This is a genomic window from Halegenticoccus tardaugens, from assembly GCF_004116405.1.
Classification (GTDB): domain Archaea; phylum Halobacteriota; class Halobacteria; order Halobacteriales; family Haloferacaceae; genus Halegenticoccus; species Halegenticoccus tardaugens.
Genome location: NZ_SDIC01000002.1, coordinates 460,990 through 518,660 on the forward strand (window position 1 = coordinate 460,990; position 57,671 = coordinate 518,660).

The 57,671-nt window shown below is 61.8% G+C and carries 48 protein-coding genes and 2 pseudogenes (2 of these 50 only partly in view); 24 read left to right on the forward strand and 26 right to left on the reverse strand.

Features of this window, described 5'->3' with window-relative positions:
• From C3L37_RS06360 to C3L37_RS24195, 6 genes are all read left to right on the forward strand, one after another.
• Positions 1–1,317: the 3' portion of a sulfatase gene (locus C3L37_RS06360; protein WP_129113768.1), read on the forward strand. It extends 219 nt beyond the left edge of the window; 1,317 of the gene's 1,536 nt are visible here — the last part of the coding sequence; its start codon lies off the left edge, out of view; the stop codon is at positions 1,315–1,317.
• Between the two features lie 96 nt (positions 1,318–1,413).
• Positions 1,414–3,240 carry an ABC transporter substrate-binding protein gene (locus C3L37_RS06365; RefSeq protein ID WP_129113769.1) on the forward strand — a complete coding sequence of 609 codons (1,827 nt, stop codon included), beginning with the start codon at positions 1,414–1,416 and terminating at the stop codon, positions 3,238–3,240.
• Positions 3,241–3,403: 163 nt separating this feature from the next.
• Positions 3,404–4,405, forward strand: a complete 1,002-nt coding sequence (locus C3L37_RS06370) for an ABC transporter permease (RefSeq protein WP_129113770.1) — start codon at positions 3,404–3,406, stop codon at positions 4,403–4,405.
• A 10-nt stretch (positions 4,406–4,415) separates the two neighbouring features.
• On the forward strand, positions 4,416–5,510 hold the full coding sequence (locus C3L37_RS06375; protein WP_129113771.1) for an ABC transporter permease: 1,095 nt from the start codon (positions 4,416–4,418) through the stop codon (positions 5,508–5,510).
• Between the two features lie 36 nt (positions 5,511–5,546).
• On the forward strand, positions 5,547–6,608 hold the full coding sequence (locus C3L37_RS24190; RefSeq protein WP_164974688.1) for an ABC transporter ATP-binding protein: 1,062 nt from the start codon (positions 5,547–5,549) through the stop codon (positions 6,606–6,608).
• A complete protein-coding gene (locus C3L37_RS24195) occupies positions 6,605–7,744 on the forward strand; it encodes an oligopeptide/dipeptide ABC transporter ATP-binding protein (RefSeq protein ID WP_164974689.1) in 1,140 nt (379 codons plus the stop codon). The genes C3L37_RS24190 and C3L37_RS24195 overlap by 4 nt, the downstream gene beginning before the upstream one ends.
• A 97-nt stretch (positions 7,745–7,841) precedes the next feature.
• Here the strand turns inward: C3L37_RS24195 and C3L37_RS06385 are convergent, their stop codons facing one another.
• On the reverse strand, positions 7,842–8,036 hold the full coding sequence (locus tag C3L37_RS06385; RefSeq protein ID WP_129113772.1) for a hypothetical protein: 195 nt from the start codon (positions 8,034–8,036) through the stop codon (positions 7,842–7,844).
• A 198-nt stretch (positions 8,037–8,234) separates the two neighbouring features.
• Here C3L37_RS06385 and C3L37_RS06390 point away from each other — a divergent pair, with 198 nt between their 5' ends.
• A complete protein-coding gene (locus C3L37_RS06390; RefSeq protein ID WP_129113773.1) occupies positions 8,235–9,242 on the forward strand; it encodes a hypothetical protein in 1,008 nt (335 codons plus the stop codon).
• A gap of 36 nt (positions 9,243–9,278) precedes the next feature.
• Here C3L37_RS06390 and C3L37_RS06395 read toward each other — a convergent pair whose 3' ends face one another.
• Positions 9,279–10,661, reverse strand: a complete 1,383-nt coding sequence (locus C3L37_RS06395) for a four-carbon acid sugar kinase family protein (protein ID WP_129113774.1) — start codon at positions 10,659–10,661, stop codon at positions 9,279–9,281.
• A gap of 232 nt (positions 10,662–10,893) precedes the next feature.
• Between C3L37_RS06395 and C3L37_RS06400 the strand changes: the two genes are divergently transcribed.
• Positions 10,894–11,547 (forward strand): class II aldolase/adducin family protein, encoded by a 654-nt coding sequence (locus C3L37_RS06400; protein ID WP_129113775.1) that lies wholly within the window; start codon positions 10,894–10,896, stop codon positions 11,545–11,547.
• A 100-nt stretch (positions 11,548–11,647) separates the two neighbouring features.
• Complete coding sequence (locus tag C3L37_RS06405) at positions 11,648–12,313, forward strand: aspartate/glutamate racemase family protein (RefSeq protein WP_129113776.1); 666 nt, start codon at positions 11,648–11,650, stop codon at positions 12,311–12,313.
• Positions 12,314–12,392: 79 nt separating this feature from the next.
• Here C3L37_RS06405 and C3L37_RS06410 read toward each other — a convergent pair whose 3' ends face one another.
• The 5 genes from C3L37_RS06410 to C3L37_RS06430 form a co-directional block, all read right to left on the reverse strand.
• The gene (locus tag C3L37_RS06410; protein WP_129113777.1) at positions 12,393–13,328 is read right to left on the reverse strand and encodes a DUF7551 domain-containing protein; all 936 of its coding nucleotides are present in this window, start codon (positions 13,326–13,328) and stop codon (positions 12,393–12,395) included.
• Positions 13,329–13,374: 46 nt separating this feature from the next.
• Entirely contained in the window at positions 13,375–14,493 is a 1,119-nt protein-coding gene (locus C3L37_RS06415) for an ABC transporter substrate-binding protein (protein ID WP_394345786.1), read from the reverse strand.
• A gap of 175 nt (positions 14,494–14,668) precedes the next feature.
• Complete coding sequence (locus C3L37_RS06420) at positions 14,669–16,585, reverse strand: ABC transporter ATP-binding protein (protein WP_129113779.1); 1,917 nt, start codon at positions 16,583–16,585, stop codon at positions 14,669–14,671.
• Positions 16,582–17,163, reverse strand: coding sequence for a hypothetical protein (locus C3L37_RS06425; protein WP_129113780.1), 582 nt, complete (start codon positions 17,161–17,163; stop codon positions 16,582–16,584). The genes C3L37_RS06420 and C3L37_RS06425 overlap by 4 nt, the downstream gene beginning before the upstream one ends.
• A gap of 66 nt (positions 17,164–17,229) precedes the next feature.
• Positions 17,230–18,111, reverse strand: a complete 882-nt coding sequence (locus C3L37_RS06430; RefSeq protein WP_323740454.1) for a hypothetical protein — start codon at positions 18,109–18,111, stop codon at positions 17,230–17,232.
• A 507-nt stretch (positions 18,112–18,618) separates the two neighbouring features.
• Between C3L37_RS06430 and C3L37_RS06435 the strand changes: the two genes are divergently transcribed.
• The 3 genes from C3L37_RS06435 (at position 18,619) to C3L37_RS06445 (ending at position 21,583) form a co-directional block, all read left to right on the forward strand.
• Entirely contained in the window at positions 18,619–19,905 is a 1,287-nt protein-coding gene (locus C3L37_RS06435) for a tyrosine-type recombinase/integrase (protein WP_129113782.1), read from the forward strand.
• Between the two features lie 320 nt (positions 19,906–20,225).
• Positions 20,226–21,122 (forward strand): ParA family protein, encoded by an 897-nt coding sequence (locus C3L37_RS06440; RefSeq protein WP_129113783.1) that lies wholly within the window; start codon positions 20,226–20,228, stop codon positions 21,120–21,122.
• Positions 21,119–21,583 carry a hypothetical protein gene (locus tag C3L37_RS06445; protein ID WP_129113784.1) on the forward strand — a complete coding sequence of 155 codons (465 nt, stop codon included), beginning with the start codon at positions 21,119–21,121 and terminating at the stop codon, positions 21,581–21,583. Before C3L37_RS06440 ends, C3L37_RS06445 begins: the two co-directional genes overlap by 4 nt.
• 325 nt (positions 21,584–21,908) lie before the next feature.
• Here the strand turns inward: C3L37_RS06445 and C3L37_RS06450 are convergent.
• Positions 21,909–23,498: pseudogene (locus tag C3L37_RS06450) on the reverse strand (transposase).
• 561 nt (positions 23,499–24,059) lie between these two features.
• Here C3L37_RS06450 and C3L37_RS06455 point away from each other — a divergent pair.
• Positions 24,060–24,734 (forward strand): TetR/AcrR family transcriptional regulator, encoded by a 675-nt coding sequence (locus C3L37_RS06455; RefSeq protein WP_228546139.1) that lies wholly within the window; start codon positions 24,060–24,062, stop codon positions 24,732–24,734.
• Positions 24,727–27,441, forward strand: coding sequence for a PEP/pyruvate-binding domain-containing protein (locus tag C3L37_RS06460; protein ID WP_129113785.1), 2,715 nt, complete (start codon positions 24,727–24,729; stop codon positions 27,439–27,441). The genes C3L37_RS06455 and C3L37_RS06460 overlap by 8 nt, the downstream gene beginning before the upstream one ends.
• Before the next feature lie 220 nt (positions 27,442–27,661).
• Here C3L37_RS06460 and C3L37_RS06465 read toward each other — a convergent pair whose 3' ends face one another.
• Genes C3L37_RS06465 through C3L37_RS06475 form a run of 3 tightly spaced genes read right to left on the reverse strand, consistent with a single transcriptional unit; the run spans position 27,662 to position 28,727 of the window.
• A complete protein-coding gene (locus tag C3L37_RS06465) occupies positions 27,662–27,898 on the reverse strand; it encodes a hypothetical protein (RefSeq protein WP_129113786.1) in 237 nt (78 codons plus the stop codon).
• Between the two features lie 2 nt (positions 27,899–27,900).
• Positions 27,901–28,392: an SRPBCC domain-containing protein gene (locus C3L37_RS06470; RefSeq protein ID WP_129113787.1), complete on the reverse strand. Its 492-nt coding sequence runs from the start codon at positions 28,390–28,392 to the stop codon at positions 27,901–27,903.
• The gene (locus C3L37_RS06475) at positions 28,389–28,727 is read right to left on the reverse strand and encodes an ArsR/SmtB family transcription factor (protein ID WP_129113788.1); all 339 of its coding nucleotides are present in this window, start codon (positions 28,725–28,727) and stop codon (positions 28,389–28,391) included. Before C3L37_RS06475 ends, C3L37_RS06470 begins: the two co-directional genes overlap by 4 nt.
• Before the next feature lie 217 nt (positions 28,728–28,944).
• On the opposite strand from C3L37_RS06475, the gene C3L37_RS06480 reads away from it, so the two are divergent.
• Complete coding sequence (locus C3L37_RS06480) at positions 28,945–29,751, forward strand: DUF1801 domain-containing protein (RefSeq protein WP_129113789.1); 807 nt, start codon at positions 28,945–28,947, stop codon at positions 29,749–29,751.
• Between the two features lie 174 nt (positions 29,752–29,925).
• Here the strand turns inward: C3L37_RS06480 and C3L37_RS06485 are convergent, their stop codons facing one another.
• On the reverse strand, positions 29,926–30,309 hold the full coding sequence (locus tag C3L37_RS06485) for a nuclear transport factor 2 family protein (protein WP_129113790.1): 384 nt from the start codon (positions 30,307–30,309) through the stop codon (positions 29,926–29,928).
• A 435-nt stretch (positions 30,310–30,744) separates the two neighbouring features.
• Positions 30,745–31,227, reverse strand: a pseudogene (locus C3L37_RS06490) (aldo/keto reductase).
• A gap of 16 nt (positions 31,228–31,243) precedes the next feature.
• Here C3L37_RS06490 and C3L37_RS06495 point away from each other — a divergent pair.
• Positions 31,244–31,762, forward strand: coding sequence for an MFS transporter (locus C3L37_RS06495; RefSeq protein WP_164974690.1), 519 nt, complete (start codon positions 31,244–31,246; stop codon positions 31,760–31,762).
• Positions 31,763–31,795: 33 nt separating this feature from the next.
• Here the strand turns inward: C3L37_RS06495 and C3L37_RS06500 are convergent, their stop codons facing one another.
• The 5 genes from C3L37_RS06500 to C3L37_RS06520 form a co-directional block, all read right to left on the reverse strand.
• Complete coding sequence (locus C3L37_RS06500; RefSeq protein ID WP_129113792.1) at positions 31,796–32,116, reverse strand: AzlD family protein; 321 nt, start codon at positions 32,114–32,116, stop codon at positions 31,796–31,798.
• The gene (locus C3L37_RS06505) at positions 32,106–32,867 is read right to left on the reverse strand and encodes an AzlC family ABC transporter permease (protein ID WP_129113793.1); all 762 of its coding nucleotides are present in this window, start codon (positions 32,865–32,867) and stop codon (positions 32,106–32,108) included. Before C3L37_RS06505 ends, C3L37_RS06500 begins: the two co-directional genes overlap by 11 nt.
• A 756-nt stretch (positions 32,868–33,623) precedes the next feature.
• Positions 33,624–34,418: an IclR family transcriptional regulator gene (locus tag C3L37_RS06510; RefSeq protein WP_129113794.1), complete on the reverse strand. Its 795-nt coding sequence runs from the start codon at positions 34,416–34,418 to the stop codon at positions 33,624–33,626.
• Between the two features lie 366 nt (positions 34,419–34,784).
• Positions 34,785–35,834, reverse strand: a complete 1,050-nt coding sequence (locus C3L37_RS06515; RefSeq protein WP_129113795.1) for a Gfo/Idh/MocA family protein — start codon at positions 35,832–35,834, stop codon at positions 34,785–34,787.
• Positions 35,834–37,132 carry a purine-cytosine permease family protein gene (locus C3L37_RS06520; protein ID WP_164974691.1) on the reverse strand — a complete coding sequence of 433 codons (1,299 nt, stop codon included), beginning with the start codon at positions 37,130–37,132 and terminating at the stop codon, positions 35,834–35,836. Before C3L37_RS06520 ends, C3L37_RS06515 begins: the two co-directional genes overlap by 1 nt.
• A gap of 145 nt (positions 37,133–37,277) precedes the next feature.
• Here C3L37_RS06520 and C3L37_RS06525 point away from each other — a divergent pair, with 145 nt between their 5' ends.
• Positions 37,278–38,252: an LLM class flavin-dependent oxidoreductase gene (locus C3L37_RS06525; RefSeq protein ID WP_129113797.1), complete on the forward strand. Its 975-nt coding sequence runs from the start codon at positions 37,278–37,280 to the stop codon at positions 38,250–38,252.
• A gap of 41 nt (positions 38,253–38,293) precedes the next feature.
• Here C3L37_RS06525 and C3L37_RS06530 read toward each other — a convergent pair whose 3' ends face one another.
• The 6 genes from C3L37_RS06530 to C3L37_RS06555 form a co-directional block, all read right to left on the reverse strand.
• The gene (locus C3L37_RS06530; RefSeq protein ID WP_129113798.1) at positions 38,294–39,457 is read right to left on the reverse strand and encodes a threonine synthase; all 1,164 of its coding nucleotides are present in this window, start codon (positions 39,455–39,457) and stop codon (positions 38,294–38,296) included.
• Entirely contained in the window at positions 39,458–40,579 is a 1,122-nt protein-coding gene (locus C3L37_RS06535) for an ABC transporter ATP-binding protein (RefSeq protein WP_129113799.1), read from the reverse strand.
• Between the two features lie 2 nt (positions 40,580–40,581).
• Positions 40,582–41,421, reverse strand: a complete 840-nt coding sequence (locus tag C3L37_RS06540) for a carbohydrate ABC transporter permease (RefSeq protein ID WP_129113800.1) — start codon at positions 41,419–41,421, stop codon at positions 40,582–40,584.
• Positions 41,418–42,338 (reverse strand): carbohydrate ABC transporter permease, encoded by a 921-nt coding sequence (locus tag C3L37_RS06545; protein WP_129113801.1) that lies wholly within the window; start codon positions 42,336–42,338, stop codon positions 41,418–41,420. Before C3L37_RS06545 ends, C3L37_RS06540 begins: the two co-directional genes overlap by 4 nt.
• Positions 42,339–43,769, reverse strand: a complete 1,431-nt coding sequence (locus C3L37_RS06550) for an ABC transporter substrate-binding protein (protein WP_129113802.1) — start codon at positions 43,767–43,769, stop codon at positions 42,339–42,341.
• Between the two features lie 85 nt (positions 43,770–43,854).
• Positions 43,855–45,015, reverse strand: coding sequence for a hypothetical protein (locus tag C3L37_RS06555; protein WP_129113803.1), 1,161 nt, complete (start codon positions 45,013–45,015; stop codon positions 43,855–43,857).
• A gap of 137 nt (positions 45,016–45,152) precedes the next feature.
• Between C3L37_RS06555 and C3L37_RS06560 the strand changes: the two genes are divergently transcribed.
• From C3L37_RS06560 to C3L37_RS06570, 3 genes are all read left to right on the forward strand, one after another.
• Positions 45,153–46,106: an LLM class flavin-dependent oxidoreductase gene (locus tag C3L37_RS06560; protein ID WP_129113804.1), complete on the forward strand. Its 954-nt coding sequence runs from the start codon at positions 45,153–45,155 to the stop codon at positions 46,104–46,106.
• 132 nt (positions 46,107–46,238) lie between these two features.
• Complete coding sequence (locus C3L37_RS06565; RefSeq protein WP_164974692.1) at positions 46,239–47,345, forward strand: mandelate racemase/muconate lactonizing enzyme family protein; 1,107 nt, start codon at positions 46,239–46,241, stop codon at positions 47,343–47,345.
• A complete protein-coding gene (locus tag C3L37_RS06570) occupies positions 47,342–48,553 on the forward strand; it encodes a M20 family metallopeptidase (protein WP_129113806.1) in 1,212 nt (403 codons plus the stop codon). The genes C3L37_RS06565 and C3L37_RS06570 overlap by 4 nt, the downstream gene beginning before the upstream one ends.
• 229 nt (positions 48,554–48,782) lie before the next feature.
• Here the strand turns inward: C3L37_RS06570 and C3L37_RS06580 are convergent, their stop codons facing one another.
• Complete coding sequence (locus C3L37_RS06580) at positions 48,783–49,505, reverse strand: MBL fold metallo-hydrolase (RefSeq protein WP_129113807.1); 723 nt, start codon at positions 49,503–49,505, stop codon at positions 48,783–48,785.
• 124 nt (positions 49,506–49,629) lie between these two features.
• On the opposite strand from C3L37_RS06580, the gene C3L37_RS06585 reads away from it, so the two are divergent.
• The 3 genes from C3L37_RS06585 to C3L37_RS06595 all read left to right on the forward strand — a co-directional run bounded on the left by C3L37_RS06585 (position 49,630) and on the right by C3L37_RS06595 (position 52,761).
• A complete protein-coding gene (locus C3L37_RS06585; RefSeq protein WP_129113808.1) occupies positions 49,630–50,835 on the forward strand; it encodes a pyridoxal phosphate-dependent aminotransferase in 1,206 nt (401 codons plus the stop codon).
• On the forward strand, positions 50,832–51,839 hold the full coding sequence (locus C3L37_RS06590; RefSeq protein WP_129113809.1) for a Gfo/Idh/MocA family protein: 1,008 nt from the start codon (positions 50,832–50,834) through the stop codon (positions 51,837–51,839). Before C3L37_RS06585 ends, C3L37_RS06590 begins: the two co-directional genes overlap by 4 nt.
• Before the next feature lie 499 nt (positions 51,840–52,338).
• The gene (locus tag C3L37_RS06595) at positions 52,339–52,761 is read left to right on the forward strand and encodes a TIGR03668 family PPOX class F420-dependent oxidoreductase (protein ID WP_129113810.1); all 423 of its coding nucleotides are present in this window, start codon (positions 52,339–52,341) and stop codon (positions 52,759–52,761) included.
• Between the two features lie 1,016 nt (positions 52,762–53,777).
• Here C3L37_RS06595 and C3L37_RS06600 read toward each other — a convergent pair.
• Entirely contained in the window at positions 53,778–55,055 is a 1,278-nt protein-coding gene (locus C3L37_RS06600) for an orc1/cdc6 family replication initiation protein (RefSeq protein WP_129113811.1), read from the reverse strand.
• A 2,251-nt stretch (positions 55,056–57,306) separates the two neighbouring features.
• On the opposite strand from C3L37_RS06600, the gene C3L37_RS06605 reads away from it, so the two are divergent.
• On the forward strand, positions 57,307–57,671 hold the beginning of the coding sequence (locus C3L37_RS06605) for a helix-turn-helix domain-containing protein (protein ID WP_129113812.1). Its footprint extends 370 nt past the window's final position; the window shows 365 of its 735 coding nt (coding positions 1–365); it begins with the start codon at positions 57,307–57,309; its stop codon lies off the right edge, out of view.

Here is a 57,671-nt window from a genome sequence, read left to right on the forward strand (position 1 = left end):
ATCGAACCGTTCGACACGACGGTCCCGCGGGCGCTGCGCGACGAGGAAGTGATCACGCAACTGATCACCGACCACTACCACTACTTCCAGCACGGCAGCGAGGGGTACTACGAGGACTTCAACGGATTCGAGTTCGTCCGCGGCCACGAGTACGACGCGTGGAGAACCGCGCCTCGGGATCCGTCTTCGGTGCCCGTCCACGACCAGTTGGGGTTCGAAGCGCCGGACGATCCCCTCGGCTTCGGATACCTGAACCCGGTCCAGTACCCCCGAAACGTCGAAGGATTCGAAGCGGAGTGCGACTTCTTCGCACCGAAGGTCTTTTCCGGGACGGCCGACTGGCTCTGCCGGAACGAGGCGTGGGACGAGTGGTTCTGCTACGTCGACAGCTTCGACGTCCACGAGCCGTTCCATCTACCTGAGCCGTACGCCTCGATGTACACCGACGAGGATCCCAGGAACCCGGATCTCACGTTCTGGCCGCCCTACGGGCCGACGGACCGCGGCGAGAGCGAGCTCTCCGAGCGCGAACTCGACTTCGTCGCGTCGCAGTTCGCGGGGAAGCTGACGATGGCCGATCGATGGTTCGGCCGAGTTCTCGACGTCCTCGACGATCGCGGGCTGTGGGATGAGACGATGGTCGTCGTCACATCGGATCACGGCTTTTACCTCGGCGAACACGGCTGGGTGGGCAAGCCGTTCGAAGCGCCGCTGTACGACGTGCTGGCGCACACGCCGCTTTTCGTCTGGCATCCCGACGCCGATCGAACCGGCGAGCGGATCGGCGCCCTCACTGCGGCCGTCGACCTTAACGCGACACTGCTCGACGCGTTCGGCGCGGGCGAGGCCGCCGGCCCACACGCCCGGAGCCTCTTCCCGCTGATCGACGGGGAGGTCGACGCAATTCGCGACTGGGCGTTGTACGGGTACTGGGGGTCGAGCGTCAACGTCACGGACGGAGAATACGCCTACCTCCACCCGTGCGACGACGAACGCGACAGTTACTGCCACTCGACGCGGATGATGAACCCGCACTCGTGGTTCACGCCGCCGAAGCCACAACCGGACGCGGAGTCGGGGGAGTACCTCCCGCACGCCGATGCGCCGGTCTGGCGCTATTCGGCACCCTCCTACGGCCGACACGACGAACCGCTGTTGTTCGACACCCGCGTCGACCCGTGGCAGGAAGAGAACGTTGCCGACAACTCCGAGGAAGTCGAGCGGATGCGTACGCTGTTGGTGACGGCGCTCGGCGAACTTGACGCGCCGGCCCGCCAGTACGACCGACTGACGCTGCCCGCGGCGGGGAGCGGGTGACGTTGACGGGCGCCGATTCGATGATACGTTCCCGTCCGATCAGGTATAAGAGTTTACAAAACACTTTTTATGGAGTGCTCCAGACGGTGATAGAGAATGACACGCGACAGTCACTCCCAGGAGGAGAGTACCGACGGTTGGGCCTCTCGACGAAAGGTGCTCAAAGCCGCCAGCGTCGGCGCAATCGCGGGACTCGCTGGTTGTCAACGCGATACGGACGATCAAGCGGGGAGCGGAAACGGCACCGGAAATTCGAACAGTAATGCCCTCGATCCGGAGCTGACGCTCGATTCCCTCGGCGAGCCGGCGGACGACGTGCAGTGGAACGAGTTTAACTTCGCGAGCTACAAGTGGATGGTTCAGGCCCATGTGATGGATCCCTTCGGCGTGTACGACCCGGTCAAGGGCGAGTTCGTCGGCCTACTCGCGGATGACTGGACCGTCGACACCGAAAATCAGGTCCTCGAATTGAAGCTTAACCAAAACTACGAGTGGCACGACGGCGAGGAAACGATCAGGCCGGTCACGGCCGAAGACGTGCGCGTCCACTTCATGATGGAGCAGTACATGGGCTTTTCGTCGTCGGAGTACATCGACGAGATCGAAGCGGTCGACGAGTACACCGTCAAATTTCAACTCAAAGGAGGGCACGAGAACGAGGATTACATCCTGTTCAGCTTTCTGACGAACGTGCTGTCGCACGGCATGGAGGAGTACCAAGAGTGGCTTGGTCGGTTCGAAGGCGCGGAAAACGAAGACGAACAGGACGGGATAGCGTCGGAGCTCGCAGAGCACAGCATCAGCAGCGAGGACATGGAATCGTACGGTCCGTTCGCTGTCAAGGAAGCGTCGCGGGAGGAGCTCGTCACCGTCAAGAACGAGGGACACCCGGTGGCAGACGAGATCAACTTCCCGAACATGGTCTTCCAGTACTTCGGGAGTGAACAGAAGATCTACCAGTCGCTGGCCAACGGTCCGCTTGACGGTCACGTTCGGCTGAACGTTCCGTCCGACGTCGTCTCCGGCTTCCCCGATCACGTCGAGAACACGACGTACCCGTCGCTGGGCGGGCTGGCGCTTAAGTTCCGGTGGGACGATGACGCGCTGGGCGATCCGCGCGTCCGTCAGGCCATCGCGTATGTCATCGACCAGGAGACCGTCGCCGTCAACGCCGGAAACGAGACTCACGACCCCGTCTTCTATCAGACCGGCATGTCGCCGAGTCGCATGTGGGATTACCTGGACGACAAGGGTCCGTTCCCCGAGTACCGTAAAAATCACAACAGAGCGACCCAACTCCTCCAGGAGGCCGGATTTTCAAAGGAGGGCGACCAGTGGTACCGGCCGGATGGCGAGGAGTTCGGACCAACGATAAAAAGCGGAACGACGGGTGGGTCGGACCTGATCGCCCTCGAGACGATCACCAGCCAACTCCAGCAGTTCGGGATCTCGTCGCAGTTGCAAACCTCCGAAGCGACGTCATTCGAGTCGGACGTCTGGGAACCGGGCGATTTCCGGATCGCGACCGGTGCGTTCACCGCTGACTTCCCGCAGCCGTACGCGTGGTACAACCTCGTGTTCCTCGAAGACCGGGAGAACGTGGGGATGCCCAGCGAAATCTCCGTCCCCCCGGTCGGACGACCCGATGGTAACGAGAACGCACTCACGATTGATCTCGACGAGGCCGTCGTCAATCTCACTCGGTACGAAGGGAACGAACTGCAGCGGATAGTGCGGGAACTCGCGTGGGCATCCAGCTACGCGATGCCGCAGGTCCAGGTGTACGAGAACCGGACGCAAACGTGGTTCACCAACGACGAGTGGGAGTACCCGTCGCTCGACAGCGACGTCATGCAACGGCAGTTTTACACGCCGTTCCACTACATCGTGAAGACCGGGCAGTTCAAAGCGAAGACGAAGTAGTAGCGGAGGAGACTGGCTCTCTCTCTCTTCGACGAATCGGGCTGCTGAAACACGGTGACGCTCGCTGAAGTACGGCACAGTCGAAATTATATTGAGATGAATACCCAAGTATCCTCCACAGTCACCGTAGCATTTACAACCCCCGCTATAGAACCAGTTTGGTATGCAATGGCTCGCCAAGAGAATTGGCCAGGCGCTATTCACGCTCTGGGCGGTGATAACCCTGTCATTTGTGCTCATCCGGTATCTCCCCGGCGGACCAATCGATTATCTCGTCGTCAAGCTTAAAGAACAGGGCATCCCCGAGTCACAGATAGGCAACTACGTTAACAACTATATTAGCTTCGATCCAGATCAACCGCTCTGGATGCAGTACCTCGACTACGTGGCCTCAGTTCTCCAGGGCGACTTCGGGGAGGCGTATTACTTGGATGGACAAGTGCTCGACATCCTCGCGCAGGCGCTCCCGTGGACGGTGTTTCTCGCGGCGATCGGGACCTTCCTGACGACCGTGATCGGGATCGCTGTCGGGGGGTTTATGGCGTACACCGAAGGGAGCAAGTTCGACACGGGCGTTACTCTGTTTTCGACGATCGCGGGCGGCATCCCGTATTACGTGCTTGCCATCGGACTCCTATACGTGTTCGCCTATCGGCTGCAGTACTTCCCGACGGGCGGGCAAGTCAATCCTGATCTCGTCCCGGGGTTCAAGTGGCCCTACATCAAGAGTGTGCTGTACCACGCGACGCTCCCGATACTCTCGACGACGCTGGTCGGCTGGGGCGGGACGGCGCTGTCGATGCGCGGAAACAGCATCAGCATCTTGGGGGAAGATTACATTCGCGTCGCCCGCCTCCGAGGACTGCCCCGACGGCGGATCGCGCTTCGCTATGTCGCGCGCAACGCGATGCTTCCGATGTACACCGGGATCCTGCTCGCGATCGCGTTCATGCTCGGCGGCTCCGTGATTCTAGAGGAGATATTCGCGTACCCCGGTGTTGGCTACTACCTGTTTCAGGGAACTGTCGCGCGCGATTATCCGGTCATGATGGGCGGACTCGTCATGATCTCGACGGCGGTGATCGTCGGCGTGTTGATCGCCGATCTCACGTATAGCAAGATCGATCCGCGGGCGGCCGGTGAGGGCGAACGAGAGGCATACTGAGGAACCACCGATGGCATCACAACAATCCGACGGCGACCGGGTCGCAGAAGAGCTCCCGTTTCGAACGACGGCCGATGCGGAGATCACGGGCCGCGAACAGCTCCTGCACACCGTCGACAGCCTCATTATCGCGCCGTTTCGAATCCTGTGGGCGGACTGGCGAGCCAGAGTGGGCTTTCTGATCATCGTCTTATACGTCCTGATGGGTACCATCGGCGTGCTCGTCAACCCGGTCCCGACCTCGGGGATGGGAGAGCGGTACCTCCAGCCGTTCCACGACAACTGGCTGACGTTCGAGACGGTGACGATTCTGGGCGTTGGACTCCCGATCGACCCTGTTATTTACCTGCCGCTCGGAACCGACGCGATGAGCCAAGGGCTCTGGTCGCAGATCGTCCACGCGACGCCGGCGATGCTCAAGATGATCCTCGCCGGTGCGGTGTTCTCGACGGTTGTTGCGACGATCCTCGGCACACTCGCTGGATACAAGGGTGGGTTCACCGACCGGAGCATCATGACGATGGCAGATATTACGATGACGATTCCAGGGCTGCCGCTAGTGATCATCATCGCCGCCGTGCTCCGGCCTGACAACCCGTATATCATCGGTCTGATCCTCGGAATCAACAACTGGGCAGGGCTCTGTCGCGCGGTCCGCTCACAGGTGCTAAGCGTTCGTGAGCGGAACTTCGTCGAAGCGTCACGCGCGATGGGGCTGTCGACGCCGCGGATTCTCGTCGATGACATCATCCCGGACCTGATGTCGTACGTCTCCATCCACTTCGTCGGCGCAGCTCGCGGGATCATCTTCGAGTCGGTCGCCCTGTACTACCTCGGCATCTTGCCGTTCACGACGTTCAATTGGGGCGTAATGATGAACCTTGCCTATACGACCTCCGGCGCGCTATACACGTGGGAGTCCGCGCACTGGATCTTTCTCCCTATGATCACGATCACCATCCTCTCGGTTGGGCTGATCCTGTTCTCGCAGGGGCTGGATCGGATATTCAACCCACGCGTGCGAGCGCGCCACGTTAAGGCCGCCTCCGGTGGGGACGACGACGAAGAGCAAACGAGCCCGATGGCCACCGTGCCGACGAACTGAAGACTCATGACTTTCTCAAACCAATCGACAGACACGATGGGCGGACGAACAGACCGGGACGTGATCCTCGAAGTCCGGGACGTGAGCGTCAGCTTCGATATGGATCGGGGGGAATCTCGCGTGCTCGACTCCGTCTCGCTCGACATCTACCGCGACGAGATTCTGGGCGTGGTCGGTGAATCCGGCTCGGGCAAGTCGATGTTCGCGTCGGCGCTGCTCGACGCGGTCGTGCGCCCGGGACAACTCACCGGCGAAATCACGTACTATCCGACGGAAGGCGAGGAAATCGACCTCCTCGACCTGAGTCCGGCCGAGCTCAAGCGCCTCCGCTGGGAGGAGATCTCGATGGTGTTCCAGGGCGCGATGAGTTCGTTCAACCCGACGATGAAGATACGACAGCACTTCGAGGAGACGCTCGACGCCCACCAGCAGGACAGGGAGCGCGGCCTCGAACACGCCCGCGAACTCCTCTCGGACCTCTACCTGGATCCCGATCGCGTGCTCCGGAGCTACCCGCACGAACTCTCCGGCGGGATGAGCCAGCGCGCGCTCATCGCGCTGTCGCTCGTGCTCGAACCCCGGGTCCTCGTCATGGACGAGCCGACGGCGGCGCTCGACCTGTTGATGCAGCGGTCGATCCTCTCCCTGCTCGAACGCTTACAGGAAAAGTACAACCTCACGATCGTCTTCATCACGCACGACCTCCCGCTGGTGGCCGGTCTCGCCGATCGCCTCGCCGTCATGTACGCGTTCGAGTTCGCCGAGATCGGCCCGAGCGAGGAACTCATCCGGGACGCGGCGCATCCGTACGCGCGCTCGCTGCTCAAGGCTGTGCCGAACCTCGACGCGCCGCTCGATCGCATGCGGCCCATCGCGGGCTCCGCGCCAGACCCGGTCAACGTCCCGACGGGCTGTTCGTACCATCCGCGGTGCCCGCTGGCCGACGACGAGTGTATCGAGGCGGACCCCGGCTACTACGACGTCGGCGAAAACCGCGTCGCCGCCTGCCACCACTGGCGGGAGTCGAGCGAGGCGATCCCGTACTCTGTGAGCGGATCCGACGTCGACGAGGAGGATGACGTGGAGGTGGTCGAATGAGCGCCGACGAACCGCTCCTCCGGCTGGACGACGTCGAGGTCCACTTCGAAAGAAAGCGAGGACTCATCGATCGGGTACTCCGCACCCCCGGTGGAAAGACCGTCAAAGCGGTCGACGGCGTGTCGCTCGACATCGCGGAAAACGACGTGGTGGCGCTCGTCGGCGAGTCGGGGTGCGGAAAGACGACGCTCGGCAAGACGGCCGTCGCCCTGCAGCGTCCCACGGGCGGGTCGGTGACGTACCGCGGACAGGACGTCTGGAACGCGAAGGACGGGAAGGGCGACGTGGAGATACCGTACGAAGAGATCCGCCGGTCGCTGCAGATCATCCACCAGGACCCCGGCAGTTCGCTCAACCCCAATAAGACCATCATGAAGAGCCTGCAGGCGCCGCTGAAGAAGTGGCAGCCGAGTCTCAGCCCCAAGGACCGCCGGACCCGGGTCCTCGGGATGTTGGAGCACGTGGGCATGGCTCCGCCGGACGACTACGCGAATCGATACCCCCACCAGCTCAGCGGCGGGGAGAAACAGCGGACCGCGCTGGTTCGCGCCCTGCTGATGAATCCGGACGTCATCCTCGCCGACGAGGCGGTGTCGGCGCTGGACGTCTCCCTGCGGGTCGAGATGATGGACCTCCTGCTCGACCTGCAGAACGAGTTCGGGACGTCGTTCGTCTTCGTCTCCCACAACCTCTCGAACGCCCGCTACCTCGCGCAGAAGGCCGGCGGGCGGATCGCGGTGATGTACCTCGGTCGAATCGTCGAAGTCGGCACCGCCGAGGAACTGCTCGGGAACCCCCGCCACCCCTACACGAAGGTGCTCCGCTGGGCGACCGCCGACCTCGATCCGGACAAAGCGCGCGCGGGCGCGCCGCCCGTCAGGAAGATAGACATCCCCGACCCGTCGAATCCGCCGTCGGGCTGCCGATTCCACACCCGGTGTCCGAAAGCGCGCGAGGTCTGCGTCCGCGAAAATCCCGACCTGCGCCCCCATTCGGAGGATCCGTCGTCGCACGCGGCGTCCTGCTTCCGGCAGTTCCGGAACGGTGAGCACGAGTACTGGACCAGCCCCGAACTGACCGACGCACCGAACGTGGACGAGATCCGATCGGACGGGAACGCGATCGAAACGTCGTAGCCCGCTCGCGGGTCGCTCTCTCGATCTTCCCCCACGATCGGGGCTCCGAGCCGTCCGTTCGACCGTCGGGAACGCAGCCGCTGCCTCGGTCTCGGCCTTATCTCGGATCCAGCCCGCGCCAGTCGACGTACAGCAGCGCGCTCACGATCGTCAGGGTGGTGGCGATGACGACGAGACTCAGCACCGCGACGACGAACGCTCCGGTGCCGGGCTCGACGACGGTGAACGAGAGGGCGAGCAGCGCCAGGAGCACCATATTCACGCCGAAAACGATACGAAAGAACTCGCGCATATGTGGCCCCTCACGGCGGACGGTAATGAGGGTACCGCCGTCGAAACAGGTGGCGCTCGCCGGCGACGCGGGGACGCGCGACACGGAGACGCGCGAATCGACGTCGTTCGCGACCAGACGAAGCGGTCACCAGCGCTGAACCCGACGCGAAGACGAGCGTCCGGTAGCTATATGCACGGTCTCTCCGACTCCCGAGGCATGGAGCAGGGTGCGAGCTACTTCGGCGTTCGGGATCTCCGTCACGTCGAGGAGGATTTAGATCGATTCGCGGACGAGGGGCTGAATGCGATACTGCACACGTACAGCGAACGCGACCGGCTGTTCTACGAGGAGACGATGGCCAACGTCGTCGCCGCGAGCAACGACCGGGGATTCACGACGTACGTCAACCCGTGGGGCGTCGGAAAGGTGTTCGGCGGCGAGGCGCTCTCGCAGTTCCTCGGCAAGCATCCGGGGGACCGCCAGCAACTCGTCACGGGAAGCCGTGAACACGCCGCATGTTTCAACAGTCCGGCGTTCAGGGAATTCGTGCGCGAGTGGACGCGGTCGGCCGTGGGCCTCGACCCCGACGTCGTGTTCTGGGACGAACCCCACTGGATCCTCCCGGAGTGGTTCGACGACGACGAGCCCGACGACGCGTGGGTCTGTCGCTGCGAGCACTGCAGGCGGCGGTATCGCGAGGAACACGACGCGCCGATGCCGGCGACGGAGGACGACACCGTCCGCCGATTCCGCGAGGATTCGCTCCTCGAATTTCTCGACGAAATGATGGCCATCGTGCGCGAGGGGGGTGCGGAGAACGCGGTCTGTCTGGTACCGGAGTCGGACGCCGACCACGGCATCGCCGACTGGAAGCGACTCGCGGGCGGCGAGTACATCGACCTCATCTCGACGGACCCGTACTGGGGGCTGTTCGCCGGCGACGACGTCGAGGGATTCGTCCGCGACTCCGTCGACCGCGTCACCGATCTCGCGTCGACGCACGGTCTCCGGAGCCAGATCTGGGTGCAGGGCTTCGGCCTCCCCGACGATCCGTCGACCTACGACAACGTTCGAACCGCGACCCGATGCGCAGCCGAGAGCGAGGTCGATAGCGTCTTCATGTGGGGGTACGACGGCTGCCGCTCGATTTCGTCGATCGCCTCCAAAAACCCGGAGCGGGTGTGGGGGACGTATCTCGACGCGCTGCCAGAATCGTCCCCGTAATCGGGCCCGAACCGTCGCCCTGAGCGCGACCGATCGTCACGTCCACTCGTCGGCGTCGGCGCCCTCTCGGGCACGGACGAAGAACTCCTCGTCGCCGAGTTGACCGCCCTTCAGCGCGAGTTCGACGCCGTCGATCGCGGCGGTCCGCGAACGGGCCGTACAGAGCGGACTCCCGGGCGCGAGCGGATAGCGCGTACGCAGCGCGTACGCGTCGAGCGCCGGCATCGCGCGGCCGCACGTGTCGCCGCCCGCGACGCAGACGCGGCCGAGGCCCGTCCGATCGAGCAACCGACGCAGGAGCGCTCCCTGCGCCGTGCCGATGAACGCGCCCACGTCGTCCGGGGCGTCGTCGACGGCGGTCGCGCGCCGGCGCGTCTCCTCGATGGCGGGATCGTTCGGTCCGTGCGCGGCGAAGACGATCGCGCTGTCGCCCCGTTCGAGCGCCCGGAGCGCCGCCTCGAAGGCCCGCCGACGCGCCGCCTCCCGCGTCCCGGGGTCGACCAGGTCCGCCGTGTCGATGCGGACGCCGACGAACCCGGCGTCGAGCGCGGCGTCGATCTGTCGAGCCGTCAGCGGCGAGGCGCTGCCCGACATCACGAGGAGTCGGTCGACCGGGGGGAGAGGATCGAACCGCGGGCGGCGGTCGAGGACGCCCGTCGCGCGCCAGTGGTCGGCCAGCGCGTACTGGACGCCCGAGGAGCCGACGACGAACGTCGGATCGGACCGGTCTGTCGCACAGGCTTCCCAGACGGTGCCACCCGCGGTCCGGAGGTCATCTCCGTCGAGGGCGTCGAAGAAGACGACGCCCCTTTTCGCGCGGAGGCGCTCGAACCGGCGGATCGACGCGTCGAGTCCCTCTCGGACCGTCAGCACGTCGACGAGCCCGATCGACTGGTCGGTCTGCGCGGCGAGGTGACGGCGCAGGTCACTCTCGTCCATCGGCGTGACGGGGTGGTCGCGCATCGTCGGATGACGGTCGAGGCGGAAGACGTCGGCGTCGTCCTCGGCGAACATGTTCCCGAATACGACGTAGCGACCCAGCGGCGGCGCCGCCGGCACCACGGGGGTCGACTCGTCGGCGAATACGTCGGCGGCGATCTCGATGGCGCGGCCGATGCTGCCGACGTCGGGGGCGGAGTCGAACGTCGAACAGATCTTGTAGTGGACGAGCGGCGCGCCGAGGTTCGACAGCGCCTCGAAGATCCGAGGGAGCTTCTCGTCCATCGTTTCGGGGGCCATCGACCGACTGGTGCCGGCCACGCCGACGGCGTCGGCGTCCGGAAACTCCCGACGGAGCGTCGCGCGATCGGGCGCATCGAGGAACAGGACGGTTCGGACGCCCGCGCGGGCGAGGGCGTCCATCGCATCGGTCGACCCGGTCACGTCGTCGCCGTAGAAGGCGAGCAGCGGTGCGTCCATCTCACTCGCCCTCCGGCGTCCGTCGGCAACCGGGAGACGAGCGCGTGACGGTCCGTTCGGACCTCACGCTCCGCCCGTCGAGCGCGTTCGCGGATGCGTGCATACTCGTCCCCTTTCGTCGGGCGGGGTTAAAGACTCGCACGCCGGTCCGCGCCGCTCCCGCGCGAACTCTCGCGCGTTCCACGAACACTTATGTCCGCCCCCACCGCAGCACGTGACGGACGGAACCCCGATGACGGAACCAGCCACACTACGAGCGGAGCGCGAACGGGTGGGCCAACTCGGCCGAGAGATGCTCGCACAGGGGCTCACCCGCGGTACCGGCGGCAACGTGAGCGTCCGATCCGGAGACGGCGTCGCTATCAGTCCATCCGGAGTGCCGTACGAGGACGTCACTCCCGAAACGGTGCCCGTGGTCGACCTCGACGGGAACCGGCTTCGCGGAGACCTGAAGCCGTCGAGCGAGACGCCGATGCACGCGATACTCTACCGATCGCGGGACGACGTGGGGGGGATCGTCCACACTCACTCGCCGTACGCGAGTACGTTCGCCAGTCTGAACGAACCGATTCCGGCGTCGCACTACCTCATCGCGTACGTCGGGACGGAAATCCCGGTCGCCGGGTACGAGCCACCCGGCACGGAGGCGCTGGGCGGACTGGCCGCCGAAGCCATGGGCGAGGACTGCGACGCCGTGCTATTGAAAAACCATGGGGTGGTGGCCGTCGGGTCGACGGGAGCAGACGCGCTCGAAGTCGCCCAGATGGTCGAGTACTGCGCCCGCATCCACTACCAGGCGATCAGCGTCGGCGAACCCGAGATCCTACCCGACGATTCCGTGCGCGACCTTCGGAAGATGTTCACCGAATCGTACGGACAGCGATGATGCGTGACGACGGGACGCGATGGCCCACCGGTCACTCGCCTCACGGCCGGATCACGAACGATCGATGGATAGATGAGCACGCGCGTTCACAGTGAGTGTCATGCCCGAGAAAGTCTGTTTCTTTCACACGGTGGCGAGCCTCTCAGGTCGGTTCGACTCGCTAGCCGCCGAGTACGTCCCGGAAGCCGAAACGTTCCACATCGTCGACGAGAGCGTGCTCCAGGAACTCCTGTCCGTCGGCGAGTTGACTCCCGGGATAACCCGACGGATTTGCTCCCAGCTTTCGTTGGCTGAGGACGCCGGAGCCGACGTGATCCTCGACACGTGCTCCAGCACCTCGCCGGCGGTGGACGTCGCCCGTCGGATGGTGGACGCGCCGATCGTCAAGATCGACGATCCGATGGCGGAGGCCGCTGCCGCGCGCGGGGATCACGTCGCCGTCGTCGCGACGGCGGCGTCGACGCTCGACCCGAGTACAAACCTCGTCCGGCGAAAAGCCGATCGGATGGACGCGTCCGTCTCCGTCGAATCGGTCCTCATCGACGGCGCGCTCGATGCGCTCCAGGCCGGTGAGAAAGATCGACACGACCGCCTGGTGAGCGAACGAGTGCGCGAGATCGCAAGCGAGACGGACGTGGTCGTCCTGGCGCAGGCGTCCATGAGTCACCTCGCACCGACGCTCGGCGACGACGTGACCGTCCCCGTCTTGTCCAGTCCCGCGCTCGCGATGGAAGCCATCGCCTCGGAGAGCAAAGCGTCCGATTGAGGGTGGTTGATCAGGTTAACGGCGTGTGCTCGCTCGACCGCTATCCGGTCGAGCGCCTGCTGGAAATGCGTCCTGATCGTCAGTATGTGGACACCTCCGAGACGCAAACAAGACCCCTCGGATTTGCATCGGACGTTACGGTAAGGCGAAAACTCCACGTCGAGGGAATCTCGGCGTCGGTGCTGAGCCGGGCTCGCGAGATCACGAAGGCTGGGTCCGGTCTGCGGCGCAACAGGTCGATCACGAGCGGGAGCGTCGTGAACCGCTCCGTAGTCCCATCGAGGACATACCCGGAGAGGGTCACGTCCCACGATCGCCGGTCCTGGTCGAGATCGATCGCACACGGACCGAGCGTGTACTCCCGAGCGAGCTCGACCGAACACACGTGTGAGAGGGTCGCGTCGAGCGGATCTGCGTTCGAGTCCGGGTCGGGTAACAGCTCGGCGGCGTTCTCCAGGAGGCGGGCCTGCTCAGTCGGTGTGAGCCGCCGGTCGAGCTCGGTCGCCATGCTTTCCAGCAGGCGGAGGCACAGTTCGTCCGGGGAGTCGATGGTTTCTGCCTCGGCGAGATACGCGTCCACGATCGCTCGTTCGAGCGCATCGTGCTCCGACGCCGCGACCGCTTCGAACGCGGCTCCGGCGACGGCGTGACAGAAGTCGATGAGTCCGTGCCGGTCGCGTTCCGGGGTGGGCGATTCGATATCGCGACGCGGTTGCGGTTCGGCGCGCCGCTTTGCGGATAGGGTCGACGCAGTCGTCGGAGGCGCAGGGGCAGTCGACCCCTGACAGACGATCACGTCACAGTACGGGAGGTGCGGATCGTATCGGCGAAGTGCGTTCCGGTACTGCTCGGTCGCTCGGGCGGCCGCTCGTGCCGTCGCCCGGTCTTCGAAACGCAGGCCGGCGGCTGGAACCGGCTGATCACCGTACCGGGCACAAACCAGGTAGTACTCGCCGGCCTCGCTGGCCAGCGCCTCGATGTGACCGCGAATTTCGACGAGCGTCGTTCCGACCATAGGTGTGGAATTCGAGTGGGTGGTCGTGTTTTCCGGGCGTGTCGGCTCAGAGGTCGCCGTTCACGATGTCTGCGACGCGCTGGCGGTCGAACAGTTGTTCGTCGCCGAACGTTTCAGGATAGAGTCCCCGTGCCGCGCGTTCGAGCTGGAAGAGGTGGATGATGGGTCCTTGGTACGTGAGGCCGCCGTAGATGACGCGGTCGTTCTGCACCGCTTGGAGTTCGCTCGCAACGTCGTGCTCTTGCAGGTGCGAGACGATTTCCCGTTGGAAGTACTCCTGGGTGATCTCGCCCTGGAGCCGAACGGCGAGGGCGTCCGGATCGATCTCAAGCAGGGTTTCGAAATCAATTGTGCCGCCGTCCACCTGTGCGTCCGTGACGCCGTGCTTTGCGAGTGCGTCCCCTACCTGGAGGTCGTTCCAGTGCTTCGAGGCGGTGCCGTCGCCGACGAGGTACGGGTAGAACGACTCCGGCGGGACACCCGCGGGATACAGGAGCGCGACGTCCGGTGGCTCCTCGGGGAGGTGCGACTGGACGTCCGCCAGTACCTCGTCGTGATACTGGGTGAACGCCTCGTAGCGTTCGCGCTCCTGGAAGACGTCGGCGAGCTTCTCGAAGGCCTCGTACAGCGAGTAGTACCGGTAGTCGTGCCAGTCGTAGACCCGCGTGAAGCCCGTGTTCCCGAAGAACGGCCCGACGTTCTCGGTGATCTCCTCGACGTCGTCTTGGCTCCACTCGAGCCGATTCACCACGAAGTTCGGATCGATGACGTGGAGGTCCGCGTCGAGTTCGTAGAAAATCTCTTTCCCCGTCCCGTCCTCATAGAGCTCCGTGAGGTCGTCCTTGTTCACGGAGACGCCCGGCAGTACCTCGTACAGGTGCGTCCCGAACCGGGCACGGACGCCGATTGCGAGGAGGCCGTCGGCCTGCCCAAGGGCGACGCCCATGTCGGCGTAGTCGGCCGTGTACGGGAACCACGTCTCGGGAACGTCCTCGAACTCCACGGTTCCGACCGGCTCCATCGTCACCGAGTACGACGAGTCCGTCTCGGTCGTCGTCCCCGTTTCCGATTCAGTGTCGTTTGGGGTCGAGTTGGATTCTCCTCCACCGTCGCCCGTACAGCCGGCGAGCAGTCCGCCACCTACTAGTGCGCCGCCGTACTTCACGTACTCCCGTCGGGTCCGTTCGCGTCGCTCACTCCCCCGACGACTTCCCGCTCGCTCGCGCTCGCGGGAATCCCGCCGCGTCGGTGCCTCGTGTTCCGTGTCACACCGGGCCATATATTTTGGCCCGCCTAAAACAATATAACTCTGCCGGTTTTTCGGTGAGCCTAAAACATGGTCAACGCCGCGGCTCGGCGGTTCGTCCGTCGACTCGCTGGACGAACGTCTCGGGCAGCTCGTCGATCTCGCCCGCCTGTACCCCCCAGAGATTCGCGTACAATCCATCCGCGCCCAGTAACTCGTCGTGGCTCCCGCGCTCGACGATCTCTCCACCCTCGACGACGAGAATCGTATCCGCATCCTTGATCGTCGAGAGCCGGTGGGCGATCGCCAGCGTCGTACGCTCTGCCGTCAACCGGTCGAGCGACCGCTGGATCAGGTACTCCGTCTCCGTGTCCACGCTCGCGGTCGCCTCGTCCAGCAGGATGATCTCCGGATCCTGGAGGATCACGCGAGCGATCGCGATCCGCTGGCGCTGCCCCCCCGAGAGCTTGACGCCCCGTTCACCGACGCGCGTCTCGTACCCATCCGAGAGATTCTCGATGAACTCGTGCGCCTCTGCCGCTCTCGCCGCCTCGCGCACCTCCTCGTCACTCGCGTCGAATCGCCCGTACCGGATGTTCTCCGCGACCGTCCCGTCGAACAGGAACGTGTCCTGACTGACGTAGCCGACCGACTTCCGGAGACTGGCGAGGTCCACGTCCCGGACGTCGTGCCCGTCGACGCGAACCGCCCCGTCCGTCACGTCGTACAACCGAAGCAGGAGCTTCGCCACCGTCGATTTCCCCGCGCCGGTCGGCCCGACCAGCGCGACCGTCTCGCCCGCGTCGGCGGCGAACGTGACGCCGTCGAGCACCGTCTCTTCGCCATCGTAGGCGAACGTCACGTCGTCGTACTCGACCCGCCCGTCCACGTCCTCCAGCGCGATGGGGTTCGGTGCGTTCTCGATCCGTACTGGCACGTCCATCAGCCCGCAGATGCGCTTTCCCGAGGCACGCGCGTTCTCGTACCAGTCGACGATGCCCGACAGTTGGGCCATCGGTCCGGTGAGCTGTTGGGTCAACAGCATGAACGCGACGAAGTCGCCGATGGAAAGCTCGCCGTCGAAGAACAGTATCGGTCCCGAAAACACCCACAGCCCGCCGATGACGAACGTGGCGAGCAGGGCCGTCCCCGTGATCAGTTCCATCCCCGGTCGGTAGAAGTAACTCAACTTCAACACGTCCATCTGGGCGTCGAACACGTCCCGTGAGACGCCGCGAACGCGCTCGTTCTCGTAGGTCTCGGTGCTGGCGGTCTTGACGAGTTCGATGCCGCTCAGCCCGTTCTCGATGCGCGTGTTCAAATCGCCGATGGTCGAGCGAACCGTCGCGTACCGTGGTTCGATCACGCGAACGAACCACCACGTGAACGCGACCAGAAGCGGTATCGCTCCGAGCGTCACGAGCGCGAGTTGCCAGTTCGTGTACAACAGCGCCCCCGTGACCCCGAGGACAATCACCCCGATTCGGACGCTTTCGCCCAGCGCGTCGTCGAAGAACACCTCCAAGTTCCCCGTGTCGTTGTTGAGGATGGAGATGATCTCGCCGGTCTCTTTGTTGTCGAAGAACGTCATGTCGAGGCGCTGCATCTTCTCGTAGGCGTCCACGCGAACGGCGTACATCACGCCGTGGGCGAAGAAGTTGATCGCGACGCCGCGAATCCACTGGAGGATCGCCCCGCCGAGCAGCGCGGCGCCGATGATCGTCGCCGAGAGCCTGAACTGCTCGCCCCGCTCGGTCGGCAGCCACGGATCAGGGACGAGCGGGAGTGCATACGGGCTCTCTTGGGTGAAGACGGCGTCGATGGTCGCCCCGAGGACAATGGGCGTTACGAGCAGCGCGCCGTACGTCAGCACGCTCGTGGCGAGACCGACGACGAGCCACCGCCACTCACCGAGACCGTACGCTCCGAACAGCCGGAGCAACGGCTTCGATACCTGATCACGGTAGACGTCGAGTTCCGTCTCGAACTCCTTGTCGCCCTCGTCGTTCACCGGTTGACCTCCGTGTGGTCGCGTCGGCCGTCGGATTCATCGTTGTGTCGGGGTCGGAGCGGGTCGATCCGTGGACCTCGCTCGGTCAATTCGACGTTCGCGTCGATCTCCTCGGACGAAACGCACGACGACAGCGGGGCGTCGATGCCCGCTTCCCGGACTCGTCGAAACCGGTTGGAGTCGGAATCGACGGGCGTATCCGCGCCGTAGTAGTCGTCGAGCCACTCGACCCACGCGTCGCGGTCGGCCCACTGCTTATCGCAGATGGCAGCGCTTTCCGGCATGGAGTCGAACTCGGCGCAACCGCTCGGGGACAGACACACCTCGTAGGAGGTGTCTTCCAGTGTTGCCTGTTCAACTCCGTCAGCGTCCGTGTCAGTCTCTGTCGACGTGTCCGCCGAGTCGCTCTCTCCGGTACGACCAGCCAGCAGTCCACCACCGGCGACTGCCCCGCCGTACTTTACGTACTCCCGTCGCGTCCGTTCGCTTCGCTCACTCCCCCGACGACTTCCCGCTCGCTCGCGCTCGCGGGAATTCCACCGCGTTGATGCCTCGTGTCGCGTGTCGTTTCTTGTCATATATTTTATGACAGCCTAAAACACAAAGCGTTTTCGGTTCATCGGTCATCCTAAACCGGTATTACGTCAATACGGTGCACCGCACCGCGGACACATGGGCGGGCCGTTCTCCGGCAGCGAGAGTCCGCAGTGCGGACAGTCGCCATCACCGCCAGGCGACGTGATCTCCGTTACGACCTCGTCGGTCGTCCCGCGGATCGCATCAATAGTTCCGATCTCGTCGGGCCGCAACGCTTCCGGACTCTCCTCCGCGAACGCGTTTCGGGCGAACCGCAGTCGGTCGGCCACGAACGATTCCTCCTCGTCTGCGTCCGACATATCGTCCGCGGAAACTGTCGCATCATCCGGCCCTGAACGCAAGAGCAGTCCGAGTGCTTCCGCGGCTCGGCCGCGAACGTATGGATTCTCGTCAGCCAGCCGCGCTGCGATCGCGTCACTCACGTCTGCGAGTTTCGCCGGGTACTCACACCCGATCACGACCAGCGTCGTACACAGGTGATACCGAACGAGTTCGTTCTCGTCGGCGAGGTGCTCGGCGAGGTTCGACACCTGATGGCGAAGGCGATCCGGATCGCCCAGCGCGACGTATTCGAGCGCCTTCGCCAGCTTCTCCTTCACTTCCGGCTCGTCGAACGACAGTCCAATACGCAGGTCGGCTAACACGCCGGGTGAACCGACCTCTCGGGGGCGTTCGAGTGCGACGTACCCGAGCGCTTCGGCCGACCGAGCGCGCACGTAGTAGAACTCCTCCTCGTCCGCGAGTCGAGCAGCGAGCTCGGGGATGGACGACACGACGGCATCCGGGTCGACCTCAGCGACGGTGACGAATAGCTTGGCTGTCGTCAGGCGAATCGACCGCTCATCATCGGTGAGGAACGCTGTAAATTCGTCGAGGATCGGTTCGAATTCACGCGGCTGCTCCTCGACAAGGCGGCGTAACGCGTGCAAGGCAGTTTTCCGGTCCGCGGGAGGCGCTGTTTTGAGCTGTTCGAAGTGATCTCTCGCATCAGCCTCTGCTTGTCCGGCAAGTAGCTCGAGTAAGTGTTCGGGATTCGGTGGGTCAGTGTGGTCGTTCATCGGTACGCGACATCCTGGATATTGAACGCTATTACTCCACTGGCAAAAGAAATGGTGGTGAACGTCACGGAATGCGCACGGTGCAGGTCCACTCGATCGGAAAACTCATTCACGCTGTTTTCTATCCTCCAGACTGGGAGAGGTCTGTAGAATGGATTCAATATATCAAAATGTGGTTTATATCCTCTACGAGCCGTTCGGACCTGCATTTGCGGCGTTCAAACAGACTGCAAGAGTCTGTGTGTTCCCAAAACCTATATTGGATCCGAGAGAATCCATCTCTCAGCCGAAAATGAGATTCTCAAAATCGGGAATGGACGCAATGAGACAGCGACTCTGTGAACATGAACGGGGTCAGAAATCGTGGAGCATGGACCCATGAATGGGATCTCGACCTCAGGTTCCAAACGAAGTTCGGAACGCGCGGACGACGTTTCTTGGACGCTCCTCGACCGGGAGGGCCTCATCGACGCGTACTGGACCGTCGTCGCACCGACACTGGAGGCCGATGGCTACGATCCCGAGCTCGACAAGCCCACATACGGCTGGTTGCGGGACCACGACCTTCGACCGCTGCTTTACGCCCTCCGAGAGCACCACGACAAAACATTCGCTCAGTTCTGGACCGAGGATTTGGGTCTCGAGACGAATGAGCGACGTTACGAGTGGGCAACGGGTGACGAGCGGACGATCGAAGCCCTACGATCCCTCCTCGCGTCGCGGCGCGAACGAAAGGGGCTCGCGGAGTCGTCGATCGACACGCTTCGATACCGATTGAACCGTTACGTCCGGGCGTATCGAGACGAAAACGGAACCGACGACCTCCTCACGCCGGTCGCCCGCGATAGCGACACTCCCGCCCACGAGGCCGTGGACGCTTGCTGGGCGGCGTTCGATCGCCTCCACGCCGACCTCGACGGCGAACGGACTAAACGTCGGATCCACCTCGCCGTCTCGAACTGGTACGCGCATCTGGTCCGACGAAAATGGGCGACGGTGAACCCCGCGGACGGTCTCGACGACGAATTCGACTGGTCCACGCCGGCGGGTGGCGACGAGGATTCGGACACGCCTTGTCTGTCAGGCGAGCACGTCCGTGCGCTCTACCGCGCTGCCGACGGCCGGGTGGAGCGCCTGTTAGTGCTCGCGCTCTGCGCGTGGGGCCTCCGTCCGAACGAGGTCGCCCGCCTCCACGCCCGACAGTTCGTTCTCGACGTTTCCGGCGGCGACGTCCCGTACATCCGCTTTCGCGGGCGAAAGAACGGACCTGGCGAGGTGTCGCTGCTGTACGGCCGCGAAGAACTCGAACGTCGACTCGACGCATGTGGCGACGACTGGAACGGCTACCTGTTTCCGTCACCGCACGCGTCCCGCGATCACATCTCGCGATGGACCGTCTGGAATCGGTTCGGCCGGCTCGCCGAGCGGGCGGGCCTGCCCGACAAGATCGACGGCGTCTCGCCGGCACCGAAGATGGGTCGGCGGTTCTGGTACGACGCATACTCATCGTCTCTCGACGTCGTACTCGGGAGTCTCAGCGAGATCGCAGCGGAGCAAGGGAGCTCGAGCGCCGAAGTCGTCTTACAGAACTACCTCTCGGATTCGCGAGCCCGACAGCTCCGTCGCAAATACATGCGCGAACGGCTCGCCGATGCATTCGAGTGATTCATTGGATTGTTTGTAGCACTCGTTTGTAGTAGTTGTTTCAATCAAAAGTTACAGATTGCAGTCGCATGCGCACGTTTCGGAGGATCCACCGTTCACTGTAACCGTAGTAATCGAATCGTCGATAAAAACGATAGAACCGAAGATACGTCACGGTCGTTTGTATCGAAAGTTGTGAGCAATTGTGGATATAGAGTGTCGCATTCAGATGGATCAAGCATACAGTTCACGTGCTCGTTTCAAACGAATCCTACAAACGCGCGTTTCAATTGTAACGTCTGACGAAACGTTATGAGTGATGGGTCCAATAGAATCAGCCAATGCTATCGTACGCGGTCTACAGCGAAGCGGGGGGGGTTGGAAAGACGACGCTCACGGCGAATCTGGCGGTGGCACACGCCCGCGCCGGCCTCGACGTCCTCGCGATCCCGCTCGATCCGCAGGACGGCGATCTGAGTTACCTGTTCGACGTCGATCACGAGCGGACGAACAGTGAAGCCGACACGCTGGTCCACCACCTGGTGGGGCGAGGGAAAGGGGAGTTTACGGACCTCATTCGAACCGTCGAACACGGCGTTGACATCGTTCCGGAACACAACCGGCTCGAGGATCTCGGCGAGGCGCTCCGCAAGGAACAGGAAGCTCGGAGCGACTTCGGCGAATCCTTCCCGATATGGACGCAACTACAGCGCGTCCTCCGGGAGGCGGCCGTTCACCGACATTACGACGTGCTTATCGTCGATCCGCCGGCGAGTTCGGGTCCGCATCTCTACAACGCGCTCGATGCGACGCGGAACCTCGTCCTGCCGTTCGAACCCTCCGGAAAGGGGCAAGCGTCGGTGAGTGGCCTCGACGACCTCGTATCGAACCTCGAAGATCAGCTGGACATCAACATCGGCGTCCTCGCTGCAGTTCCGAACCGGGTCAAAGGTACGCGCGATCAGGACGCCATCATCGAGGAAATCGAAGCGCAGGGCTTCGACGTTCCCATCGTCGTCCGCGATCGAACGTCGCTGCTGGAGGGGTGCTGGCGCAAGCGGTGTAGCGCGTTCACGTACGTGCGCGAGCACCGCGATCGTCGCCGCGAGTACGAGCTCGAAACGTTGGCGCAGTTCGATCGGTTGGCGCGACACCTCGAAGCGCAGAGCAGTCTCGAAGCGCCGAGCCCACCCGAACCCGGCAATCTCGAGCGCGACGGCGCGGAGGTGTGGGCATGACTGGGCTCAAATCGGGATCGGGAGACGATCTGTGGGGGAGCGACGGCGACACCGACGAAGAGGGGGCGGCACCGGACGGAGCGGAGTCCCCGTCATCTGGGGCGAGAACGACCGACGAGACGTCGAACGCAGCAGCGGCCGAAGCTACTCACGAAAGTGGAGCCGCAGGGACCGACGACGAGTCGTTAGGCGGCTCGGCGGACGATGGACAGCCGTACATCGTTCGCCGCGCGATTCAGGACAAGTCCGTACAGTTCGAGCGCGAAGAGCGCCTGACGTTCTTCGTTCACGACGACGTTGCCGACGGGGAGCGCGAGCTCGTCACCGAGCTCGAATCCGCGCTCGGACGCAGCGTCCCGAAGTTCGACGTCCGCGAAGCCGTCTACCGCGCGGCGCTTCGAAACCCTGACGACGTCCTCGACGAGCTTCTGAAGATGGGTTACGCACGCGACGAAGAGTAACGAAGCGCCGGAGAATAGGGGTAAATCCAACATCCGGTGAAATCCGTTCGTGGTCGAACGTTTGTGAGCGGCTCAACTATCAAGCAGCGGTGAGATAAACCGTTAAATGCAATATCAAAGATCCGTGGCCTAGAAGTTCAGAGTTTTGGAGGATAGACTATTTTCGTGTGTTTTCGGGGCGTACCATGGCTCAGACGACTCTCATCGGTAGTGAATCGACTATCTTTCTCGGTGAGATGCCACCGAATGCGCGAAAACAGCCCAAAATTCGACTTCTCGCAGAGTGCCGTCACTCCCGATAGGCGGCCCAAGTCGGCGTTAAGCGTTAATCGGGCGGAATCAATGCCGAGCAAATCAACTCGACGCACCCACCAGCTGTCAGAACTGGCGCGTAGTCTATCTCGCCGCCAACAACCAGCTTCAACAGGTAATCAGTGAGCCGCCAGATATTGTGCAGCAGCACCGCGAACACGAAGTAGAACAGCCGTACTCGGTAATCCTTGGAAGAGGTCTTCGCCAAGAAGTCGTTCTTGATGCTCTTGTATTCGTTTTCGATTTGCCAGCGACGGCTGTAGCGGCGGCAGAACATCTCAGCTTCCACAGGACCCACCGAGAGGTTCGTCACAAAGACCGCTGTGCCTTCTCCTTTCGTCGAGGGAACGTACAGGAACTGTATCGCGTGCGACCCATGATCGACATGGACGTTCGCCGATTCGACGGCGACCTGTTGTCCATCTTCCTCCATCGTCTCAATTATCTCGCGCTCGGTACTGTGAACCCGCTTTGGAATGAGATAGTTCACGTCGTGGTTCGAGAGCGTCTGGTACACCGCTTTCGAGTCAAATTCACGGTCACAGAGTACCATCTCGATGGGGACGTGCTCCTGTGCGCGTTGAACGAGTCGCCGAACTACACGATGAATCCGATTCGGCGGGTTCTGATCCCAGGAGGAACTCTCACGTACTGGCTCAACAGCGAGGATAAGCGGGATATTCCACCCGACAACCGCGAGTCTAGCGACCCTGAATGCTCGATCTTCCCCGTCTTTCGTCCCGCTGACCATCAGCATTCCTTTTACGTTACCGAAGTAGCGAATGGTCGTGATGTCAATCGCGACGGTGACTGGACGGCGAAACGAAGACTCAGATTGAATCACCGAAAGCAACCGTTCTGTCGCCTGCTGAAATCCCTCAATTAGATCTTCGGGATCGAATTGCTTGACTGCGCGGAGGTGCGTGTCTCCGTGGGGGCCGTACTCTTTGCCTCGACGGTATTTGAACCGTGCTGCGCCTTGCGGAGTGCCACAACCAACCATTCCGATGAACGGCTGAAGTTCGAAAAATCGCGTATCTTCGTAAGTCGCGTTCTGAGCTCTCTCAGAGTCGAACGGTTCGAAGCCATGCTCACGAGCCAGGCGAGTTGTTCGGTAGATTTCTTCATAGGAGAACTCGGTAGTGTCCTCAGCCGAGCCAGTGCCTTCCTCGGGTGACTGCTTGACTTCTTCCAGTGGCCGGACTTCGGGAACAGCGAGGTCCTCATTGTGGACTTCCCTGACTAAGAGGTGTGCGCTGGCTGTTATATACCCTCGAATATCGTCGTCGAAGCGGTTGCGCCACGTTCGAGAGATGACTGACTCGTTAGGGATTTGGTCGAGGCCGAATACGTCTCCGAGTTCTGGGTGGCGTGTGAGGGATCGATAGCCGTCTCCAGTGACTTCCCGGTATAGAAAGAGTTTGAGCATCCCGTGGAACGAGTACGGAGCAGGATGTCACTCGGGATAGCCGTCCTCAAGCGTTTTAATCTGAAACGTGAGGTCAGTGAGCGCAGTGCAGAAGTCCGTTCCTTCACGGAAGTGCTCGCGGAGTTCGAGAGCAGCAACGAATGCGTCGGTCAATCGGCGGCCACGCTGTTTCATCGGTTTGTCTTAATTACAAATAATCAATAGCGGTGAAAGCCCTCTTCTATCCACTGAGATTGTACGCTAGGACTGCAATTGAGAAGAACCATCTGCGGTCAATAACTCTGTTGTGGTGGAACACATTGCCCAGCGTAGGCCGGATGCAGCGTGCCATTCTCTGTTCTCGATATACCGGGTGCTCATAGCCGTCCGTACGACCACTGGTTGCCGATTAATTCTTCTACCTCTATCCGGTCACTGGCTATATGAATATCCTAATCAAAATATTCATATACTCATGTGGCGAAGACGAACGTATAGGATACCCAATGGATCTATTCCGATCGAACCTCAGGACAACGGACTACAGCGAAGGTGGGAACCGCTCAAATGCCGGTAGGCAGAACGAAGCTATCAGATACTTCCGCGCGAAGGAGATGGGAATCCGAATAGGTGTCGTCCACTGGTGTCGTACGTTTCTTAGCCGGAAACAGGCAGAAGAAGTCAAGAGAACCAACAGTGACAAACACCACTTGACAGGGAAAACGGACAGCGGCATTCATTCAGGGACGATCGACGATGCTCGACTCCACAACCAACCATCCACCACACTACCCTATGCCACGCATGCCACGCTTCACTGATGCAAAGCGAGAACGAGTTCGCGAGACACTTCACGAGACTGGACGTAAATTATTTGGTCGCTATGGGCTACGCAAGACCACGCTACAGGAACTCACAGAACCCGCCGAAATCGCTACAGGGACATTTTATCAGTTTTACGACTCGAAAGAAGAGCTCTATATTGAAATATTAAAAGAGTACAGTAGGGAGTTTGGCCCCCGTTTATTGAGGAATTCCTTCGAAGAACACAATAATCCAGAGGACGCGATAGCAGCGTTTCTCAAACTCCTCACAGACGAATTCGAATCAAATTCCCTTATCCGCAAAGTCATTGTCGAAGACGAAGTCGGCCGAATTCAGGCCCAGTACACGGAGCAAAAAGGAGAAGCAGAGCGTGAACACAACGTGGCGTATCTTCTGCCGTATATCGAACAATGGTACGATGACGGGCGGGTGTCTGGTCCTGATCCGGAGATAATCGCGCGTACGATTGAATCAGTAGCATACATCACGCTCCACGAGGACGATATCGGCGAGGATCATTACCCAGCAGTTCGGGACACGCTCATCGCTGCCGTTGCAGACGGACTAACGAACGAACCTGATTCTGCAGGAGACACTCATGAGTGATATTGAAGACGCCCGAGCAGCCGGCACATACGTCGTCCCGTTCGACGACACCAGGGCCAGGGCAACGAATCGTGCGCTTGTCGGTGGCAAGGGCGCTAACCTCGCTCAACTCGTCGAAGCTGACCTACCGGTGCCTGCGGGCTTCTGTGTGACGACTATTGCATATGAGGAACTCATTGACGATCCAGCCATCAAAGAAGCTATCGACAAGCTCGCAGGACTCGATCCATCAGACACAGCGACGATTTCGGATGCGGGAAGCGCATTGCGCGCTCGAATTCAGAACCGCAGTGTTTCGGAGGAGATCCGAGACACAATCGAGACTGCCCTAAATGAGATAGCGAGCGACCCAGAACAGACGTATGCGGTTCGTTCGAGCGCGACAGCCGAAGACCTCCCAGAGGCGTCGTTTGCAGGCCAACAGGAGACGTTCCTTAACGTTCGTGGCGCAGATGAGATCATCGCTCGAGTTCGCGCCTGCATGGCGAGTCTGTTCACCGATCGCGCGATCGCCTATCGAGCAAGAAACGACGTCGCTCACGAGGAGGTTTCAATTGCGGTCGTCGTCCAACAGATGGTCATACCCGATATCTCTGGAGTCCTCTTCACCGCCGATCCACAAACGGGCAATCGTCACATTGCATCCATAGAGGCCGGAATGGGACTCGGAGAGGCGTTGGTGTCTGGGGAGGTGACCGCAGACAACATTCGCGTTGATACGAGAACCGATGAGGTGCTCGACTATGAGGTTGGGGATCAACAGAGTGCGGTTCGACCAATTCCAGAAGGGGGAATCGAGACAGTTGAACTAAACACGACCGAACGCAGCTCGCGTGTACTCACGGTCGAGCAGATTCAGACCCTTGTGGAGTTAGGCGAGGAAATCGAAGCGTTGTTGCAGAGTCCCCAGGATATCGAATGGTGTCTAAAGGGGGAAGAATTCTACGTCGTACAGTCCCGCCCGATCACGTCACTGTTCCCCCTGCCATCGCCTCTGCCGGACGACGATCGCCTCCATGTCTACTTCAGTTTGGGACACGTTCAAGCGTTTGCCGAAGCGATGCCACCGCTCGTCAGAGACGTATGGGTGGAGTTCTGCAACCTCTGGATGGTGGAGTTGGGAGTGGATACGACCGCGCAGTGGGCAGTTGAGGCCGGTGGGCGGGTCTACATCGATATGACGCCGTTTTTGAAGATCGGTATTGTTCGCTATGGATTCCCAAAGTGGCTATCAGCAACCAGTGAACCGCTTGGTATTGCTGTCGATGATCTGATGGCCCGACGTGGTGAGGAGTTCCAAGAGGAGTGGACAGCTCGTAAGATTCTCTCACTAGTGAATCAAGTCACTAGCGCGGTTCGGACACAAGCGCGACCGATGATCTCGGCAGTGGTGAGTGGATTCTTTGGAGCGTTCATCGGGGAGCCCACCCCGAAGCGAGAGGAAGCTCGGTGGAACACGTGGGGATGGAACGCTGCTGCCCCCGTACGTACACCCAAAACACCCGCTGAACGTGCTCGTGCGGTCTTTGATAGCGATAATAGTACACTTACAAATTACCCGCGCCTCGGACCGTTGTATGCTGCCCAGCTAGCAGAAGGCTTGCTCCAGCAGCTGGTTCCAGATGCTCCCGAGGAACTGAACGATGTCGGTAAGGGCTTCCCAGATGAATTGGTGACTCGGATCAATCTTGGTCTAGGGGACCTCGCTGACGTGGCGCGTGGCTATCCAGCGGTCGCCCATGCACTGCGACAGGGTTCATCGCTCGATGAGATTAAATCGCTCGAGGGAGGCGAGGCGTTCTGTGCTGAACTCGACGACTTTCTCGAGGAGTTCGGCCACCGTGCGACCGGTGAACTCGATATCAGCCGTCCTCGGTGGCGCGATGAACCTTCTGGATTACTCGCGACGGTTCGAGCGAACCTCAAACACGAGCAAGCAGGTGAACACCGTGAGCATCTCCGCCAAATGGAACAGCAGGCATCCGCAGCGGCGAGGTACCTCGAAGAACGGGCCGACAGCGGGGTGCTCGGCCTGCTTCGCAAACGAGTTATCCGCCGGCTGATTCGAACCTATCGCGGCTACATCCAGACGCGCGAGCATCCGAAACATGGTCTTGCCCACCTATTTGCGGCGTGGCACGAAGCAATCCGCGACGCTGGTGAGTTACTCGTCGACGAAGGGCAGTTGGACGAAATTAATGATGTCTGGTTCCTCCGACGAGAGGAGTTGTTTGCCGCACTGGGGGGCAACCTACCTGAGATCGATATTGCCTCTCGGCGCGCGGAGTTCGAGCGGCACAAAACCGTGGACGCTCCACCTGTGTTAACCAGTGAGGGTGAAGCGCCAAGTAGTCGCATCGAGCGCGAAGACGTTCCCGAGGGGGCACTCGTCGGAACCGGTGTCTCTAGTGGCGTCGTCGAAGGAACCGCTCGGGTCGTGCGTGATCCATCCGAGGAAACAATCGAGAAGGGTGAAATTCTCATCGCTCCGTCATCCGACCCAGGCTGGACGCCATTATTCCTGAACGCGGCAGGGATGGTCGTGGAGGTCGGCGGCCAAATGAGCCACGGCGCGCTCGTCGCCCGCGAATACGGACTACCTGCGGTAGTGTCGGTGTCCGAGGCGACCCGCCGCATCGAAACGGGGCAACGAGTACGGATCGATGGGACACAAGGAATCGTCAAGATCCTCGATGATGATGAATGATAAATCAGATAATGAAAACGACTTCGCTCGATAGCTGATCGAATCCAGATGTTATTTTCTGGCGACAAACAGATAGAACCGTGGACAGCGTCGATCCAGCTCAAATTCCATTGACGAACAGTCTGAGAAGTCACCACAGCATCCGCGGTTCGTCACGCGCTTTTTCATGTGGTTTTGCTTAACTAGGCAAGGCCGCTGATAAAATATAACCTGAAGAGGTTCAATAGATCGTGCTGAATGATATGAAACCGGCAAAGAAGAATAGAACCATTCCTGCGAACGCGTGCACGGTCGGGGAAAGGTTCATGCCCGTAGTCACGACTTCAAAGAGGACGTAGTGGATACCGAGGGCCGCGATTATGGCGACCACTACACACAGGGCGACTCTCCCCCAATCTTGGTCCTCACTCGTCGTGGGTTCTGCGGGTGCTTCTCTGTTAGTGGTGTCAGCTGACATGGTCAGTCCTCCACCTGATCGGCGAGTTTCCGGAGGGAGTCTTCCCACGCTTCCGCGACCCCGTATTCCTCGGCGACATCCTCGGAGATACCATCTAACCGGAGGGTGACCTCAGTCCCGTCAGGGACTGCATTCAAGGTTACCGTGACGGTACTAGAATCCTCACCCTCTCCCGACTCGTCCGTCCAGACTATCTTCTCACCGCGTCTCAGCTCCTGGTAGGTGCCCTCGAACGTGTGGGTGTATTGTTCCATCCCTTCGGCCTCGCCGATGTTCTCAACGCGGAAGGATCCGCCTTCTTTGGGCTCGACCTCTTGAACCTCAGCGCGGAATCCTTCCGGGGGCGACCACACCGTGATGTCGTCAGGAGTAAGAAACGCTTCGTACACCCGCTCGGTCGGCGCTTCAATCACGCGATTTACGGTTATGCTCTGCCCCTCGTCGTCCGGGTTCTCTGTCGATGATGCATCATCTTCGGTGGTGTAGTCTGTCATTGGTCTTCGTTCTCCAGATGGTTGGCCAGCGCATCTAACCGGTCCTCCCAGAAAACGCGGTACTGTGTCAGCCACCCGAACGCCGCGGAAAGCGGTGCAGCGTCGAGGTGACAGCGGCGAACGAGACCGTCCTTCTCGACGTCGATCAAACCAGCATCCTCCAGCACGCGCAGGTGCTTGGAAACGGCTGGCAGGGAAACGTCGTGAGGGTCGGCCAAGTCACTCACACTCTCCGGGCCATCGGTCAACTGTTCGAGGATTGATCGACGAATCGGATGAGAGAGTGCCTGGAAAACCGCGTCAAGGTCCAGGTCGTCTGGCTCCTGTTTAACCATCCGGTTGAGTATACGACTGCCTACTATTTAACTCTCTAGTTAAATAGCCGTTCAGAGCATTCTGAGGCGGGATGTGACTTTCTACTACCACGTCAGAGATCGCTTAGTGATCGAGATTCCGTGAAGCCTCGACTCTCTGCCCTAATAGGAGGAGTCCGGCTCACCGCTCTTCCGAGGAACGGGGAATATTGATAATTCAATACCACATTTAGAGAGTATGAGTGTGTCCGGCCCACTTACGGCTCAACGGGTTTCCGAACTCGTGATGGCGAACCGAGCGATCAGAGCGCCCTACTACAGTAAAAACCACGACGAAGGGGTACGTTTCACGGATCTTGACAAGGGGCTCCAGTGGGGTGCCGACGCTATTCCAGCCTTGCTGGGCCTATTCCGAGTTGAGCAAGACACTCGGGACGACCATCCCGACGGCTGGGTGGGCTTTGCTCGCCACTGGCGAGGCGGGACGTTGCGGCTGGACTTCGACCTAGTTGCTGGACCCGAAGCGTCAGATCTGATCGTAGTCGTAACCGCGATAGCAGGTCGAGAGGGGAAGAAAACCATCATGGACGAAGACTTCGGGGAAATCGAGCTGCCGAACCAGGTTCCGACGGAGCAGGAATGGAAGAACAGGGAAAAACAATATCAGAAGGCGCGGCGGAACGATGATACCGATGGATCGGCTGCGGTGAAGGCGTATATTGCAGCATTGCCGGGATGGAAGCGTGAGATTGCAACACAATTCGATGAGATCATCCAACGCGAAGTCCCTGATATGCGCCGCGCCGTGAAATATCACCAGCCGTTCTATGGCGTCGAAGACCATGGATGGTTTGCGTCATTCAGTGCGTTCTCAAAACACGTGAAACTGACATTCGTGTGCGAATCGTACCTTGAGCCAGAGCCGCCCAGTGGGACGGCTCCGGAGAGACAGGCTCTAGATATAAACGAGACAGACACGCTGGACGAGAAGCAAGTCGCTTCTTGGGTCCGGCAAGCCGCCGACAATCCTGGGATGAATTGGTGAGGAAGTTCGCGCCTGTGTGGTGGCCGTAAGGCAACAACAGATCCTACCTGCGGGCGTGCGTGATCACTGTCAACTTTTAGCCTAACAGCTGAGTCACTGGGTCTACACTGAAAGAAAGGCACGCAGGAGAAATCTAATCTCTAAGGTTATGTGTTCTGGACGTTCGCTTTCAATCTATTCGATCATCTCGATTACGAATGATTCGATAGAGTCGATGTTTGCATCCTTTGAATGACCCTTGAATTTGAATACTTCACAAAATGCGTAGGTGTCTCCATCGTCGGCAGTTATGACACCGTTCACAGCCGCCTTATTACCGTGGGGGATGATGTTGTTGACCGTTATCTTGGCGATCCCGTCGAGGAAGAGATCCATCGAGTCCACGACGCTCTGTCTCCCATCGAGTGTCTCCTCACCGACGATCACCAAACGAACGTCGTCGGTAAGCATCGAAAGGATCGCCTCCTCGTCACGCTCTGCGAAGGCGACGTAAAAGTTCGAAAGAACCTGCTTTCTGGGCGAGTTGCCACTGTCCGCTTCGATCGAAATATCGGGCATGGCGTTTGTGAGTGTTCGATCCAGCTGCTCTTATAACCGTAGTCAAATCTCTACATTCAGCACAGCCGCGGAAACCAGTCTCAAATTTGATAATTGTCTCGCGTTAACTACGCAGTCCTACTGAGCGGCCGATTCTTCCTCAACGACATTGCAAATAAGCCACGCATCAAATCCATCCTCCGAGATTGTGAACTTCAGGACTGATTTAGAAGTTGAGACTGGCACTCTCAATGTATGAGTGGAGCGTCCGTCGTTACACACGTTCCCAACTCAGCTCACATCAGCCAGCCTGCTGGACTCCGCAGTCGGTGCTTGATTTCGGCGGGGCTACTGCCTCGAAGGCACGGTAGACGGATTTGGGAATAGGATCAAACAGGTGGGAGCCCGAATCACTGCGTCGCCCTGCCGGTGACCCAGCGCCACACCGTTACTGGGTCAGAGACCAAGTGCGGTTTGGAGCCTGGTGAGAAGCCCACCCTGGAGATCGAAGATCTGCATCATCTCCTCGTCTGCGAGTTCGAAGTTGAAAACGTTGAAGTACGCTTGAATGTGTGCGGGATTCGATGTCTTTGGGATTGCCGTGACCTGTTCTTGCTGGAGGAGCCACCGCAACGCGACCTGGACTTCGGTCTTTCCGTATCGAGCGCCGATAGCCTTGAGGCGATCGTTCCTGATGATCCGACCTTCCGCGAGGGGACTGTAGGCAGTCAGCATAACCTCGTTTTCAATACAGAACTCGAGCAGGTCGGCCTGCTCCTTGAACGGGTGATACTCCACCTGATTGGTGAGTATCGGGGTGTCCGAGGTCACGATTGCGTCCTACAGTTGGCCAACAGAAAAGTTGCAGACCCCGATGTGCCGGACTGTTCCCCGCTCTTGGAGGCCGTTCATCGCCGCAATCGACTCCTCGGTCGGGATGGTACGACTTGGGGAGTTGAATCAACTGCAGATTGATGTCGATAGCCAACTGCTAATGGCTTTCCTTGACGGACTCGAGGACGTCATCGTGCGCGAGATTCTTAACTCCGACATCGAGGCCGTAGCGTTCCTCTACGCCCTCAAGACGAACATCTCTCACAGATGCTTGCTCGTCGGTGGCGGGGTGATTCTCTCAATCCCGAACCTCATCTATGGGGTCACGACCCAACCGTGGATCCTCCTCGCGGTCCAGTCACTGGGCGGCATCGGATTCGCAATGGTCACCGTTACCACGGTCGACCTCGCACACGACATCGCCGCCGAACGTGTGACGTCCACCGCTCAGACCGTACTTAATGGGATCGGCTTCGGTCTCGGGGGCGCAGCAGGACAGATAGTTTCGGGTACGCTGTACGATGCAGTCGGCATCATGGATATGTACGTTGGCATCGCCGTCCTCGGATTCGCCGGTGCGGCGCTCGGACTGTTGGTCTCGGCGGACGGCCGAACCGGCGAAAACCAACCGACCGCGTGATCGGTATCGTTTCCACTCCGTTCCCGAGGCTATTCAAAAGATCCCCCGGAAAAGGACGACGGAGCCAACGCCGGCACACAGCGCGAGCAGGATGTTCCCCGTGCGCCACATCACCAGCACCACGACGGCTCCCGCGCTCCACTCCGCAGGGCCGCCGCTCGCGAGTTCCGGTCCCAGAATGGCGATCACGATCGCGCCAGGGAGCACCGAGAGTCCGGATTCAATCCGCTCGCTCACCTCGATGTGACTCAGGAGCCACAGGCCGCCCACCTTCGTGAGCACTGTGACGAGGGCCATTGCGAGAACGACGCCGACGACGACCGGATCGAGCGAGAGAACGTCGTCACTGCTCATGGCGAATCACCTCGACGAGAGCCGCGGCGATTCCACCGACCAGGATATACCACTGTCCGGGGAGCATTTCCGCGGCAAGGAGTGCCGTCCCGAGCGCGACGGTCCACGGAACGAGCGTTTTCGTCCCCTCCCAGAGTTCGACCGCGAGGGCGGTGAAAACGGCCGCGAGGATGAAATCGATACCGTAAACGTCGGGATCGCCGACGACGCCGCCGGCGAGCGAGCCGAGAACGGTGGAGCCGACCCAGAACGACCACACCGCGATTCCGCTCCCGAGGAGGAACGCACCCCGGCCGCTGCCGGATTTGAGATCCCGCATCGTCAGCGCCCAGTTCTCGTCGGCCATCAGAAACAGGCTCCCGTAGGCCTGCTTCGCGGAGAGCTGGCGGAACCACGGCAGCAACGCCGCGCCCATGAGGGAGTATCGGAGATTGATCGCGGCCGTCGTGAGGAGGATCGTGGCGACGGGAATCGGGTCCGTCCATAACTCGACGGCGACGATCTGGGACGCGCCGGCGACGACGGTCGCGCTCATCAACGCCGCCTCGGCGACGCTCAAGCCGACCTGATCGGCGAGAACGCCGAACGCGATCCCGTACCCGGCGACCCCGAACGCGATCGGAATGGTCGTGAGAAATCCGACGCGAACGCCTTGCCACCCGAAGGTGACGCGCGTCTCTTCCGACGGCGGGGGCTCGGTTGTCGCTCGCGCCGAGGATTCTGTTCGATCCGGTGTGTCGTTGTCCGTCATTCCTGGCTCCAAAGTTACTTTCAGTGAACGGACGAACCCGACCTGTAAATCGGTCTCGAAACTGTTCCCGCAGGTCGGATGGTGAGTGACATCCGTCACCGCCCCGCCTTCTTTCGACGTTCGAATCGAATCCGTAGAGGAGCGTACGGCCCTCGAACGCACCGATACGGTCGAAGTCTCGCCCGAATGCGTCGGCGTTAGACACGGTGGACGGTGAGTGCGATCGGTCACGGTTCCTCCGAGCCGAGAGAGTCCGACGTTCGGAATATTGACAAAAATTATTAGATAAACCGAAGTTCCAGTCGTAACGCCGCCCGTCGTAGTCGCCGACTTCGACGAGCGCAATCCGCGCTCGTGACGGCGATTCCGTCGGCAAGATACGCACCGCGACGGAACGCCGGCTTCGAAGCGCAAAGCGGCCGTAGACCCGCTCGAACGATCTCGTTCGAGGATTTATAAAGGGAACGCGAGCGACGGACGCCAAACGCGTCGAGAAGGACGATAATCGTCCGTGATCGGGACTCAGCACACGATCGGACCTCGACGCCGGTGCCGGTGCCCACAACGCTGGCGAACCGAGCGGCGACCCGACCGAAGTTCGACGACTTTCGACTGCGTGTAGAGGAGGTCGTCACGACGAAAGGTCGAACGTGGAGTACAATTACTTTAGTATCATCCGGGCCCGGCCAGTCGCTCGCATCAGCGACTCGTCCGGGTTTGCGAGGACGGTGAGCACGGGTTCGGTTCACGAGGCGTTCAGACGTACAGGTCAGTGGTCTGGAGGTTGACTTCGATGATGTTCGCGACCTGAACGACCCGCGAGGGGATCTCTCTCCGAAAGGAATCGCCCTCCATTCGGCGGACGGGAGCGGACAGACTCACCGCGCCGAGTATCGCGTCGTCTCGATCGGTGATCGGTGCCGCGGCGGCGCGCATTCCCTGAATCTCCTCTTCGTCGTTGAGCGCGAACCCTCGCTCGCGTACTCGTTCGAGCATCTCGGACAGCGTCTCTTCGTCTGCGATCGTGTTCGGCGTTCGTGGAGCGAAGTCAAGTCGATCGATGATCTCGCGCGAGCGGTGCTCGGGAAGGTGAGCCAGGATCACCTTTCCGGAGGCGGTGCAGTGGAGGTGTTCGCGCGGCATCTCCCGGTTTTGGGTGTAAAACTCCATGCCGACGGCGCGGTCTCCGAACGATTCGTACAGGCTGACCTCGTACCCGTTTCCTTCGACGATGAGGTGTGCACACTCGCCGGTTTCCGCCGCGAGCCGGTCGATCTCGTCCTTTCCCGCGCGGAAGAGGTCGGCGTGGTTTCGAACGTGTTCGCCGAGCGTCACGAAGTGGAAGCTAAGCCGATACAAACTCCCCTCCTGAACGACGTACCCGTGCTGCCGGAGCGTCGCTAGGTACGTGTGGATTGTCCCGGGCGATCGGTCGACGTGCTCAGCGAGTTCGGACACGCCGGCTCCGTCGAGCCGACGGAGGGTCTCGATGATCTTCAGCGTTGTCTCGGCGGATTTGACCGTTCGGGGGGGATCGCTCGGTGACGCCATCGATACGCGTTATAAGCTAACGATGCACAAATAGTTTTGGGTATATCAAAAGCGTCCGCTGAGTGGATTACACGCATACTTTTGTAACGTCACCGACCCGACGACGGATCGAAGTGCATCAGTCGCCGAATCGGACAGAAGACGCCGTCTATCGGCTCGGTAGCCACCAAACGGTTCTTTTCGTGTCCGTCAAAAATCACGCGGACGAACGGACCCGATCGTCGCTAGTTATCCGTATTCTTTCGTTTTCGGAGGCGGAAGAGGACGAGTCGTGGCGTTTCTATTCGGCAGTATCAAATCGGTCGTCGCACGTCGCGGGGAGCGCCGGTTCGAACGCGTCGAACCGGTGAGTCGGTGAGAGCGGACTCACCCGAAAACCGTTTCGACCGCCCCGTTCGCGGCAGCGCGGTCCCACGCCTCGCAGAGCTCCATGACGCTCGTCGTCCGTCCCGGGGACGGCTCCACCGCACCGGTCTTGGCACCGTCACGAACTGCGTCGACGAACGCGTCGAACTGCCGGTCGAGGATCGGGCTTTCGGTCCGACCGAACAGCTCCGTTCGGCGACCCGCACCGTCGCCGTGCCAGTGGATTCCCTCGTATCCTTCGTGTCTTGTCCGGATCGTCCCGTCGGTGCCGACGACCTCGACCTCCCAATTTCCGAGGGGTTCCCGGCAGTCGGCGGCGTACGTCATCGTCATGGACCCGAGCGTATCGTCCTCGAATCGGACCGTCGCGGTACCCAGGTCGGGGTGCTCGGAGTATGGAGTGTTGCGGTTCGCGTATTCAGCGTACACGCGCTGTGGGGCGGCGTCGACCAGCCAGAGCAGCGCGTCTGCGGTATAGAACGCCATCGCGTAGGCCGACCCCGCCTCACGCGGTCCGTGCTCTGCGTTCGTCTCGATTCCGACGTTTGGAACGCGATCGTGACGAATCGCAGCGTGCACGCGCAGAACATTGCCGATCGTTCCGGCGTGGACGCGGCGGGCCAATTCCTTCACCGCGTCGTCGAACCGGGCCGGGCTCGTCGTGACGGCTGGAACGCCGGCCTCCGCCGCCGCCGCGGCGATCGAACGCGCACCGTCGGCGGTCGCCGCAGGCGGCTTCGCCGTCAACACCGGTTGGTTCGCCCGGAGTGCACGCACGGCGTCGGCCGCGCGGCGGGTCGTTCGACTCGCCACGACGACGGCGTCGACGCCGTCATCGGAAAGCAAGGCGTCCATGTCGTCGTAGACCGGGCAGTCGTGCGCGGTGGCAAAATCGTCGGGTGTCGGTCGCCCGAGCGACGCGAGCTGCTCGCTCGTGGCGTCACCCGGAACGACACCGGCCACAGTCACGTCCGTCTGCCCGGCCGCCCGCTCCGCGTAGGCCGGTCCGTAAAACGAGGCCAGACCGACCACGCCGACGCCAACGGTCATCAGTCGGCGGGCTCGCCGGCTCTCGACCGACTCTCGATCCACTCGTCGACCGGGCGCTTTACCACGTAGTAGATCGCGCCGGCCACGACAGCGCTGCTGAGCGCGGGAACGAGGTAGTCGGGCGCGAACACCGCGAACGCCGCCCCCACGAGCCAGGCACCGACCGCGGTCGGGTTCCAGCCGCGGAGGTACCAGTACCGTCCCTCGCTCCTGAACAGTTCGTCCTCGTCGAGTCCGCGCTCGAAGAGGTAGTAGTGGACGAGCAGCACGCCCGTCGTCGGGACCAGCGTGATCGTCAGCGCCGACAGGAAGCTCGTGATCCCCCCGAAGCTGAAGATGCCGGCGATCGCGAGGCCGGTTCCGATCAGTCCGGTCAGCGTCGTCATGTACACGCGCTGTAATCCCGTGATCTGCGACAGGGCGATCCCCCCCGCGTACACGTTGGTCACGTTCGTCGTCCACGAGCCCGCGACGAGCAACAGCAGACCGACCGACCCGAGGCCCAGTTCCACCATGATGTCGACGGGATTCCACGTGCCGGCCGCGGCGGCGGCGACGACGCCGATGGCGGCGAGCGCGATGGCGAACGCGATCCACGCGACGCTCGCACCGAGGCTCGGTCGATCCGGTTCCTCGGACGTCCCGTACCGACCGTAGTCCATCGCGACGATGAGAAACGCGGCGGTCGCCGCGGGGAAGACGTTCAGCGCGGCCCAGAACGTCATGTCTCCACCCCCTGCGCTCAGGTCCGTCGAATAGTTGGTGACGATCTGGTACACCACGAGCGCGAGGAGGACGGTCATGAACGGCACGGCGATCTTGTTGAGCCACTCGATCCACTCGTAACCGAAGATGGCGACCGACGCCATGAGCAATCCGAGTATCGCCGCCAATACGGCGAACGACACCGATATGCCGACGTTCGCGAGAATCTGTTGTGCGCTCGACGCGACGATGCCCGTCTGTACGCCGAACCACCCCACGGTCGCGATGACCATCGCGAGCGAGGGGATGAAACGACCCTGAACGCCGAACGGCGCGCGCATCGCCGTCGTACCGGCCGTCCCTTCCAGCGCCGCGATCTTCGTGCCGAGGTATACGATGACTCCCACAAGGAGGATGCTGAGCACCGCGGCGGCGAAACCCGTGACAAGCCCCGCCGTCACCGTGAGCGATCCGAGCAGGAAGTTCGTGATGACGATGGTGAACCCGGCCCAGATCGCGAACAGCTGCCAGAATTCGCGGGTTCTGTCCGATTCCGGAACGACGTCTACGCCTTCGGTCTCGATGAGCGGCATATCGATCATGATACGTGTTATCACCTACTAAACTTTTCCCGTGCTTCGACGATTTTCCGCGTGGCGTGACGGTACTTAGTTCACGGGTGATCGTCTGGGACGAGAGACGCGAGGTTTTATTTTCGGCTGATTCGACATCTAAGGCATGGAGTTCGGGATCTACCTCAACCAATACGGCGACGAGCGGGCCGAGTTCACCTTCGAGGACATGTTCGAACAGGTCGACCTGATGGAAGACCTGGGCTACGACACCGCGGCCGTCGGGGAGCGACACTTCTACGAGGACGGCTTCTTCGACGTTCGCACCTGTCTCTCGGCGCTCGGCGCGCGGACCGATGCCCTCGACATCATGTCCAACATCGTCATCCTGCCCATCTACCACCCTCTCCACCTGGCCGAGCACATCGCCACGCTCGACGCGCTCACGAACGGGAGAACGAGGTGGGGGCTCTCCCTCGGCTACCGCGAGAGCGAGCTGGTCAACTTCGGGGTGGCGATGGACGATCGGGTGGGTCGGTTTCTGGAGTCGGTCGAAGTGGTAAAGCGGTTGCTCGAAGGCGAGCGGTTCGACCACGAGGGGAGGTACTTCTCGTTCACGGATGGCTTCGTCCGACCGAAGCCGGTGCAGACGCCCCGACCGCGGTTCTGGGGCGGCGGGAGTTCCGAAACCGCGATCAAGCGGGCGGCGTACCGGTGCGACGGGTTCACGGCGGCGGTCACGGTTCCCGAAACGCTCGAACGCGACGTCGACCGCTACTACGATGCCGTGGAGGAGGCCGGCAAGGATCCCGACAACGCCGACGTGACGATCATGGTCGACGGCTACGTCGGCGAGACCACGGCGGAAGCGTACGAGGCGCTCGACCCGTACCTGCTCGATCTCACGGCGAAGTACCTCGAGTGGGGAAACCCCGAGTTCGAGGGGCGACCCGGGTTCGAGGACATCGAAGACCAGCTCGCCGTCGGAACCGCGGCGGAGGTCGCAGAGAGGATCGAGACCTACCGGGACATCGGCGTCGACCACGTCATCTTCCGGACGCAGTTCCCCGGCATGGATCAAGAGACCGCCCTCGCGAGCATCCGGCGGTTCGGCGAGGACGTCGTCCCCCAGTTCCGGTGACGCGAAGCGGGCACGTCGTGCCGCTCGGGTCGACTCACCACTTACTGGAGGAGCGCCTCTCTGACAGCGTCCGCGTCGTCGTCGATGTGCGTCGGCCGCGGGTCCTCGTTCGGCGCCTCCTTCAGCCCGTGCCCGGTCACGAGGGCGACGACCAAGTCGTCGGATGCGACGTCGGGACAGGCGTCCAGGGCTGCCACGCTCGCCGCGCTCGCCGGCTCCGCGTACACGCCCGCACGCTCGGTGAGTCGGGCGCGCCACCTGTGAACGTCGTCGTCCGGGAGGGCGATCGCCGTCCCGCCGCTATCCAGAACGGCCCGTCGGGTGTGCTCGCCGTCCGCCGCGTACCCCCGAAGCGGATCCGCGATCGCATCGATGTCGGTCGTGATCGGCTCCGTCCACGCCGTCACGGACTCCCCGCGCTCGAACGCCCGGACGATCGGATGACATCCCCGAGCCTGAACGCAGAGCATCCGGGGAGCGGACTCGACGATTCCCGCCTTGGACAGCTCTTCGAAGCCGGCGTAGGTTCCGCCGAGGAGCGGCCCGGCACCGACTGGCACCGAGACCCAGTCGGGTGCGGCTCCGAGCTGTCGGACGAGTTCGAAGGCGACGGTTCGGTTCGCGGAGGCGACGAACGGATTCGCCGAGTAGACGGCCGTCGCGTTCAGGATTCGGTCGTCCGCGACGCGCTGGCTCAGCGCGAAGCAGTCGCTGAACGTTCCCTCGACGGTGAAGATGCGCGCGCCGGCCGCCGCGGCCTGCGTCAGCTTCGCCGTCGACGTTCCCTCGGGGACGAGGACGGCACACGGCGCCGACGCGCGCGCGGCGTACGTCGCCACGCTCGTCGCGGTGTTTCCCGTGCTGGCGACGACGACAGACTCGAAGGACGCGTCGTCCGCGCGGACGTGAGAGAGCGCCAACGAACTCCCCCGGTCCTTGAACGAACAGGACGGGTTTAGCGACTCCAGCTTCGCGTACGCGCCCGAGGGTAACGCGCCGTCGTCCAGTTCGAGCAGCGGCGTCTCGCCCTCCCCTAGCTCGACGCGCGATTCGACCGCCGGCAGCGCGGCCCAGACATCGTCCGATACCGCCGTCCGCAGCGCGTCCGGGTCCGACTCGCGGTAGCGGACGAAGCTACCGCACGCCGGACACGTGGCGCCCAGCGACGGATTCGGCTCCCCGCAGGCGGTGCACGCGAACGGCATCTACAGGAGCGCGGCCTCCGTTCGCGGGTCGAAGAGGTGGAGTCGATCGACGTCCGCTGCGACGGTGACCGCGTCACCGACGTCGACGCCCGCCATCACCGCTTCGTCCGCTGATTGAACCACGATGTCGGTGTCGATATCGGCGTCGAGGTAGTACCAGTTGAAGTCGCCGAACGTTTCGACGATCGTGACCGTCGCGTCGATGGTCGGTGTCCCGTTCCGAACCGGCGATCGGTCGTCGAGGAGGACGCGAAACGACTCCGGTCGAACGCCGACGCGCACGTCGCCCTCGTCGACGTTGTCCCGGAAGGCGTCGCTGGCGCGGGCCGGGATAGTCAGCCTGAACGCGCCCGCGTCGAGGTACGTCTCCTCGTCCGTGACGAATGTCGCGTCGAACAGGTTCATGCTCGGCGAGCCGATGAAGTCCGCGACGAACTCGTTGGCCGGATTGTGATACAGCTCAAGCGGGTCGTCGAACTGCTGGAGCCGCCCGCCGTTCAGGAGGAGGATCTCGTCGGCGATCGTCATTGCGTCCTCCTGGTTGTGCGTCACGTGGATGAACGTCGTCCCGAGCTCCTGGTGGACGCGCGCGAGTTCGGTCCGCATCTCGAGCCGAAGGCGCTCGTCGAGCGACGACAACGGTTCGTCGAGCAGCAACAGCTCCGGCTCGCGGACGAGGCTGCGGCCGAGCGCAACCCGCTGCTGTTGGCCGCCGGACAGTGCCGCGGGCGATTCGTCGAGTTTGTCCTCGATCCGGAGAATCTCCGCGATCTCGACGACGCGAGCCCGCCGCTCCTCCCGGTCGACGCCCCGCATCCGCATCCCGAACGCCAAGTTCTCCTCGACCGTCTTGTGATCCCAGAGCGCGAGGTTCTGGAACACGAGGCTCAGATCGCGCTTTTGCGGCGGTTCGTTCGTCACGCGTTCGTCGTTGATGAGTATCTCGCCCTCCGACGGCGTTTCGAGACCGGCGATCATCCGGAGCGTTGTCGTCTTCCCGCACCCGGACGGACCGAGAATCATCGTGTACGCGCCGTCGCTGAACGACGCGTCGATGCCGTCGACGGCGACGACGTCATCGCCGAATCGCTTGCTGACGTTCTGAAGTGTCACTTCGCCCATGATCAGACAGCCCCCGTTCCTTTCGCAATGCCCTTGCCCAGGTACTTTGCCATCAGCCAGAACAGCGCGAGGACCGGGAGCGTCGCGATGACGCCGACGGCGCTCAACAGTCCCCAGTCGACGGCGTACGATCCGAGCAGCTGGAACAGTGCCACAGGGACGGTGTGGCTCGCGGACGACGTCATCAATACGTACGCGAACATGTACTCACCCCACGACATGATGAACGCAAACGTTCCAGCAGCGATGATGCCGGGCGTCGCCTGCGGAATCGTCACGTGACGGAACGCCTGTAACTCGGTCGCTCCCTCGACGAGCGCCGCTTCCTCCAGTTCGCGCGGGACATCGTCGAGGAACGCCTGCAGGATCCACAGACAGAACGGTAAGGCGAGCATCGAGTGGAGCACGATGAGCGTCACCGGGTTGCCGAGCATGTCTAGCGTCGAAGCAAGCTGGTACATTGGAACGATGAGCGCAACGTGCGGGAACATGTACGTTAGGAGGACGAGCCGAGCTGCCGCCCGGCGACCGGGGTAGGCGAAGCGCAACACGCTGTAGGCTCCGAACAGCGACGCCGCCGTCGTCAGGATCGTCGTTCCGATGGCGACGACCAGGCTGTTTTTCACCGCGTTAAGGAAGCCGATCTCGATCGCCCGGTCATAGTGAGCGATCGTGATGTCGGCCGGAACCAATGTGATATCGCCGTACAGAAGCGAAGATGGCTCGAACGACGACTTGAGTATCCAGAGGAAGGGAAAGAGGAAGGCGACGAGCACGACTGCGAGCAACAGGAACCGAGCGCCCTCCGCGAGTCGATCGACGGTGACGTATCCTGCTCTCATGCAAATTCACTCTCCTTAAATTCGCGCTGTCGGAAGTACAGTACCACGAACACGACCAAGAGCAGGAACAACACGACGCTGATGGCGCTCGCGCCGCCGATGTTGCGGAGGTTGAACGCAACCTCGTAGATTAACACAGGAAGCGTCGTCGTGACACCCACAGGCCCACCGCTCGTGAGCAGCCAGATAAGGTCGAAGATGTTGAACGTGAGCAGGAAGCCGATGAGGCCAAGAATGAGCAACGAGTTCGTGAGGTGGGGATACGTCACGTGGTAGAACTCGGCGAGACGACCCGCGCCTTCAATCCGCGCAGCTTCGTACTCTTCGCGAGGGATCGTCTGCAAGATCGCGAACACGACGAGCGCGACGAGTGGTGCCCACCGCCACGTATTGATGAGAATGACCATCGGGAACGCCAGTTCCACTTCCGAAAACGGGTTGACCGGCGCAGAGAGGATCCCACCCTCCAGCAGCCACGCGTTTATCGGCCCGTACGAGGCGTTCAGCACCCACTGCCACGCGATCGCCGTGACCGCCGTGGGAATCACGAAGGGGATGAGCATCAGCGTTCGAACGGCGTCACGACCGAAGAAGTGGCGGTGGAGCAGGAGCGCGATGCCAATGCCGACGACGCCCTGGAGCACCAAGTTGGCAACGGTCCAGACGACGCTCCGTCCCACGACGGTCCAGAAGGTGTCCTGACCAAACAGCCAGCGGTAGTGCTGGAGCCCCACGAACTCGTTCGTCCCGATGTTCATAAAGCTGATCTGGATCGCACCAAGGAACGGATAGACGAGTGCGACAGCGACGATGGTGATCGCCGGGATCATGAGCGCCATGCCCGTGAGCGGGCGCCGGTCGGATCGACGCGAGCCTCGTCGCCAGCGTTTCGCCGGAAGGTACTCTGAGATACCCATCTATAGCCCCCCGCTCCGTCCGACGCCGAGCACTTCCTGAAGCCGATCCTGTCCCCACGAGGCGGCATCCTGCGGCGACCGGTCGTTCACGACCAGTTGCTGGACGACCTCGGCGAGCACGTGCGATCCCTCTAGCTCCCCCACGCTCGGGATGTACAGGTTGTTTTCCGTGTGGATGTCCCGGAACCCATAGATGGAGGCGTTCGGAAGCGCCTCGAATTGGGTTCTGACCATGTCCTCGTACCGGCTGATGAGGTCGTGATTCCAGTACGAATCGGCGTTCTCGCCAGCCTTCGTCACCGGCAGATAGAGGGTCGGTTCGAGGTTCGCTAGCCACTCGCCGTAGTTTGCGGGATCGTGCATCCACTCGACCCACGTCCGGATAGCGTCCTTCTTCTCCTCGTTGAACACCATGATGTTGTTTACGTAGTGGACGCTGCTGGATCGCCCCCCGCTCTCGACCGGCGGCTGCTGGATGGCTCCGAAACTGTCCGCCAGGTCGGTTTGCTGGAGGCTTCGGATCCAAGAGGAAAAGCCGATCGTGGAGTGGGCGTTTCCCTGCAGCAGGGATCGCTCCCACTCGGCCCACCCCCAGCTGGTCGCGTCCGGCGGGCTGGCTTGGTTGAACATTCGCTTGTAGAAGTCCAACGTTTCGACCGTTTCTGGGGTATCAAACATAATCTTCCCGTCCGGTCCGTACACGTATGCGTCGTTTTCAATCATCAGCGTGTAGAGGTTCTCCGTCGTCCACAGGTTTTTGTTCGCCGGCAGGACGATGCCGAACCGGTTCGCCCCCGCGTCCGTCACCTGCGACGCGCTTTCAAGCCACTCGTCCCAGCTTCCCGCCGGCCACGCGTTGACGTTACTGTACGTGTCTGTTCGGAAGTGGTCGAGGAACACCATGTCCCACATTGGGACGCCCCACGTGCCGCCGTCGTACGTGAAGGGTGTAACTGTGTTGTCGTACAGGTCGCGCTGACCGTCGACCTCCTTGACAATATCGCCGACGTCGACGAGGTCACCCTGCGCCTGAAACGTCATCGTGAACGCGGGGAGGGAGAACATGAAATCGGGCTCGTTGCCCGCTTCGAGGGCACTGCTGAGCTTCCCGAACACTTCGTCCCAGTTCTGCGGCTCCTGGCGAACGCTCATGCCCTCGTGTTGCTCGTTGAACCGCTGGATGAACCGATCGAACACCTCGACCCGGTGCGGAACACTCTCTTGGTGCCAGAAGACCAGTGTGTTCTCATCCCCGCCGTTCCCCGTTCCGCCGCCGTTTCCGCCCTGCTGGTCGGTGTTACCGGTGAACAGGCAACCAGATAGGCCGACCGTCGAGGTCAGTCCCGCCGCCGCGAGGAACCGTCGTCGCGACGACGGTGGTCCTCGACCTTGTGGTATGCGCTCATCCGTCATGGCTAACGGCTCAAACATACGCCGAAAACGGACATAAGCGTTGCGGGCCGGTACAGCGAGTGCAGGAGTGGATGAAATGCCGCGTCGAGCGATTGGTGGTAGATCAATCTGTGGTCCGCCGGATCGCGGTCCCGATCCAGTCGAGGTTTCGGCTCGGAAGCAGCCCGTAGTTGTAGAACGAGATTCTGTCCACCCCAGCGTCCCTGACACCGTCGACCAAGTCGTAAACCGTCTCCTCGTCGTGGACGGCCGGATGACCGGGTAACAGGCCGGCGTGGACCGAAGCGTCAGGCGCGAGTGCCATCGCGGTTTGTAACCGTTCGACCGCCTCCCGCCGAGAGGAGACGTACGCGATCACGGTATAGTAATCGAGTATCTCAGCGTGCTCCTGGAGGTCGATTCCCTGCATCCACGCGTTTTCGACGCCGAAGAACCCGGTGTAGTACCCGAGTGCCGCGCTGTCCACCACGTCGGCGAGATCCGCGAACAGCGAACCGAGCGTGTCGGTGCGGGCGGCGGCGTACGCGCGGACCTCGGGGTGGCGCTCGAACCATTCCGCGACGTCGACGTCGGCCGGGAGCCGTCCCTCGGCGAGATCGACGATCGTCTCCCGGCAGCTCTCGCGGGCGCATCCCACGTCGACGCCCGCAACGCGGGCGTTCTCCCGACAGTGGTCGCAAAAGCAGAGCCCAAAGAGGAACTCCCCGAGCATCCCGAGCTCCGCGTGGAACTTGTCGTGGTGCCACCCGAAGCCGCTGCCGTGGAAGTAGTCGAACGTCTCCAATTCCACCCGCTCAAAGGAGAACCGGTCGGTGAGGTCGCGGACGAGCGCGAGCAGGTACGCTCGCACGTCGGGGTGAGACGGACACAGCCCGAAGACGAGTGGATCGCCGAACGGGTTTGTGAGCGTGACGTCGGGGTGGCGCATCCCGAGTCGGGAGTTGTGACAGCCGACGGTCCACGAGTTCAACGCGAGCGGCGTGTCCGCGAGGCGCTCGTCGATCCGCGCGACCCAGTCGTCGCCGTCCATCACCTCGTTCGAGACCGGCGAGAGGCGTCCGTACGCGTCTCCGGGCCGAAAGTACGAACTCGCGCGGGCGAAGAACGTCTTCCGTCGAGGGTTGTGCGGGAGGAATGGTTGGACCGAGTGATAGTTCGTCGCAAGGTTGACTTCAGTCACGCCGAGGTCGATTAACCGGTCTACGACTCGGTCGACCCCTTCGTCGAGCAGGTCCCAGGGGTACGCCCACAGTGCGAAGTCCATGCTACGACAACGCACGGCAAGCCGCTTACCCGTTACGGTGGATCCGGGGGCGGAGCCGTCCTTGGATCGACGACCTCACGCGTCTCCGCGCGCGATCCGACGGTATCGTTAACACGCACACCCGCGTATCAACGCGCATGAGGCTCGGAATCGACCTCGGGGGGATGTACGAACCGCCCGACTACTACCTCGACCGTGCGCAGTCGGTCGAGGCGGCCGGGTTTGATTCGCTCTGGTTCGGCGATCACTTTCAGCCGTGGTTTCATGACGGGGGACGCGCGCCCTTCGCTTGGTCATGGATCCCGGCGGCGCTCGAACGAACCGACGCGATCCCGATCGGCGTGTTCGTCACGCCGCCGCTGTACCGGTATCATCCGCTTGTCGTCGCCAACGCCGCCGCGACGCTCGACAATATGTACCCCGGGCGCTTCCGCCTCGGCGTCGGCACGGGGGAACGCGTGAACGAACACCCGTTCGTCGACGAGTGGCCCTCGTGGGCCGAACGCGGGACTCGACTCACGGAGGCGATGGAGGTCATCCGTGCCTATTGGACAGCGGACAATTTCTTCGGCTACGACGGCGACCACTTCTCGTTCGACCCGATTTATCCATATGAACAGCCAACAACGGAGATCCCGGTCTACTTCGCCGCGACCGGGCCGAAGAGCGCCCACCTCGCCGCCGAACATGGCGACCACCTCGTCACCATCGCGAGCGTTCCGGACGTCGAATCTCACGTCGTCGAGCCGTACCGCGACGCTGGCGGCGACGGCGAGGTCGTCTTCCAGACTGTGGGCGGCTTCGGCGATGTCGAGCGGCTGGTCGACCGGGTCGCGTCCTCCTTCGCCTCTACGCTGCGTCCGGAGAACCTCGGCGAGCGCGATCCACGGCGGTTGCAGACGTCCGGGGAACGGATCTCGCGCGCGGAGATCCGCGAGGCGTTCCTGTTCGCGTCCACCGCGAACGACGTGCTCGCGTGGCTGGACGAACAGGCGGCGAAGGGCGCAGACCACGCCGTGATCACCGACGTCAGCTTCGAGCAGGAAGTCTTCTACGAGGTTGCGGCCGAAGAGATCCTTCCGGCGCTGTGAACCAGAGCGTTCCGAACGTTGACGATCAGACGGCATCGCGAACGGCGAGACCCCGCTCACTGTAACGGTCGACGTCCGCGTCCATGCGATCTACTACCAATGTTGAAGTGGTCCGGCGGAGAATCCCCGCGTATGCGTATCGAACAAGTCACGATACACCGGTACGAGATACCGCTGGAAGAACCGTTCGTCACGGCGTTGAAACCGATTCCGGAACTCGAACGGGTTTTCGTCGAGGTCGAGACCGACGACGGCGTCGTCGGACTGGGCGAGGGGGCACCCGCCTACGAGGTGACCGGCGAAACGCAGGGGTCGACGGCGGCGGTTCTCGAAGACGTGCTCGCCCCCCAGGTGCTCGGCGAGAACCCCGTCGACGTCGAGCGGGTGACGCGTCAGATGCGGGCGCTCGTCGACGGCGCGCCGAGCGCCCACGCGGCGATCGAGATTGCTTTGCAGGACATTCGAGGCAAATGCGCGGGCCTTCCGCTCTTCCGGTTGCTCGGCGGGAATGCGACGGAGGCGACGATCGACGTGCCGAAGGTCCTTAGCATCAAGTCTCCGGAGGAGATGGTAGCCGACGCCCTCGAAGCCGTCGAAGAGGGGTACGAACAGCTCAAGATCAAAGTCGGTACTGATCCGGCGACGGATGGAGAGCGCGTGTCGGCGATCGCGGAAGCGGTCCCATCCGAGATCAGTCTGAAGGTAGACGCAAACCAAGGGTGGGGCGACGCGAAGACGGCGCTTCGGGCCATCAAAGGTATCGCCGAGTTCGTCGACGTCGTCGAACAGCCGGTCGCCAAGGCGAACGTGGACGACCTCGCCTTTCTCCGCGAGCGCGTCGACGTGCCGGTGATGCCCGACGAGAGCGTCGAGACAGCGAACGACGCCGTCGACCTGGTGAAACGGGGAGCCGGCGACATCTACAACATCAAATTGATGAAGACCGGCGGCATCACCGAAGCGACCCGACTCAACGCGGTCGCGGCGGCGGACGGCCGGCCGACGCAACTCGGGTCGATGGTCGAGGGGCACATCGGAACGGCCGCGGGCGTCCACTTCGTCGCCGCGTTCGAGAACGTCGTCTGGAACGAAATGGTGGGGCCCTTCATGACGACGGAGGGGATAACCGACCTCGACACGAACGTTCCCCGGATCACGGTCGAGGGACCGGGACTCGGGGTGAGCGTCGATCGGAATCGGCTTCGATCGCTCCGCAGCGGACGCGCGGTGGTCGAATGACGCACGACGACGAGAACTCTGTGCCCAGCGACGAAGATGCGCTGCTTCGGTTGATCGCCGATCTCGTCGCACGGCCCAGCGAGAATCCGCCGGGCGAGGAGACGGCCGTCGCCGAGTATCTCGCGGATCGACTCGAAGCCTCGGCCGTCCCCTTCGCGGTCGAGACGTACGACGCCGTGGACGGCCGCCCCAACGTCGTCGCGCGGGCGGGCGACGCGTCCCGCGGCTCCGTGCTACTCACCGGGCACACTGACGTGGTCCCGGCCGACCCGGACGAGTGGAGCGGCGACCCGTACACGCTCAGGCGGGAGGGCGACCGTATCGTCGGCCGCGGGGTGTCCGACATGAAAGCGGCGCTCGCGGCCGAACTCCTCGCCGCGGAGTCGTATCTCCAATCGACGGACGAACCCGGGGAGGTCGTGCTCGGCTTTGTCGCCGACGAGGAGTGGGGCGGTCGCGGAACCCGGGCACTCGTCGAACACGGCGTCGACGCGGACTACGCCGTCGTCGGCGAGCCCACGGACCGTCAGATCTGCGTCGCGCAGAAGGGCGTCGCGCGCTATCGGATCGCTGTCCGTGGCCGGAGTTCCCACTCCGGGCGGCCGGACGCGGGGATCAACGCTATCGAGGGGATGCACTCCGTATTGACGCGTCTCGTCGCGTTCGACGAGCACCTCCGCGAGGAGACGAGCCACGATCTCCTCGACCCGGAGACGGGGACCGTGACCGAGATCAAGGGTGGATCCGCCCCGAACGTTGTGCCGGACCGGGCGACCGTCACCTTCGACTGGCGGTTCCTCCCCGGGGCCGTCGAGAGCGGCGAACCCAGCGAAACCGGCGAAGCCGCCGCCTGGTTCGACGAACGTCTGAACGACCTGCTTGCCGGCGTCGAGCGTGACGGTCGACCGATCGAGCACGACGTCGAACGCATCGTGTTCGCCCGAGCCGCGGAGCTTCCGACCGAACACAAACTCGTTGAGACGATGGCGACCGCGGCGGCCGACGTCGGCGTCGACGCCTCGCCCGTGGGATTCAACGCCGCGACGGACGCGCGGTTCCTGATTCACGACGCCGGGGTTCCCACCGTGCTGTTCGGTCCGGGGAGCATCGAAAGCGACGCTCACACGGTCGACGAGTCGGTTCGAGTGGCCGACGTCGCCGACTGCGCGCGAGCCTACGAACGAGTACTGACGCTGCTGCTCGAGTGAACGACCCACCTTCCCGCTCGCCTGACGGCTCGCGCTTGAGGGGAGGGCTTCCTGCTTCAACGACGCGCTGTGTAGGACCCGAATCGGTGCCTACAGGGAGCGAGTAGGGCAGGGTAGTTCACATAAACCGAATAGCTCTCATAATCACCGCAGCTCCGGGTCGGGTTCGGGACGGCGAGGCGTTCGCGCTTTGGATGTCGGGATGTGCACGCGCGGAACGATAGGATGGTCACGTTTTGGACGGGGGAACGTACATCCCATCGAGCGCCTCGGCGGCCTGGTCGACGCTCTCCTGTCCGTCTTCGAGCCGCGGAAGGCCGTGCCCTGGGAGCAGCGCGTCGATGTCGCGTCCGCACAGATTGCCGATGTCCGATCGGTATGCGGCGAGAGACGATCCGGAGACGTTGAGCAGGCTGATCGACCCGTCGGGGTACACCGCGTCGCCGACGAAGCAAACCCGTCCCTCGTCGGTCTCCGTCACATAGCACACGTGATCCGACGCATGTCCGCGGAGCGAAACGACGTCGAAGGCGCGGCCGCCGACGGTGATCGTCGTTCCCGGGGCGACGGCCCGGTCGGGTTCGTAGTTCGCGAACTCGTAGTCGGGCGGGTACACGCCGTCGCGTTTCGCGGCGACGATTCCGAGCTCCGCCTCGGTCCCAGTCCGAAGCAGGTCGGCGCTCGCGTTCGACGCGATCACAGGAACGCCCGCCCGTTGTAGCGCCGGGCCGCCCTGAGAGTGGTCCGCGTGCGCGTGGGTGAGGAGCGCGCCCACGGGGTCGCCGATCGTTCCGCGAGCGTTTTCGAGCAGCCGTCGCGCTGCTCGACCGCCGCCCATATCGACGAGCACCGCGCCGTCGGGTGCCTCGATCGCGTACACGTTGCAGTCGTAGCGGTCGGTGAGCCTCGCCTCGCCGGATCCGACGAGGGCGAGCGACTCCGTGAGTCGCATGTATAGACGACAGACGGCCTCGACTGTAGCTCTGTGGGTCGCGGTCCACCATCGAAGGGGCGATGGTCTTTCGCCGCACCGACGAAACGAACATATATGCCTCCTGACCCAGAGATACTCTCACATGCCTCCGGACTCATCGGCGGACCTTTCGGTCGACCACCTCGCGGACAGAATCGGCGGCGTCGAGCGGTCGAAGATTCGCGTGATGTTCGATCTCGCGCGTCGACTCGACGATCGAGACCTCGTGCACCTCGAAATCGGCGAACCCGACTTCGATACCCCCGAACATATCACAGAAGCCGCGTACGGGGCGGCCCGAGGCGGAAAAACGCACTACACGCCGAACGCGGGGACGCTCGAACTCAGGCGGGCCATCGCGAAGGCGGCGGCGAAACACGGCGGTGATCCCGTCGATCCGGAGACGGAGGTCGTGGTGACGGCCGGCGCGATGGAAGCGCTCCACCTGCTGATGTTGACCCTCGTGAATCCGGGCGACGAAGTCATCGTGCCGTCACCCTCGTGGCCGAACTACGAGATGCAGGTGAAACTCGCGGGCGGGCGGCCGATCCACACGCCGCTTTCGGCGGAACAGGAGTTCGACCTCGACCCCGAGCGGATCGAGGACGCCCTTTCAGACGACACCGCCGTCGTCGTGCTCACGACGCCGTCGAATCCGACCGGTCGGGTGTACGACCGCGACGCCGTCGAGGCGGTTGTGGCGGCGGCGGCGGACCACGACGCGTACGTCATCGCTGACGAGGTGTACCGACGGTTGACGTACACCGATCGTGCGCCGAGCCTCGCGACGGCCACCGACCATCCGAACCACGTGATCACGGTTGATTCGTGCTCGAAATCGTACGCAATGACGGGGTGGCGAGTCGGTTGGTTGATCGCCCCTGAGGAGGTGGCGACTGCGGTCACGACGATCCACGAAAGCACGACCGCGTGCGCCGCGAGCGTCTCACAGCACGCGGCGGTAGCCGCGTTGACAGGACCGCAAGCGCCCGTCGAAGAGATGCGCGCTGCGTTCGGACGACGGCGCGACTACGTCGTCGATCGGATCGCCGACATTCCAAAGCTCTCCTGCCCTGAACCGGAGGGAGCGTTTTACGCGTTCGTCGACGTTTCGAAGCTTCGCGGGTCGAGTTTCGACATCGCAAAACGGCTCCTGTACGATTACGGCGTCGTCACAGCACCCGGAGAGGGATTTGGTGATGCTGGCCGAGGGTACCTCCGACTGAGTTTCGCGAACAGTCTCGAACGCCTCGAAACCGGCCTCGATCGCGTCGAGACGATGGTCGAAAAGGAGGAAGGGCCGTCGTGATCCGCATTGCCGTCATCGGCACCGGGTTCATGGGCCGGCACCACGCCCACGCGGTGAGGGACCACCCGTCGCTCGCGCTGGAAACGGTGGTCGATATCGACGAGAAACGCGCGACGGACGTCGCGGAGCGGTACGGGGCCTCGCGCGCGCTCACTGACTACGAGACGGCGCTCAACGGCGTCGACGCGGCGATCGTGGCGACGCCCGAGTCGGCGCACGCGGAGCAGGCGCTGGCGGTTCTCGACCGGGACCTCCCCTTGTTACTCGAAAAACCAATCGCAGCGACGGTGGCGGAAGCGGCCGCGGTCGTCGAGCGAGCGAAAGAGATCGATGCGACCGCTGGAGTCAGCTTCGTCTTACGGTACGATCCGGCGTACGCCGCGGTCCATGAGGCGGCGGTGACGGGCGAGCTAGGCGATCTCGTTAGTTTGCGAGCCAAGCGGGGAATCACCGCCGCGGAGTCGCGGCGAATCGGGACTCGGGGTCACCCGCTGTACTATATGAACGTTCACGACATTGACGCTATACGCTGGACCGTCGGCGAAAACGGTGCTGTGCGACGCGTTATGGGCGTCCAGCGGCGCGGTGAGCTTGACGAGATCGATGTTCCAGACGCGACCCAGGCGCTCCTCGAATTCAGTAACGGGACGATCGCCAGCGTCGAGGGCTACGGAATCCTACCGGCGGATGTTCCAGGGGGAATTGAAGCCTCGTTCGAGGTCGTCGGCACCGACGGAACGGCGAGCGTCGAGACGCCGGGTAACGCCGTGACGATCCACGGCGACGGGTACGATCGGCCAGACACCCGACACTGGCCGGTCGTACATGGACGGATGGACGGAGCCGTGCGGCGACAGATCGATTGGTTCGCGAACGCCATCAAAGGTAAGGGCGAGATGCTGGCGACCCTCGAAGACGGGTATCGCGCCCAGGTCGTAGCGAAAGCGATTCGAACGGCCATCGAGGAAGGAAAATCCATTCCTGTCGGGTGGGACGACGCATGATCGTGAGGGCAAGTGAACTACTCCGACCTCCCGCACTCGGGCCTACCCGGCCCTCGCTTGTTGAGGTCGGAGCTTCCTGTTTCTGTGTCGAAACTTGCACCCGAAGGCACAGCGGTTCCAGACTCCGCAGGCGACTTCCCGTTACGGGTGGTTCGGAGTGTCCCACTCCTACCTGTTGGACACTCAGCCACAACCGACGGTGCGCGCTTATTGTCGCGCTTGAACACCGCCGGGAGTGTGGTGAGCATCGTACTACCTGCTTCGACCGCGCGGGTAGTAAAGTTGCCGCAGGCAGTGAACGTGAACTATGCGGGCGCTGTATCCCCTCCCTGCTCGCGGCTTCGCCGCTCGCTGAGGAAGGGGGCGTAGCGCCCTCGATTAAAGCTAAACCGAGGGCTGGTTGAAACCGAGAACCGACCGAAACCGAGAAATGGCCGAAGTCGACGGTGTCGGATCGACGCCCGCACGAATAACGTTCGTCGAGGCCTAACGGCTCAGTATGTCTCTCTCGGAATCGGAACGGGCGTTCGTCGACGCGGCTCGCGTGGGACGGATGGCGACGGCTGACGCGAATGGGCGTCCCCACGTCGTCCCAGTCTGCTTCGCGTTGGTCTCCGATATCCTCGTGACGCCGATTGACGAGAAGCCGAAGGTGGTGGGCGGAGTGGAACTTCGACGAGTTCGCGACATCGACGAGAATCCTTTCGTCGCCGTCGTCGTTGACAGGTACTCGGAGGACTGGGAGGCGCTTCGCTGGGTCCAGATCCGCGGCCGCGCCGATCTCCTTTCGCCGGACGAGGAAGGCCACGCCGACGCGATTGCGAAGCTTCGGGCGAAGTACGACCAGTATGCGGACCACGCGCTGGAGGACCGCCCGCTCATTCGCGTCGTTCCCGGTCACACCGTATCGTGGCGCTCGTGAAATTTCCACCATGTCGATGCCGAAAAAGCCCCGCAGCCAAACAAAATCGCACGAAAATAATCGTACAACTTTTCTGCGGACGTTCCATCTTCACGGTTGTTCGTTTCTGGTTTCGCGGTCGTTTGTACCTTCCCGTTATTCGCCTCTTCACGACAGCGTGACTACGTTCGCTCGATTCGCGCGTGTTTTCGCTCGCCGGCGATAGTTCGTACCGAATTGAGATGCGACGTAATCGACGTGTCCACGAACCCGTGTAGTGGTCTCTCAGGAGAGCGGCGTCGAATGCGCAAATACGATCGATTGTCGGGGGAAGTACCATGAGTCACCATATTCGTGAGATTTTCGCTTCTTTTCCTTTATAACTTCGTTTGATATCGTGTCAAAACGGCGAATATCCAGGTCTCGATCCCCACTTCCGTTGCTTGCTTCACCTTCCGTACTGTACGACATCTCGGTTACGAATAGGTCCAATTACTTCGGTCGAATATTCTGTCATAGGTCGGGGAACCACGAATGGTTGTGTGCTCGTCTCCACGAATCGCCGCTCGCCCGAAACGTTCGTACAAAGTCACTGGTAGAGCGAGTGGCCTATATAGAGTGTGCCAAAAAACTGAAAACAGCGTGTTTCTGGCCTAGCTGCGGTGCGCTTCTGAATCCTCAAGAACTCGTTTCTGACGCCACGAGCGCTTTTTAACGCGACGACGTGCCGGTTGTTCGGCTGGATACGAGTTTCTGGAGCGTAGTCGAATCACTCCAGAATAATCAGGGTAGTGTTGGTACTCCGTAAGCTACCCACGACTACAGTCGTGGGCTTTCTCGCCCTACAGTTATGTGAATACACTCTTGATCGGGGGTGTGGGGTCCGATCAACAAGGGTTAGACTCCCGTTATCCGGTAGTCCGTTCAGGCGAGAACGCACAGGGCATCACGGAACACGCCATCCGTCTCGGACGGTGAGCGGACGAGGGACGGTACGAGCGGATCGCAACCACGCAAGGCAGGATCTCCAGATTACGTCAGGCGATGTCCTCCAGACGGCTATCGCGCAGGACGGATTTCAGGACGATCCCCGTGTCCTGAACTAAGCGGTGTTCGAGATAGCTCCCTTGACCCCGCCCCCCGCCAGTCCGCGTGGATTCGACGACGCCGAGGAACGCCTGTTCTTTCAGGAGTTCGTAGACTCTGTGTTCACTCAGTACGCTGGCGTCGATTCGCTGTGCGATTTCCTTGTATCGATCGTAGATTAGACTCGTCGAGAAGGCGTCTGTGCGCGGATTCTCCTTGGTCAAAAGGGCGAGAGAGTACAGGATGAATTTTACTTGTGTCGTCGACCCGCGGAGGAGTTCTTCGAACCGATCGACCTCGGCCCACTCCTGTGCGTCGCGAACGTGATCATCGGTGACCGTTTCGACGTTATCTCGTTCGGCGAGTTCGCCCGCGTGCCGGAGAATCTCGATAGCCTTCCTGGCGTCGCCGTGCTCCTGTGCGGCGACGGCCGCGGTCAGCGGAATGACGTCACCGGAGAGAACGCCTTCGTAGAACGCGTCACGACGGTGTTCCATGATTTCGCGGAGCTGATTCGCGTCGTACGGTTGGAATACGAACTCCTCTTCGCGAAGGCTGGATTTGACGCGCTCGTTCAGTCGGTTTCGGTATTCGATTTTGTTGCTCACCGCGATGACGCCGAGATGGCAGTCCGCCTTGCCCGATTCGCGGGCGCGCGAAAGCTGCATTAGGATGTCGTCGTCGTCGAGGCGGTCGACCTCGTCGAGGATGATGATGACAGAATCGTAGACCGCGTTGAGAATCTCCCAGAGGTAGTCGTAGTATTCGCCGCTGCCGATGCCCGCGCGTGGGATGTCGAAGTTCGTGCGATCGGTTTCGTTGAGCGACCTCGTGACCGTTCTGGCGACCCTCGTCTGCGTGTTGTGTTGTGCGCAGTCGACGTAGACCGCCCCCACCGAAACGCCGTTAGACTCCGCAGCACGTCCCGCTCGTTCGGTGACGTGACGTGCGACGAGCGACTTCCCAGTCCCCGTCTTCCCGTAGATCATCACGTTGTTCGGCGGATCCCCGCGAACGATCGGACGGAGTTCGGCCGCGACGGCCTCTATCTCCTCGTCGCGACCGACGATACGAGCGCTCTCGGGGACGTGGCCCACTTTCAGGAGCTCCTTTCGGGCGAAAATCTTCGCTCGGTCCGGATCGTCGTCGTCGAGATGGAACAGGGGATCCTTGGGGGGGTCCTCGAACCGATCGTCGAAGTCTGAGAGCTTTGGCGGTTCTTCGGCCATCGATGTGTCATACCCCGTGACCCCGCCACTTAATGGTTCGCACACCTCAGCAAGAGTGTAAATCGACGTGGAACGGAACCGTGACGCTATTTCGTGCAAATATCACCGATCGTGGACTTGGAGGTAGTCACGAGTGATAGATCAGGGTGTCGGCGAGGCCGGTCAAAGTATCGGTGAGGTCGATCAAGATGTGAAGTGCCTCGGGGACAATCCCCGAGGCGTCACCGTTTTGTTTGTGCCGTCCAGAAACGGACGGACAGACGCAGGTGAATTCAATTCCCCTCGACCTTCCCGAAATGGGTCGGCTGGAATTACCACCCGAACACTCGCTGTGTCCGTGAGGGTCGGTCGCTCCACCACGACCCGACAACACCCGTCCCACCACGTCAAGGACGCGGGTTTTGAGAGGTGTCGCATTCCTCGCAACAGCGCGCAGTTGCTTCGGAGTAAGGTCTGTAACCCACCTCGCAACTGTACTCACCAATACGGTGGGATGAGTCAGATAGCTTACGCGATTCATCCTCGGGGTCAAGCCCCGAGGCACTCTCGCTGTATCTCCGTAATGTCATAGAGGTCGGTCGACGTGAGACGGTCGACACCCCTCGTCCAGAGTGTAAACGCACGAGATCGATCGATGATCAGGGTGTCGTCGTCGTGGTGGTTTCGACGGATTCATCGGTTCATCCGCTCCGATCGAAGCGGCACCCCTCGCCCAAAGTGTAACCGGGAAGCGTAACTGAGAGCGATCGACGATTACCTGCTTAGAATTCGAGAACGTCGTCTGACGCACGGCAGACACCCCTCGTCCAGAGTGTATTCCGACCTTCGGACGGGCGAGATAGCGATCGATCGTTATCATACGAACCCCACGAGCCCTACACCCCTCATCCAGAGTGTAACGAGCTGGCAGTAAGGTTTGATGTTCGGGATGTCGAGAGCAGAAGTGACGGAGAATGACGGGAAATAACGGAGAATATGGGAGAATGGCGAGAGTTGGTGATAGGGGTCCTTCATTAGAACAGTCCTCTCATCGGTAGATGATCGTTCTCTGGTAGAGACAACATTATTAGTGTGAATAAGAAGATTTATTACGCTACCCGTCCAATTCATCCTAACTACATTCATAACAACGAATACGACGAATGACTCATTCGTCGGGTTGGTCGTGAACTCGGCCTCAATTTATCCGTGATCTCTGTCCTGCGTGTGGCTGCAAAGTGGCTCCTTTTCGGCTAAATTGGGATTTTCTTTCGACGTCCACCTCGATTTCATCTGGACGCAAACCACCTCCACTCTCACAGCTTTACACTCTGGACGAGGGGTGTGGGGCCACCTTCCCCCTCGCCCTGATCCACTGTTGGTTCGCGCAGAATCTACCGCTTAGCGCCGTCCTGAAGACCTCCGGGCGGTTCGTCAACTGTTCCCCTTATTCAGGGTGGCGTCACGCGACTGCGACCGCTTCACTCCTCTTGCGGTAGCGTCCTTTGGATGATATCGTGCTACATCCCTCTCTGCGCGGTGGGACGCGTAACCCGTGTCTCGGACCGGTCCGTGAAACAAGTGCAAATAAAGGCTTCAAATGATTGTTCCAAACGATGATTTCAAACGGCTGTTTCAATCGATACAATCAAACCTCCCCTCTCATACGAGATCCAGCTTCGACCCTATCTCAAATGCGTCTCCATCCGTCTTTCTCGGCGATCCCTGCTCGAAAGGCCAAAATCCGTCGCAATCGGGGGTGAGCGCCTGCGAGAGCGAAGAAAATGTGCGCGATCACATAACTGTAGAGCGAGGAAGCCCACGACTTGAGTCGTGGGAGGAATCGCCCATCTGTAGTTTCTGTCGCCCGTATCGAAAGAAATAGGCTTTCTCGGGGCGGTTTGTACGACACTGCCGAGCGGCCAAAACGGACGCTTGGTAGGGGCCTCCGTAGGCAGGCCCTGAACTCGGGGACTAAGACCGCGAACGTGACGCCACTGGCCGCTCCGTTCCCACTGTTGGGATTGAGTGGGAGATAAGAACACCGGGAATTAAAGCCGGGTGTGTCGGCTTCGGACGCAGACCACGGGACGGAACACCACGCAGGAATCCCCTCCGTGTGCCCGTCCTGCCGCCGTGAACCGCCCCCACGAGTGACCGAGTCGTGCGCCGAAACCGTCGGGGGAAAGCCCACGACTGTAGTCGTGGGTAGCTTACGTAAATAGCATCGCCACTGTTCTTCCCTCGGGAGCCCCGACGACGAGACGAACCTATGACCGCGAACAACACAGACGAACCGAACGATCGGCAGGGAACCGAGACCGAGGAGATCCGCCAATCGAGAGAATCGTCGACGAGATACGCAACCGTATTGTTGGAACTTGGAGACGAGGGCTCGGACGCCACTGACGATTCGATCGCGGGATCGCCCGCCGTGACGCGGGAGCGGTTGTACCACTTCAATCCCGTCGACGACGGGACGGTCGTTATGCTCTCGGACCTTCGGGGGAACCTCGACCGGGCTCGAACGGCGCTCGCGTCGGATCCGAGTGTGTTGAATTACGACGTCGTCGACCGAGGGGACGGTGAAGGATTCGCGTACATCCACTGTGAACTCCGGGACCCCGTAAAATCCCT

What these genes read in the sequence shown, in the direction of transcription:
- C3L37_RS06365 (WP_129113769.1), top strand. Translation starts at nt 1,414, where the DNA reads ATGACACGCGACAGTCACTCCCAGGAGGAGAGTACCGACGGTTGGGCC.
- C3L37_RS06370 (WP_129113770.1), top strand. Translation starts at nt 3,404, where the DNA reads ATGCAATGGCTCGCCAAGAGAATTGGCCAGGCGCTATTCACGCTCTGG.
- C3L37_RS06375 (WP_129113771.1), top strand. Translation starts at nt 4,416, where the DNA reads ATGGCATCACAACAATCCGACGGCGACCGGGTCGCAGAAGAGCTCCCG.
- C3L37_RS24190 (WP_164974688.1), top strand. Translation starts at nt 5,547, where the DNA reads ATGGGCGGACGAACAGACCGGGACGTGATCCTCGAAGTCCGGGACGTG.
- C3L37_RS24195 (WP_164974689.1), top strand. Translation starts at nt 6,605, where the DNA reads ATGAGCGCCGACGAACCGCTCCTCCGGCTGGACGACGTCGAGGTCCAC.
- C3L37_RS06385 (WP_129113772.1), bottom strand. Translation starts at nt 8,036, where the DNA reads ATGCGCGAGTTCTTTCGTATCGTTTTCGGCGTGAATATGGTGCTCCTG.
- C3L37_RS06390 (WP_129113773.1), top strand. Translation starts at nt 8,235, where the DNA reads ATGGAGCAGGGTGCGAGCTACTTCGGCGTTCGGGATCTCCGTCACGTC.
- C3L37_RS06395 (WP_129113774.1), bottom strand. Translation starts at nt 10,661, where the DNA reads ATGGACGCACCGCTGCTCGCCTTCTACGGCGACGACGTGACCGGGTCG.
- C3L37_RS06400 (WP_129113775.1), top strand. Translation starts at nt 10,894, where the DNA reads ATGACGGAACCAGCCACACTACGAGCGGAGCGCGAACGGGTGGGCCAA.
- C3L37_RS06405 (WP_129113776.1), top strand. Translation starts at nt 11,648, where the DNA reads ATGCCCGAGAAAGTCTGTTTCTTTCACACGGTGGCGAGCCTCTCAGGT.
- C3L37_RS06410 (WP_129113777.1), bottom strand. Translation starts at nt 13,328, where the DNA reads ATGGTCGGAACGACGCTCGTCGAAATTCGCGGTCACATCGAGGCGCTG.
- C3L37_RS06425 (WP_129113780.1), bottom strand. Translation starts at nt 17,163, where the DNA reads ATGACAAGAAACGACACGCGACACGAGGCATCAACGCGGTGGAATTCC.
- C3L37_RS06435 (WP_129113782.1), top strand. Translation starts at nt 18,619, where the DNA reads ATGAATGGGATCTCGACCTCAGGTTCCAAACGAAGTTCGGAACGCGCG.
- C3L37_RS06440 (WP_129113783.1), top strand. Translation starts at nt 20,226, where the DNA reads ATGCTATCGTACGCGGTCTACAGCGAAGCGGGGGGGGTTGGAAAGACG.
- C3L37_RS06445 (WP_129113784.1), top strand. Translation starts at nt 21,119, where the DNA reads ATGACTGGGCTCAAATCGGGATCGGGAGACGATCTGTGGGGGAGCGAC.
- C3L37_RS06455 (WP_228546139.1), top strand. Translation starts at nt 24,060, where the DNA reads ATGCTCGACTCCACAACCAACCATCCACCACACTACCCTATGCCACGC.
- C3L37_RS06460 (WP_129113785.1), top strand. Translation starts at nt 24,727, where the DNA reads ATGAGTGATATTGAAGACGCCCGAGCAGCCGGCACATACGTCGTCCCG.
- C3L37_RS06465 (WP_129113786.1), bottom strand. Translation starts at nt 27,898, where the DNA reads ATGTCAGCTGACACCACTAACAGAGAAGCACCCGCAGAACCCACGACG.
- C3L37_RS06470 (WP_129113787.1), bottom strand. Translation starts at nt 28,392, where the DNA reads ATGACAGACTACACCACCGAAGATGATGCATCATCGACAGAGAACCCG.
- C3L37_RS06475 (WP_129113788.1), bottom strand. Translation starts at nt 28,727, where the DNA reads ATGGTTAAACAGGAGCCAGACGACCTGGACCTTGACGCGGTTTTCCAG.
- C3L37_RS06480 (WP_129113789.1), top strand. Translation starts at nt 28,945, where the DNA reads ATGAGTGTGTCCGGCCCACTTACGGCTCAACGGGTTTCCGAACTCGTG.
- C3L37_RS06485 (WP_129113790.1), bottom strand. Translation starts at nt 30,309, where the DNA reads ATGCCCGATATTTCGATCGAAGCGGACAGTGGCAACTCGCCCAGAAAG.
- C3L37_RS06500 (WP_129113792.1), bottom strand. Translation starts at nt 32,116, where the DNA reads ATGAGCAGTGACGACGTTCTCTCGCTCGATCCGGTCGTCGTCGGCGTC.
- C3L37_RS06505 (WP_129113793.1), bottom strand. Translation starts at nt 32,867, where the DNA reads ATGACGGACAACGACACACCGGATCGAACAGAATCCTCGGCGCGAGCG.
- C3L37_RS06510 (WP_129113794.1), bottom strand. Translation starts at nt 34,418, where the DNA reads ATGGCGTCACCGAGCGATCCCCCCCGAACGGTCAAATCCGCCGAGACA.
- C3L37_RS06515 (WP_129113795.1), bottom strand. Translation starts at nt 35,834, where the DNA reads ATGACCGTTGGCGTCGGCGTGGTCGGTCTGGCCTCGTTTTACGGACCG.
- C3L37_RS06520 (WP_164974691.1), bottom strand. Translation starts at nt 37,132, where the DNA reads ATGCCGCTCATCGAGACCGAAGGCGTAGACGTCGTTCCGGAATCGGAC.
- C3L37_RS06525 (WP_129113797.1), top strand. Translation starts at nt 37,278, where the DNA reads ATGGAGTTCGGGATCTACCTCAACCAATACGGCGACGAGCGGGCCGAG.
- C3L37_RS06530 (WP_129113798.1), bottom strand. Translation starts at nt 39,457, where the DNA reads ATGCCGTTCGCGTGCACCGCCTGCGGGGAGCCGAATCCGTCGCTGGGC.
- C3L37_RS06535 (WP_129113799.1), bottom strand. Translation starts at nt 40,579, where the DNA reads ATGGGCGAAGTGACACTTCAGAACGTCAGCAAGCGATTCGGCGATGAC.
- C3L37_RS06540 (WP_129113800.1), bottom strand. Translation starts at nt 41,421, where the DNA reads ATGAGAGCAGGATACGTCACCGTCGATCGACTCGCGGAGGGCGCTCGG.
- C3L37_RS06545 (WP_129113801.1), bottom strand. Translation starts at nt 42,338, where the DNA reads ATGGGTATCTCAGAGTACCTTCCGGCGAAACGCTGGCGACGAGGCTCG.
- C3L37_RS06550 (WP_129113802.1), bottom strand. Translation starts at nt 43,769, where the DNA reads ATGTTTGAGCCGTTAGCCATGACGGATGAGCGCATACCACAAGGTCGA.
- C3L37_RS06555 (WP_129113803.1), bottom strand. Translation starts at nt 45,015, where the DNA reads ATGGACTTCGCACTGTGGGCGTACCCCTGGGACCTGCTCGACGAAGGG.
- C3L37_RS06560 (WP_129113804.1), top strand. Translation starts at nt 45,153, where the DNA reads ATGAGGCTCGGAATCGACCTCGGGGGGATGTACGAACCGCCCGACTAC.
- C3L37_RS06565 (WP_164974692.1), top strand. Translation starts at nt 46,239, where the DNA reads ATGCGTATCGAACAAGTCACGATACACCGGTACGAGATACCGCTGGAA.
- C3L37_RS06570 (WP_129113806.1), top strand. Translation starts at nt 47,342, where the DNA reads ATGACGCACGACGACGAGAACTCTGTGCCCAGCGACGAAGATGCGCTG.
- C3L37_RS06580 (WP_129113807.1), bottom strand. Translation starts at nt 49,505, where the DNA reads ATGCGACTCACGGAGTCGCTCGCCCTCGTCGGATCCGGCGAGGCGAGG.
- C3L37_RS06585 (WP_129113808.1), top strand. Translation starts at nt 49,630, where the DNA reads ATGCCTCCGGACTCATCGGCGGACCTTTCGGTCGACCACCTCGCGGAC.
- C3L37_RS06595 (WP_129113810.1), top strand. Translation starts at nt 52,339, where the DNA reads ATGTCTCTCTCGGAATCGGAACGGGCGTTCGTCGACGCGGCTCGCGTG.
- C3L37_RS06600 (WP_129113811.1), bottom strand. Translation starts at nt 55,055, where the DNA reads ATGGCCGAAGAACCGCCAAAGCTCTCAGACTTCGACGATCGGTTCGAG.